Source organism: Parabacteroides sp. KHUB-02 (assembly GCF_056640955.1).
The window spans coordinates 4,497,868-4,555,538 of the sequence record NZ_JBWQEV010000001.1 but is presented as its reverse complement, the minus strand read 5'-3'; the positions used below and the strand labels follow the sequence as shown (position 1 = coordinate 4,555,538).

Sequence of the window (57,671 nt, the reverse complement as noted above, 5' to 3'; positions counted from 1 at the left end):
GGTTAACTGCCACATCGTGGATAAATCTGGTCCTATCGTTGGAGCTAACGTAGTCGTAAAAGGGACTACTATCGGAAATATTTCCGATATGGACGGACGGGCTATTATTGAGAATGTGCCTGCAAACGCAGTTCTAGTAGTATCGTATATCGGATACGTTACCCAAGAAGTCATTTTGAAAAGCAATCAAACGAACATCAAGATCACGCTGGTTGAAGACTCACAGGCATTGGACGAAGTTGTAGTTACAGGCTATAGCACACAGGCTAAGAAGGATATTACCGGAGCTGTGGCTGTTGTCGCTACCGATGAGTTGAAAGAGACTCCTGTTTCTAACTTCGCAGAGGCTTTGCAAGGTAAGGCTGCTGGTGTATTCGTACAGGCTGGTGGTGGTCCGTTGGGTGAAACAACGATTCGTATCCGTGGTGTCGGCTCCGTAAACGGTTCCGATCCATTGGTGATCGTTGATGGTGTTTCCGGAGTGGATATTGATGCAGTGAATCCGAATGATATCGAGTCTATGCAGATATTAAAGGATGCTGCCGCTTCTGCCATCTACGGTGCGAAAGGAGCAAATGGTGTTATCATTATCACAACGAAACAGGGTAAAAAGGATGATCGTGTAAAAGTATCTTACAACGGTTATTTCGGCGTAGCTAAAATGGCTAATAGCGGTTACGATTTAATGGATGCTTGGGAAGCAATGGAATTCCAAGAATTAGGTCAACGTAACTTGCTTCAGTTCCGCGGTAAAACAGCGACCCATGCCCAGTTCGGTTCTATCGGCGCTGACGGAAGCGGTCACTTGACAATGCCATACGCAATCAAACCGTCGGGGTTATCTAAGGATCAAGTGATCGCTCAGTTCGGAAGTATTGACGGTTGGGTCGCTTCCTATAAAGATAATGGATCTAACTCTTGGTCCCGTTCCGCATATTATCAAATGCTGGAAGATGGTTATTCAGAAGAAGAAGCCCGTAAAGGAACAAACTGGTATGACGAAGTAGTACAAACAGGAAAAGTCCAAGACCATCAAGTATCTGTTTCCGGTGGTGGAGAAAAAGCAACTTACGCAACTTCCTTAGGTTATATGAACCGCGAAGGTACGATCAAAGAATCGTGGTTCCGTCGTTATTCTTTGCGTGTAAATACCAATTTCATGCCGAATAAATACTTCTCGATCGGACAAAACACGAATATCGCAGTAATCGAGAACTCTGGTGAACGTGGTCGTCAAGGTGATGATAACACTTTTGGTAAAACCTTCTCTATCCAACCTTGGGTTCCTATTTACAATATTGGTGGCGACTATGCCGGTTCACAGGCCCCGGAAGGTGGACGTGCGAATACCGCTGTTCAAACTGTAAACAACGAAAAAGACAACCGCCGTCGTTTCTTACGTGCGCAGTCCGCTATCTTCGCGGAAGTAAAACCGTTGGAATCCATCGGTGAAGACTTGAAGTTCCGCACACAGTTCAGTGCCACATTGATGGGAAGCTGGGACTATTGGATGAGTAAACGTACCATCATGACTAACAAGGAAGGAGCAAATAACAATAGCTTCACTGAACGTGCGGATTATCGCTTAGGCTATCAATGGACTAATACGGTGACTTACAATAAGACTATCAATGAAGATCATACGATCGGCGTTGTGTTAGGTACAGAGGCACTCCGTGAAGGGTTAGGCCGTTGGATACAAGCCAACCGTATCGACTATCCGTATGAAGATAATCCAAACACATGGACAATTGAAAATGGCTCTACCGCTAATATGGGTACAGACGGAAGAAGAAACAATACTACAACCATGTTTGGTTTCTTTGGACGTGCCGACTACTCTTATCAAGGCAAATATTTGGCAACTGTGACTGTCCGTCGGGATGCTTCCTCACGTTTTTCCAAAAAGAATCGCTGGGGAACGTTCCCTTCTATCTCTTTAGGCTGGCGTATGTCTGACGAGAAATTCATGGAGAAAACCCGTACTTGGCTAGATGACTTAAAGATCCGTGCGGGTTATGGTACAACAGGTAACTCTAATATCGACCCATACAACTGGGCGTTCCAATACGGTACGGGTAACAAATATTTATATAGTATTAATGGTTCCGATACAGAAGTATACCAAGGTTTCGGAGTAACGAACCTAGGAGATATAGAAGCGAAATGGGAAACTTCTAAGATGTTAAATATAGGTTTAGATGTAACAGCCCTAGATCAACGTTTAAGCATGAACTTCGACTGGTATACCAAAAAGACCTCTGATATGTTAATCGACGCAAACTGGTCCGCATTAGCGGGTAATATGACAAAGCCGAACATTAATATCGGTGATATGCAGAACAATGGTGTAGATTTAAACTTGAGCTGGAGGGACAAAGTCGGCGAGTTCGACTACTCTGTAGGTGTTAACTTATCTCACTACAAAAATAAACTGACCGAGATCGGAACAGAGGCCGGTATCTTTACAGGAACTCGTATCGCCAACATGAATGTAATGATGAAAGGGCACGCCATCGGTATGTTCCACGGTTATCAGTTAGATGGAATTTATAAGAGCGAAGAGGACGTACATAACTACAAGAACGACGCTGGTGGTGTTGTATTGCCATATGGTGTAAGCGACGTAAAACAAATGGTCGCATCTGATTTTGTAGGCCAGTATAAAATCAAGGATGTAGACAACAATGGAAAGATTGACGCAAACGATCGCACATTTATCGGTAATCCGCATCCGGACTTGACTGGAGGTGTTAATCTAAGCTTAGGCTGGAGAGGATTCGATTTGAGTACTTATCTATACTTCTCCGTAGGCAACGATTTGTTCGCAATGTATAAATATTATACGCATTTCGGTTCTTTGCAATCGGCTTACTCAAAAGATCGCCGCGATAATTCTTGGCATCCTCAAACCAATCCAGATGGTATCTATCCATTATGGGCTACAACCGGCGGTGAGAGCGATATCGCTGCCAACCAATCTAACTCCGGTTATATAGAAGATGGCTCTTTCTTACGTATGCAAACACTGACTTTAGGATACACGCTTCCAAAAAAGATCTTAGATAAGATCAAATTTGAAAAGATCCGTATTTATGGTCAAGTAGCCAACGTATTTACGATTACGGGTTACTCAGGTTTGGATCCACAGGTTCGTACAGATAGAGACGGTGGTATCTCTAACGACCGTAACATGGGTACCGACTTCGGTGCTTACGGTATGCCGCGCCAATTCATTATAGGTCTAAACTTAACCTTCTAACAAAAGAGAATTCATAATGGTAATGATCCTCTAGAAAAACAGTTATAACTATAAATTTCAAATAAGATGAAGAGACTATTTATATATGCGGCAATTGCTGCCGCCGCAATAGGAAGCATGACTTCTTGCTCCGATTTCTTGGAAGTGGAACCGGTAGGTAAGATGAGCGAACCGGACTTCCTTAATCAAGAGGGTGTTTCACGATTGATAACCGGTATGTATGCCACCTTACACAACGATAGCTATTTCGAAGGTACATTAACGAATTATGCATACGGTGATGTAATGGGAGGTAGCGCCAATAAAGGCTCTAATTTTACCGACCAACCAGACTTTACTAGTTTGGAGACTTATACATTCGCTGCCGATAACAGCTATTTAAGCGTAAAGTGGAAAAGCTGTTATAATGGCGTATTTTTCGCAAACAACTTGATTAATGTAGCCAAGCAAGTGGAGACAGAATTAACCGCTGTTCCCGGACAAAGCAAGGACTACTTTACAGAGACAATCGCTCAAGCACGCTTCTTCCGTGCCTTCTGGCATTTTGAAGTTGTCAAACTATTTGGAGCCGCAGTTCCTTATGTAAATGATGAGGATGTAGCAGCGAATGTAAACCCTCAAGTTTCGAATGTAGATGAGAGCGGAAATTATATTTACATATGGGATAAGATCGCAGAAGATTTCCAATATGCTTATGACAACCTGCCTGATACATGGCCAGCAGAAATGGGACGTGTTAACAAATGGGCCGCAGCCGCATTTTTGGCAAAAACGAGAATGTACCAATCTTCCGTATATAACGGAAAGAACGGAAACTCAAACCATTGGGCTGAAGTAAAAACCATATTGGAAGAAGTCATGGCCAATGGTAAAGACAACAATGGTATGAAGTATCGCTTGGCTGATACCTATGAGGAACTTTATACTGCAGGAGTATCAGACTGGACAGGAGAGTCTGTATTCGATATCCAGATGGCAATCTCCGGTACGCAAACTAATACAAATGCTCCAAATGGTGCACCTCATATTGGTTTCGGTGGTGCTTTAGGAACCGGTGGTTGGGGATTTTATCAACCTTCTTACGATTTGGTTAATTCTCACATCGTTGACGCAAATGGTTTGCCTAAAATGGATGGCTCTTATCAGAAGGATGTGCCACTGACTACAATTGACGAGAATACGATTCCTCATACAGATTTGACCGTCTACACAGATCCACGTCTGGATATTTCCACGGGTCGTTTCAATACTCCATTCCTAGATTGGTCTATCCCAACAACAATTGACGGTTGGATTCGTGAAATCACAAACGGTGGTCCATACCTAAATAAAAAGAACCAGCCAAAGAAAGCTGATAAAGGAAGCTTATCCGTTCCGACAGAGACTTCTTCTTCTGCCAAGAACTTCCATTTAGCGCGATATGCAGATATATTGCTATGGTATGCGGAAGCTTTGATTGAAACAGGTAATCCGCAAGGAGCACGTGAATATGTAAATCAAGTACGTGCCCGCGCAGCCAATGGATATGTGAAAGCAGCAGATCCGACAACTATGCTAGAGACAACCTCTCCTTATGTATTGGATGATAAGATTAATGGTAAACAAGATACAAATGCCGCCGCAAACTATCGTATCGGTCTATATCCAGAATCTCAATTCGCTACGAAAGAGAAAGCCACCCAAGCATTACGCTGGGAACGTAAGATAGAGATGGCCATGGAAGGTCATAGATGGTATGATTTGGTACGCTGGGGTATCGCTGCTGAAGAATTGAATAATTACATCAAATACGAATCTCAGTATTTAGGTAAATACCAGAATAAGTATTATAATCCTAATTGGACTACACTTCCAATTCCAATCAACGAAATACGTTTGATGAATGGTTTATTAGTTCAAAACGAAAACTGGAAATAAACAAGTGGGTTAACAGTTTCAAAAAGAGCAGCCGGGCATGTGATATGTCCGGCTTGCTTTTTTAATCCCCAAAAGTAAGTTAACTTACTTTGCTCACGAAGTTAACATACTTTGCCAACGAAGTTAACTCCATGTGCCAATTAAGTTAACTTCGTTTTGTGTAGATTGGTATTTCCGATAAAAATCGTATCTTTGTTTGATTTTAAATCAAAATGAAACGTGTACTCTAGCCATGAGATATAAACAAATACTCCTCGGTTTGATCCTGTTTGTCCTATTAGGGGGTTTCTTGCAAATAACCGGCAAGTTTCATTTCTTCTATATTGAGCAGCTTCAACTATTCCAGTTTTCCGGAGATTATCTTGCGGATAAGATCAGCAATCCGGGAGGTTTATCTTTGATTATCGGGGAATTCTTGACACAATTCTTTATTACCCCTTATGCAGGGCCTTTTATTACCGCAGCTATACTTACGTCTATCGGATTGACAATGAGAGCGATCATCCGGCAAATCAATCCGGATAAAGAACTCTTCCTGCTTTACTTACTTCCGGTTCTATCTTTATTATTGATTCAATACGACTTCAATTATTTATTACAAGGCACTATCGCATTCCTATTTTGTTTGCTTAGCCTAAACGCATGGATGCGTATAAAAGATCTCCACTACCGGCTATCCGCCGCATTGATAATCACCCCACTACTTTTTTGGATGGGAGGACCGGTCGCCGGGCTATTCTCATTCAGTGTGGTTCTAAAGGAATCAGTAAGCCGTTCCAAACATGGAATCTATTTTTTAGCGGTTTTAATTGAATACCTATTTATCGGGATCGGGAGTGTCTGGTCAACTACCATCACCAGCTATCGCTTCGCGTTCTTACCGGACGCTTTTTACCACCCGATTCTGGCGGCTCCCAATCTCATCTATTTCGCATGGGTCAGTTTACCGCTTAGCTTGATCGGGGCATTCGTATATCCTAAAGGCAAAAACAAATCAAAGAAAAAAACAGGGATAGAGCTTACCGTTCAATCCATCCTAATCCTATTCCTTTGCTGGGTAGCGATTCCACGGTATAACGACCAGAAAGCCTATCCTCTAAAGGTCTTGGATTATTATGCCCGTACCGGACAATGGGACGAGATCATCCGGCATTGTCACGGGCCGATCAAAAACTATTTATATTTAACTTACTTAAATAGGGCACTTGCGGAAAAAGGGGAGTTAGCAGACCGGATGTTCGCTTTTGATCAACACGGCCCTCAAGGACTACTCGCCTCTTGGAACAAGACCTTTACGGTCTCTACCCTGTTAAGCGACGCTTATTTTACGTTAGGGGAAATCGCATTATCACAGGAGATGGCTTTTGAAGGATATGTCACCGTAATTGGCGCCGGTAATCCCCGGAACCTGCAACGGCTTGTTCAAACAAACTTGATTTACGGAACGTATCCTATCGCCGAGAAATATATCAGTATCTTAGAAAAAACATATGCTTATCATAATTGGGCTAAGCAACATAGAGTGTTCTTGTATAACGATAAAGCGGTTGAAGCAGATCCGGTATTAGGCCCTAAACGAAAAACTCTCCCGAAAGAAAGTAACCTATCCGGTATCAACGGACTGGAGCATGATCTACTTATCCGTGCCGAACAAGACCCGGGGAATCAGCTCCCGATCCAATTCACCGGGGCTATCTATCTGCTTTCTAAAGACATGAAGTCCTTCCAAACGTTGATAGAGAAGTATTATGGAACCCCGGTACTCCCCTCTCTTCCCGTGAGCTTTCAAGAGGCCGTTATCCTATTGGCTGAGAAAGACGTGGATTACTGGAAGCGTTTTAACGTATCAGAAAATGTCATCCGCAAATTCGCCGGTTATCGGAACTTAGTCGTACAGAATCGGAATAACCCACAGCTTCCTCAACTTATAAGAAACTCGTTTGGAGACACTTATTGGTCTTATTATACGTTAAAATGATCAACAGCCATGAAAAGAAATATTCGATATATCATCGGTTTATGCCTTATCCTACTGGGAATATCCTGCTCGGACACTATCCCGGTTAGCAAAGAGACCTCGGAGAAACCCGTATTATTTCCCGATTATGCGGATGTGACGATCCCTTATAATATCGCACCCTTAAATTTCAAGATACAAAATCCGCATACGGAAGCTTTCGTCCTACTTAAATTCGGAGAAGAAAAGATACAAGTCAAGGAAAAAGGGGGACAGTTCTATCTTCCCACATCCGATTGGAGAAAATTGTTGAAAAGCGCGACAGGAAAAGCGATACAAGTAAAGCTCTACGCCAAAGATAAAGAATGGCTCGCCTATCCGGAATTCTCACTATTCGTCGCTCCGGAACCCATGGATTCATATCTGGCTTATCGCTTGATCGAACCCGGATACGAGCTTTGGAATCAAATGGGTATTTACCAACGGAATCTGGAAGATTATAAGCAAAGCCCTATCATGGAAAACAAATACAGCGGTCAAAACTGTATGAATTGCCATTCTTTTTGTATGCAAAACCCCGAAAAAATGCTGTTCCACATGAGGGATAAGTATTCGGGCACTTATCTGATCGACGGAGATAAGATCGAGAAATTAAATACGAAGACCGATCAGACGCTCTCGCCTTTGGTCTATCCCTCTTGGCATCCATCGGGGAAATACGTAGCCTTCTCTGTCAATCAGACCAGCCAAAGCTTTCATGCCAACGACAAAAACCGGGTGGAGGTCTTCGACAGCCAATCCGACGTAGTTGTATACGATACGGAAAAGCATGAGATTATCAGTACGCCTTCCATTCGGACAGCAAAAGCGTTTGAGACTTTCCCGACATTCTCTCCCGATGGCAAGACTCTTTACTTCTGCTCGGCAGAGGTACGTTCCATGCCGCATGAATATTCAGAAGTAAAATATAGCCTTTGCTCCATAGCGTTCGATCCCGTAACCCGGAGTTTCGGCTCTCGTATAGATACCTTATACAATGCCGGAAGAGATGGGAAGAGCGCCTCTTTTCCCCGTGTTTCCCCAGACGGGAAATTCTTGTTATATACGCTGTCCGGCTACGGTAACTTCTCGATCTGGCATAAAGACGCAGATCTGTATCTACTGAATATTGCGAGCGGAATCTCCCATTCCTTGCAAAACGCCAATAGCACGGATACGGAGAGCTATCACTCATGGAGTAGCAACAGCCGCTGGATCGTCTTCAGCAGTCGAAGAATAGACGGGTTATACACACGTCCTTATTTTGCTTATATAGATGAAGAAGGAAATGCGTCTAAGCCCTTCCTTTTGCCTCAGAAAGACACAGACTACTATCACCGTTTCATGAAATCTTATAATATACCCGAGTTTATTACCGGAAAAGTATCCTCCAAGATCCGGGCGCTTAGCACGCTAGCCAAAGAGGATAAAGGAATTGACGTAACTTATCGTAAATAGAATAAATCACATGAGTACTTTATATAAGAAGATATTACCACCGCTTCCATTCATTCTATTGACTGGCGTCTTATGGTTTCATTTGCAGACCATGCAAGAGCCTCTCTTTTTTATCGGGAACAGCAGCAGATTTTCCTATTCGATTCCACCTATATATTCAGCATACTTAAGCAGATAGGGGGGCTAGCGACTTTTATCTCTCAATTCTTGATACAGTTTTTCAGGATCCCGCTTATCGGATCGCTAACTACGGCATTGATCGGTGGAATCTCCGGTTGGTTATTCTGGCTGACCTTACGAAAGATACATCCGGCATTATATCTTATGCCCTTGGCCTTTCTCCCCATCCTATTCCAATATCTTTACCTAATGAAAGATAGCTATCATTATGAAGGACTGATAGCCATGTTGTTTTGGTCATTGGCGCTTAACGTATATAGTTTCAGCGCACGAAAATTTAATTGGACGTACCGTACCTTAATCGGTTGCTTGCTGGCGACCGGATTGTTTTACACGATGGGATCTGTAGCTATATTATTCGCCCTTAGCATCTTACTATTTGATATATTACAAAAAAGCGAACGCTGGTACGCAAGCTTCATCCCTTTGATCCTGCTGCTTATCGTAGGTTCTCTATGCGTTCTAGGGGGCAGTAAACCCGATTATGACTATGTATTTTGGATGAAAGATTACGTAGAGTATTTCATTGATCTGGAACCATTCTACGGTTTCTCTTGGCAAGTAGCATTACTCGTTATGCTTCTATTCTCCCTATCACGTTATTAGATCACATAAAAACCTATTTAAAAGCTTTAGTAGCCGTAGCATTACTTGCCTTATCCGGTATGTATTATACGCAAACGGCTCTTCAACAGAGGAATAAAGATTTCTATACGTTGATGCAAATGTTTCATTACATAGATACCGAGCAATGGGACGCCATAATCTCGTCCACCGATCTGAACTATAATAACTATTTACACCTGAATTGCTTAAACCTTGCCTTATCCCACAAGGGTGTCATGCAGACTGATTTATTCAAATACCCGCAAAGCGGAATACAATCTTTGGTCTCAAAGTACCAAGCGCATATAGAGGAAAGTTTCCTGTTCAGCCAGATATACTACCATGTAGGAATCACGTCCTTGGCATACAATTTCGCTTTTGGTACCTCGGTAGGAATTACATACGGCAGTCCCGTCATGACTAAATTATTAATAAAATCCCATTTGATATACGGACAGTATCCCGCGGCCGAGAAGTTTATATCATTATTGGAAAAGACATGGGCCTATCACGAATGGGCCTCCTCGCAACGAAAGTTCTTATATAATGACCAAGCGGTGGAGAGCGACCCGGAATTAGGTACAAAAAGAAAAAGCCTATCCAGCGACAAAGACCTTTTCGCCAATATAATCGGATTGTTTGATAACCTGATGATTATATTGGAAGAGAATCCCCTGAATAAAGCCGCATTGGATTATACGATCGGTACGTTATTATTATCGAAAGACCTGCCCGCTATAAAAACGTTTGTTGAAAGATTCAGTGGGACGGAAGTACTCCCTATATTACCCGAACCCTTGCAACAAGCCGTGATCTCTTATGCGGAGCATGATCCGGAATATTGCCGCAAGTATGGGGTAACCGATAAAATCCTGTCCGAGTTCTCGATATTCAAGCAACGTGTATTGGGATTAAGGCATGCCCGACAAAATGTAGCGACTGGAATAGCCGACTATCAACCTACTTTCTGGTACTATTTGATACTCTCTAAATAAAACACATATGGAAAGACAGACTTATACAAATACAAACCGATATCTTTTCCTTTTTCTCATCGCCTTGATGGTTTCATGCTCCAAAAACGACGTACAGATCGCCAAGAGTCTAAACAAGGAAATCGCCATTTATCCGGATTACAAGGATGTGACCATCCCTGTGAACATCGCCCCGCTCAATTTCTCTATCGCCGATAGCAGTGAGCACTACCTTATCATTAAAGGGGAAAAGACTCAACTCCAAGTCTATAGCGATGAGGGGCTCTTTGAGATCCCACAAAAGAGATGGAAAGCCTTATTGAAAGAGAATGCCGGAAACCAAATAGAATTGACCATCGCTAAACGCATACAGGGCGAATGGAATGCCTATACGCCTTTTCATATGGACATCGTAAATGATTCCATTGATAAATATATAGCCTATCGGTTATTAGCCTTGAGTAATGATATGTGGAACAGGATGGGTATCTATCAACGAAACTTGGAGAATTATGACCAAAGCGTGATTTATGAGAATAACCTAACCGACTATAACTGCGTAAACTGCCACACGTTTTCCTCCGGGAACCCGGATAAAATGATTTTCCATATGCGAGGCAAACACGCCGGTTCCGTACTGATTGATGGAAAGAAAATCACCAAGCTAAATACCAAGACTCCCGAGACCGTCTCAAACTTTGTCTACATGTATTGGCATCCGAATGGTAACTATCTGGCGGCCACCGTATGCGATACCGACCAAAACTTCTTCATCAATAATCCCAATACGCTGGAAGTATTGGATCATAACTCCGATATCGTGATCTACGACGTGAAGAAGAACGAGGTATTCTCTTGCGAAGCGTTAAATTCCAAAGACGCATGGCAAATATTCCCAGCGTTCTCTCCCGACGGGAAGAGCCTCTATTTCAGTTCGACCGCCGCCGTAGATTCTATTTCTAAGAATTTCAGACAAATGACCTACAGCCTATGCCGTGTCGACTTTGACCCGGAAACCCGCACCCTAGGCCAGCAAGTAGATACTTTATACAATGGCCGGGCCAATCACAAAAGCGTATCCTTCCCTAGAATCTCACCGGATGGTAAATATCTGGCTTTTACCCTACAGGAATATGGCGGTTTCGGGGTTTGGCATAAAGACGCTGAATTATATATGATCCGCCTATCCGACGGAAAGACGTACCCGCTGAGCGAGGCGAACAGCGCCGAAGGAGAAAGCTACCATTCATGGAGCCACAACAATCGTTGGCTGGTATTTAGCAGTCGCAGGTTGGATGGATTATACACACACCCGTTCTTTACCTATATCGATGATAAAGGTACGGCCCATAAACCATTCCTCCTGCCGCAAAAAAATCCCGTAAAATATTATAAAGACCTGTTGTGGACTTACAACCTCCCGGAGTTTATACAAGAAAAGGCCCAAGTAGATACGCATGCCGTGATGGAAACCATGAGAAATACAAAAGGAATCCAAGTAAAATAAGAACAATAGCTAGGGTGGGCGAAAGGAGATAAGGATGTCTGTTTGGTTAAATCTACCCACCCTTAGCTATTGATCTGTTTGCTCACTCTTTTATCTTCACCGAGAATAGAAATAGAGCGTTTCAAATCAACGCCCATATTTCCATTTGTTGTATTCATAAAATAAGTACAAACTTTCGGCAATCAGATTTCACTCTTTAGTGAAACAAACATATGTAATCTGCGTTTATAGATTATCAAATGTCTCTTTAAAAACTTGAGACAAAAATAAACTATTTTGATAGAAAAATAGGTCTGTAAATATTCACATTTTATTCACAACACACACCAAAACGTTCATTTATCCTAGGAAGCATCACAATTTAACATCTAACCGCTCCATCATCACTCCGGTCTTCTCCCTTGCCTCCGTCACATCCAAACCACGAGCCAACAAGACGGCCATACGGCGATGTCCATGAACTTCCGGTTTTCCAAAGAAACGCATCTGCGTATCGGGTTGTTCCAAGACCTTATCCAGATTCCCCAAAGACAACCGGTCACTGTCCCCTTCCACTACGACGGCACGGGAAGCTCCCGCTCCATGAAACACGATATTAGGGATCGGCAAGCCAAGCACCGCACGGGCGTGCAAAGCGAATTGAGACAAATCTTGCGTAATCATCGTCACCATTCCGGTATCGTGCGGACGGGGGGAAACCTCGCTGAATATGACATCGTCTCCTTTAATGAATAATTCCACGCCGAAAATACCACGTCCGCCTAAAGCCTCGGTGATCTTACCGGCGATCTCACGGGCTTTCGCTTTAGCGGCAAGGCTCATGGCTTGCGGTTGCCAAGACTCCCGGTAATCACCGTCCACCTGAACATGTCCTACGGGTTCCAAGTAAGACGTTCCTCCGATATGCCGAACCGTCAGCTGGGTAATCTCATAGTCGAAATCCACGAAACCTTCCACGATCACCTTACCCGCTCCAGCACGTCCGCCTTCTTGGGCGTACTGCCAAGCACGATCGATATCCTTTTCCTCACGAACCACGCTCTGTCCGTGTCCGCTCGAGCTCATGATCGGCTTCACCACGCAAGGCATACCGATTACCTTCACCGCTTCCTTAAATTCCTCCTCGGTCTCGGCGAAACGATACGGCGAGGTAGGCAAGCCCAGCTCCTCGGCCGCCAAGCGGCGGATTCCCTCACGGTTCATCGTCAGCCAAGTGGCACGGGCGGTAGGAATCACATGGTATCCCTCTTCCTCCAGTTCCATCAAAGTACGGGTAGCGATCGCTTCCACCTCCGGCACGATATAATCCGGTTTCTCTTTCTCGATGATCTCCCGCAAGGCATCGCCATCCAGCATGGAGACCACATAGGAACGATGCGCCACTTGCATGGCCGGAGCGTCCGGATACTTATCCAAGGCGATTACCTCCACGCCATAACGCTGCAACTCTATTACAAACTCTTTCCCCAATTCGCCCGAGCCACAAAGCACGACTTTAGTTGCCGTAGCCGATTTGGGCGTACCAATTGTTACCATAAATCTTTCTGCTATTTGAATTTCGCCGCAAAGGTAAGGGTTTAGATAAAGATAGCCTAGGGCTTTTTTCTTTATCTATTAAGTGGAAGAAGCAGAGAGATTCATTATCTATCAGTTGTTGGACGATCATGCACCAACTGTTGGATGATCGTCTACCAATTGGTGCATGATCGTCCAACGGATGGTAGAAGATGTATACATATAGTACCGGCACGTAAAGTTACCGCACGTACAAGCTAATAGATATAGATGGTAGAGCTAAACCTTTTCGATCAAAACCTTTTGTTAATATTACATAATTATAAGTACCTTGCGATACAAGGTATCTTAGTAAAGCATATATTTGTAACCAAATGATAAAAGTGTTCACCAACAGTGTAACTTATTTAGCAAACTGTACGTCTAATATATTAAAGTAACTACATAATATGATGATTCAACTGAGAGGAATAAACAAAACGTACTTTAATGGAGCCCCACTGCACGTTTTGAAAGGTATCGATCTAGATATAGAGAAGGGAGAGATGGTATCCATCATGGGAGCCTCCGGTTCCGGTAAGTCAACCTTATTGAATATCTTAGGGATATTAGATACGTACGACACGGGCACCTATCAATTAAACGGACAGTTGATTCAGAATCTCAGCGAAAGTCGTGCCGCCGAGCTCCGGAACCGAATGATCGGCTTCATTTTTCAATCTTTTAACTTAATCTCATTCAAGAACGCCATGGAGAACGTCGCCCTCCCACTCTATTATCAAGGGGTCAGCCGGAAAAAGAGGAATGCCATGGCACTGGAATACTTGGACATGGTGGGATTGAAAGATTGGGCGGAGCATATGCCGAATGAGATGTCCGGTGGACAGAAGCAACGGGTAGCGATCGCCCGGGCCTTGATCGCGAAACCCCAAGTCATATTGGCCGACGAGCCGACCGGAGCGTTGGATAGCAAAACGACCGTGGAGGTAATGGAACTACTACGCAAGGTAAACCTAGAAGGGATGACCATGGTGATCGTTACCCACGAACCCTCCGTAGCGGAGGCTACAGACCGGATTATCCGGGTAAAGGACGGGTTGATTGAACGTATCGAAAAAGAAGAGAATCATGTTTGACTTTGATAATTTCAGGGAAATATGGAGCACCATCAAAAAGAATAAGCTCCGTACCTTCTTGACCGGCTTCTCGGTCTCATGGGGTATTTTCATGTTGATCGTGTTACTGGGGGCGGGAAACGGGTTGCGCAATGGCATCATGTACAACTTCAGGAATATGTCTACCAACCGGGTCGAGGTATGGACACGCTATACCACCAAGCCTTGGAAAGGTATGCAATCCAACCGCAGCATCAGTTTCAAGGAAGAGGACCTAGGCGCCTTGAAGAGAGACTTCAAGGAGGTGGATCTTTGCTCGGCTACTATCTCCCACAATGACACGATCACTTACAACGAGGAATATGTGACGGGACAAACCAATGGCGTATATCCGGATCATGCCCCGATCAATTACGTGAATGTAGAGACGCATAACGGCCGCTTCATCAATGAGCAGGACATGAGGGACCGAAGAAAAGTAATCGTGATCAGTCCCCGTATGGCGGAGGTCTTGTTTCGTGACGAGAAGCCGCTGGGTAAATACGTGAAATGCGGGAATATGATGTATCAAGTAGTCGGCGTGTACAACGATGATGACAAAAGCAATAACGCTCCCGCTTACATCCCATTCTCCGTAGCCCAATTGCTATATAATAAAGGATACGGCTTCGGATCGCTAACGTTTACCTTGAAAGGGGTGACTACCGAAGAGGAGAATGAGGCTTTCGAGGAAAGTTTCCGGGAATGGATGGCACGCCGCCACCAATTCGACCCGACAGACAAGAACGCTATCGGTATGTGGAACATGGCGAATGAGTTCTTGATGTGGAATAATATAATGAACGGGATTACCTTGTTTATCTGGATTATCGGTATCGGAACGTTGATGGCAGGAATCGTGGGAGTTAGCAACATCATGCTGATCACCGTACGGGAACGGACCCGGGAGTTCGGCATACGCAAGGCATTGGGAGCTAAACCCGGCTCGATCTTGGCATTAGTAATCGCCGAGTCCATCCTCGTAACAGCCGTCTTCGGCTATGTCGGGATGATCATGGGGATCGGGCTTACGGAGCTAATCAATCACGCGATGGAAATGGCCCAAGCCGGAGCCCAATCCGGTGGGAATATCGGAGAAGACACGACGGTCTTCCGTAACCCGACCGTCAATCTGGCGATAGCTAGCTCCGCTACGGTATTGATCATCGCGGCCGGTGTATTGGCGGGTTATTTCCCGGCACGCAAGGCGGTGAAAGTCACGGCTATCGAAGCCATGAGAACGGAATAATCATAAAAAAGAAAAGAACCATGTTTGACATAGACAGATGGGTAGAGATATGGGTGACGATCACCCGAAACAAGACACGCAGCTTGTTGACCTGCTTCGGCGTATTCTGGGGAATCTTGATGTTGGTGATTCTATTGGGAGCCGGAAACGGGATGAAGAACGCCATGTTCTCGAATATCAACGGATTCGCCACGAACTCCGCCTTCTTTTTCTCCGACCGGACCAGCGAATCGTACAAAGGCTTTAACAAGGGGCGTCAATGGGACATGCGAAACCGGGACGTGGAGAGCATCCGGAAACAGGTGAAGGACATCGAGGCCGTCTCCCCCATCATCTGGGGAAATCGCTCGGACAAGAATATCGTTTTCGGCCAATTAAGCGGTACTTATAACGTAAAAGGCGTGCAGCCCGATTATTTCAAGATCGAGACCCAGCAGCTTTATTACGGACGGTTACTAAACGAGATCGACGAGATCGAGAAACGTAAGGTTTGCTTGATCGGCGCTAAGGTGAACGAGGTATTGTTCAAGGGAAGTGATCCCTGCGGGAAATATATCCGGGTAAACGGGATTTACTACCAAGTGGTAGGCGTCACGAAGCAACGAGCTTCTAGCGTCAATATCGGCGGACGGGCCGAGGAAAGCGTATTCCTCCCTTTCAGCACCATGCAACAGACGCTGAACCAAGGGGATATCATTCACTTCTTGTGCGTGAGCGCCAAACCCGGCTATAAGATCGATCCGGTGATCACGCAGATCAAGGATATTGTAAAGAGCCAGAACCAGATCTCTCCTACCGACCCGCAGGCCGTGACGGTGATCAACTTGGCGGCTCAGTTCGAGACCTTCAATATGCTATTTATCGGTATCGACATCTTGATCTGGCTCGTGGGTATGGGTACGTTATTGGCGGGTATCATCGGTGTAAGTAATATCATGATGGTAACAGTTAAGGAGCGTACCCGGGAAATCGGCGTACGCAGGGCTATCGGAGCGAAACCTTGGAACATCATCTCGCAGATCATGAGCGAGAGTCTGCTACTTACAGCCTTAGCGGGTTTGTTGGGGTTAAGCGCCGGGGTATTCCTGCTCGATCTGGTAGATAAGATCATGAGTGCCCAGCCGGCTTCCAACGGAACCATGATGGAGCATCCGGAGGTAAGCATCCAGATCGCGGTAGCGGCCACGGTGATCTTATTATTCAGCGGTCTGCTGGCCGGGCTGATCCCCGCATGGCGAGCTATGCAGATCAAGGCGATAGATGCCATACGAGAAGAATAAACAACAATTGTCAATTAATAAAACTATATAATCATGAAGAATCGCATTGTAAAAAAGATCCTGCGTATCATCTTATTAGTACTTGTGGGAGCAGCGGTAATCGGTACATTCTATTTCTTATGGAAGAAAGCGCAACCGGTCATCACCGTTTATGAGATCGTAACCCCAGAAAAAGGGGATGTGGAAACCAAGACGGTCGCTACCGGAAACGTAGAGCCTCGTTTCGAGGTGGAGATCAAGCCGCAGATTTCCGGTATCATCTCCGAGCTGAAGAAAGAAGCGGGGCAGATGGTTCAAGCGGGAGAGATTATCGCCATTATCAAGGTAATCCCCGAGATGGTACAGCTCAACAGCGCCGAATCGCGCGTGAACCTTGCCAATATCTCTTTAAAGCAAGTGGAAGAGACTTATAAGCGGGATACGCAATTATTTAAGCAAGGTGTTATCGCCCAAGAAGATTTCGATCTTTCCAAAGCGAACTACCTGAAAGCCGTGGAGGAAAAGGATAACGCGCAAAGTGCCTTGGAGATCATCCGCGACGGTATAGCCAAGAACTCCAGCGTAGCCAGTACGACCCAAATCCGTAGTACCATTACCGGTATGATCTTGGACATCCCCGTCAAAGTAGGTAACTCGGTTATTCAAGCGAATAATTTCAATGATGGCACGACGATCGCTACCGTAGCCAATATGAACGACATGATCTTCAAAGGAAACGTAGACGAGACCGAGATCGGACGCATCCACGAGGGAATGCCGATCAAATTGACCGTCGGCGCCATGGAAAGCCGTTCATTCGACGCTTTGCTGGAATATGTATCGCCCAAGGGAGTAGACAAGAATGGAGCTATTCAATTTGAGATCAAGGCGGCCGTAACAATCCCCGAAGATGCTTTCATCCGTGCGGGATATAGCGCCAACGCCGAGATCGTGCTAAAACGTGCGGAAGACGTGCTTACGATCCCGGAAAGTACGGTCGAGTTCCAAGGGGATTCCGCATTCGTTCAGTTAGTTAAACAAGAGCAACCGGAGCAAGTCTTCGAGAAGCATCCTGTAAAGGTAGGTCTGTCCGACGGTATCAAGATCGAGATTCAAGAAGGACTGGCCGCGACCGATAAAGTCCGGGGCGCAGCTATTGACCCGAATAAGAAATAAAAGAAAGATTGTATGATGAGAAGAAACTTATATATACTGGCAATCGCTTCCCTCCTGTCCGGAAACTATGTTTTCGCTCAGGATGCGGTGAAGCAATGGAGTCTGGAGGAGTGCATCCAATATGCCATCGAGCATAATATCGACTTAAAGCAAAAGGAGCAGGAACAGGAAAGCCGAAAGGTAGACTTACATACCAGCAAATACAGTTGGCTCCCGGCCCTAAACGGCAGTCTTGGACAGAGCTTCCAGTTCGGACGCTCCACGTCTAAATCCGGGGTGATCGTAGACCAGAACGCCGCCAATTCCACATTGGGGATCAATCTGGACATGCCTTTATTTGACGGGTTAAAAATACCGAACGATATCGCCGCCCGCAAACTTGATCTAAAAGCGTCTATCGAGAACTTGAATAAGGCGAGAGAAGACCTATCCATCAATATAGCTTCCTACTACCTGCAAGTACTTTATAATAAAGAGCTGCTGAAAATAGCGCGACTGCAAGTGGAACTGGACAAGGAGCAGGTGAATAAAACGGAGGCCATGGTGAACGCCGGAAAGGTGCCTCTTTCCCAACTGTATGATATCAAGGCACAATTAGCGAAAGATGAGGTCACGCTTACCGAGTCGCAAAACAATGTGAACCTCGCTTTATTGGATCTTGCGCAAAGTCTGGAACTAGAGCGAAGCGACCGGAATTTCGATATACAGACTCCTGTAATTGAAGATGCTGTGGCTGATAATATGAGCAGTATCCTACCTCCGGAAAACATTTACGATCATGCGGTTACGTTCAAGCCTCAGATCAAGGAACAACAGTATTTGCTAGAGAGCCAAAAGAAAATGTTGCGTGTCGCGCAAGCGGGCTATTACCCCAAGTTAAATTTCGGGGCTAGTTACAGCAATGGATATTATCATTCTACTTCCGGAGGTGAATTTGCCGATACTCGTTCCTTTAGCGAGCAGTTTAAGCAGAATGGGCAAAAGATCGTCGGATTCTCATTGAGCATTCCACTTTTCAACCGCTTCCAAGTACGCAATAGCGTTCGTACCGCAAGGATCAACATTATCAACCGGGAATTGCTGATGGAAAATACAAAGAAAACATTATACAAGGAAATCCAGCAAGCGTACTACAACGCAACGGCTTCCCAAGAGAAATATACGGCTTCCGACAAATCCGTCACGGCGAGCAAGGAAGCGTTCAATTATGCCCAAGAGCGTTACAACGCAGGTAAAAGCACTGTCTTTGAATTTAATGAGGCTAAAACAAAATACGCGCAAAGTCTAGCGGAACAGGCACAGGCCAAATATGATTTTATCTTCCGTACGAAGATTCTAGATTTCTATAATGGTAACCCTATCCGTTTATAAACGTTAATTAACACTTCATTTTTTTCATTATACACACAAAGTTTAAGGGAAGATATCCTTTATGGACATCTTCCCTTTCAGCATCCATTAAGGCATTTAGTCTGCACAGAACTATGTTTAACAGCATAATTAACAGATAGATAGCTAATACTAAAAACCCTCCTGCCAGCTATCATAATGCAACAAGATCCCCAGTACAACTAAATTGAATTTGACAATATCAATCAATATTATATTAGTTTTAGAATGTTTTATAACAGTTTGCTTTTTTATAATAAAAATTAGTATATTTGCGACTGTGATTTTCAGGAGTCTTGGTGTGTACATTTTTTTGATAAGTATTTTAACTGTAGTTCTGTGCAAACTATGGTCTCTTGAAAAAATAATGTGTGTCTAATTAACAAACAAATTCATTCTATGAAGCACAAATTAACGCTTGTACTACTCTCATTCTTTCTGGGAATACAGTGCATGGTCGCCCAACAAATGAAGGTGACGGGTGTAGTGATCAATGAAGACGACGGAGAACCTGTTATCGGCGCATCCATCGTAGTAAAAGGAACCACTGTTGGTACCATCACGGATCTTGATGGTAAATTCGAATTGGAAGCAGACAAGAACGCTAAGTTAGTTGTTTCTTATGTTGGCTTGAAGACATTAGAAACCACCGCTCAAGCAAACATGAGAGTCGTTCTATCCTCTGATGCCCAAGAACTTGACGATGTCATTGTTGTAGCTTATGGTACCGCTAAGAAATCGTCTTTCACGGGTTCCGCGGGTGTTGTTGGAACAAAAGACCTTGATATGCGTCCATTAACAAACGCAACCGCAGCTTTGGAAGGTAACGTATCTGGTGTACAAGTTGGTACTGGTAGCGGACGTCCGGGTGATTCCCCAAATATCCGTATCAGAGGATTCGGTTCAATTAATGCATCAAACGCTCCTCTTTATGTTGTAGACGGGTCTATTTATAATGGAGAGATCGCTGATATCAACCCGAACGATATTGAATCAATGTCTATCTTAAAAGATGCAGCCTCAACTTCTCTTTATGGTTCTAGCGCTGGTAATGGTGTTGTATTAATTACAACCAAAAAAGCAAAAAATGATGATACTCAAGTTACATTCAGTACTTCTCAAGGTATCTCTTCTCGTGCAATCAAGGAATATAACCGTGTAGGTGTATGGGACTATTACCCTTTGCAGTGGGAGATGCTTCGTAACCAGTATATCTCCGCAAATGGCATGTCCGCAACAGATGCGGCAACAGAAGCTTCTGCCAAAATTTATAACCAATTAATGTATAACCCATACCGAGGGGTTGCTAATGATCAAATCGTGGGGACGGACGGAAAATTAAATCCTGCAGCTACCCAATTGTTATGGGGAGATGATATGGACTGGAATGACGCGATGGAACGTACAGGCTATCGTGGAGAATATAATTTGTCTTATTCCACCAAAGGAAAGAAAAGCGATACTTATGTTTCATTAGGCTATTTAAATGATAACGGTTATGTGATCAAATCCGATTTCGAGCGTTACTCTGCCCGTGCGAATGTAAATGTGTATCCCGTGAAATGGTTTAAGACAGGTTTAAACATTTCTGCCAGCCGTTCTCAATCTCAAGTAGCCAACACAAAAGATAATTCAGGAGGTTATTCAAACCATTTTATGTTTGCTCGTACAATCGGCCCGATCTACCCGATCCACAAACATGATCCGGAAACAGGTGCTTATATCTTGGATAACCTAGGACAGCAGCAATATGACTATGATGGTGTACGCGCAGGTTCCGCTTATTCGGGCCGCCACGTAGTAGCAGAGACATTATGGAACAACGATGAGTTTGTACGTGACGTAATGAACGCACGTGCTTATATGGATTTTAATTTGTACGAAGGGCTGAAAGTTACATTAAACGGAGGTTTGGAAACTTCCAACAACCGTAATTCCGGCTATGATAATAAATTAGTAGGTGACGGTTCTCCGAGTGGACGTTTCAACCTTGAAAATACCCGCCGGACAACAACAACTTTCAACCAATTGATAAACTATAATAAGAAATTCGGAGATCACAACTTTGATGTATTATTAGGTCATGAAAGTTTCGCTTACAAATACCAATATAACTACACAATGAGACAAGGTCAAGTTATGGATGGGCTGATGGAGCTGGGAAACTTTACAACAATAAATTCTGCCTACTCTTATACGGACGAATACAAAAAAGAAGGTTATTTTGCCCGTATCAACTATGACTTCATGGATAAATATTATGTATCAGCCTCCTACCGCCGTGATGGTAGCTCACGCTTCCACAAAGATAACCGTTGGGGTAACTTCTGGTCTTTCGGAGCCTCTTGGCGTATAGACCAAGAGAGCTTCATGGAGTCGTTGACTTGGATCAACAGTTTGAAGTTAAGAGGTTCTTATGGACAAACCGGTAACGACCAAGTATTAACAACCAGTGGACTAACAAACTATTATCCATATCAGACTTTATATGACATGAACCGCAATAACGCATTGGAAGCAGGTGTGTTATTCAACTCTTTTGGAAACACCGATTTGCAATGGGAGACTCAGGTTTCTTCTGACGTGGCAATCGAATTTGGACTGTTCGATCGTTTGACAGGTAGCGTTGAGTATTTCAACAAACAATCCAAAGACCTGTTGTTCAACGTGCCTCTACCTCTTTCTTCTGGAGCGGTAGACTATAAAGGAACCGCATCTATCTGGAAAAACATTGGTAAAGTAAATAATAGTGGTGTAGAAATCTCCTTGGATTACCGTATCTTAAAAAATGCGGATTGGACATGGAACTTCGGTGTAAACGCCACATTCATTAAGAACAAGGTGAAGAGTTTACCACAAAAAGAAATTATTGACGGAACAAAGAAAATCATGGTAGGCAAGTCTATCTACGAATTCTGGTTAAAGGAATATGTAGGTGTAGACCCTCAAGATGGAGCTGCTCTTTATCGTTTCGACGATACTGTAGATGAGAACGGAAACGTGGCACAAATCTGGGATGACACAGATTGTCGTACCGTAAACGGAGAGAAAGTGACAACGAACCAAGAAAAAGCAAAATACCATTATGCAGGTAGTGCAATTCCTAAAGTATATGGAGGTTTCAATACAAGCGTAAAATTCAAAGATTTTGAGTTATCCGCCGTATTCTCTTACGCATTAGGAGGAAAGGTTTATAACTCTAGCTATTTATCTCTTATGAGTGTAAACAAATATGGAGCGGCTATGCATACAGATATCTACGATCGTTGGCAAAAACCGGGAGATATAACGAATGTTCCTCGTCTAGACGGCAGTGAATCCGCTAATTTCAATGCACAGTCAGACCGTTGGTTGATGAGTTCTGATTATCTAAGCATGAAATCTTTAACTTTCGCATATACGTTACCAAAGGCCTTCCTTTCTAAGTTCGCTATAAAGAACGCACGTGTATCATTAAGTGGCGAGAATTTATTCCTGCTTACTTCCATGAAAGGTATGGATCCACAACAACAGTTCAGCGGTATCACGAACAATGCTCATATCCCAGCTCGTTCATTTACATTCGGACTGAATTTCACATTTTAATTCATCATTATATTAAACATTGATTACAATGAAAAGATTCAAATATACAATTCTAGCCTTATGTGTTGCAGGCCTGACAGCTTGTTCCGATACATTCATGGAAACAAATCCAACCGACCAGATTGGCGAAACAACAGTCGCTTCATCTTTGGAAAACCTATACATTGCTTTAAACGGAACACATCGAGCCATGGTTAAGCAATACTTATCTTCACAAGGTTGTGGTGGCGAACCTTCTTGGGACATCGATCGAGATGTATTAGGAGAAGATTTGGTACACCCAACTGCCGGTAACACTTGGTTTTTAAAAACTCTTCAATGGGTAGATCATCGAGATTCAAAATCGACATTGACTAAGTTTGGCTTCTTCTTCTATTACAAATTAATATTGAACAGTAACTTACTTCTTAATAATGTAGATGAGGTGGATCGTACGGATGAAAATTTATACTCCGGTGTAAAAGGGGAGGCACTTTGCTTCCGTGCGTTTGGTCATTTTCAACTAGTACAGCTTTACGCAGAACGTTATAAAGCAGGAGGTGGCAATACACAATTGGGCATACCTTATCGTAAGACTCCGGAAACAGGAGAAATCGCTCGTAATACAGTAGAGGAATGCTATCAATATATTAACGAAGATCTAGATGCCGCTATTGAGTTATTGAAGAACTACGAGGCAAAAGAAGTTACTCACTTTTCTTTGAAAGTGGCTTATGGTTTAAAGGCTCGTGTTTTACTAGCGCAGCAAAATTATGCAGAAGCTGCAAAATATGCGGATTTGGCAATACAAACCGCAGAGAAAGAAGGCCATAAATTGATGAATGGTAAAGAAGAATTAATGGGAGGCTTCGCATCCATGCTGACAGAGAATAAGGAGGCTATATGGGCAGCCAATACGCAGGATGACCAAACAATCTATTTTTATTCTTATTATGCATATATGTCTTGGAATTTCAACGCGTCTGCAATACGTGCCGTCCCCAGATGTGTAAACTCGGCTTTGTATGATAAAATATCAAATACAGATATCCGCAAGCAATGGTGGGATCCAACAGGTAAAGCGGAAGTTCCGGCTAGCAATTTCAAACGTTTCCCGTATCAGAATCGTAAATTCACTGCCAAATCTTCTTCTAATGCGGTTGGAGACTTTCCTTTCATGCGCTTAGCTGAGCTATACTTAATGAAAGCAGAGGCATTAGCTCGTAACAATCAACTTCAAGAAGCGCAAAAAACGTTGACGGCATTTGCCTTGACTCGTGATCCTGAATACAAAGAAACGAGCAAAACAGCAGTCGAATTAGCAGAAGAGATCATGATTCAACGTCGTATTGAGTTGTGGGGAGAAGGATTCCGATTCACAGATTTAAAACGTTTAAACTTACCGCTGGATAGAAATAACACTAATCACGATAAGGGTATCTCAGTAAAGATGCACGTAGATGCTGGTTCTCCTGAATGGCAATTCAAGATTCCAGATGACGAAATGAACGCAAACAGTCTTATGACTCAGAATAGATAATCACTCTATTTCCTACTAATTATATCAAAAAATCCCCGTCTATACCCCTAACCGGTTTAGGCGGGGATTTTTTAAGATCTAAAAGAAGTTATTCCAAATCATTAATATAAATTCAAGTGATTAAATCCATGAAAACAAACTATCTATTCTCCGCCTTACTATCCTTGGCTCTAGCCAGCCCGGGAATGGCACAAGAGACCAATTACCAAAGGCCTCCAGCCGTAATAGAAGAAGTGGCCTTGGCCAAGCTTTCTCCTATCATCCGAATTAGTGATAACAATCAGTGGGCACTCCAGTTAGAGCGTTCCCCGTACCGATCTATCGCCAAGCTTGCGCAACCGGAGCTTAAATTAGCGGGAATGCGTATCAGTCCCGAAACATTCAACACAAGCCGGCAAGCCGAATATACGGGTGCCAGTTTAATGAACATCGCTACTCAAGAAGAAATCAAGATAGAAGGAATTCCTGACAACGCAGTAATCACAGAAGCCTCATTCTCTCCTTCATCCAATAAGGTAGCTCTATTCGTGGAAGAAGCGAATGGCGTATATCTTTATAACTGTACCCCGGAACAGCCCGTAGCTCAGAAAGTAAGTACCCGTAAAATCAACGCGACAAGTGGAGCGGAGATCTTATGGATTAGCGACAATGAGTTTATTACGCTTATGGTTCCAGAAAACAGGGGGAAGGCACCGGAGAAACCCACAGTCCCATCCGGTCCCATCATTCAAGAAAGTACTGGAAAGGTGATGCCCGCTCGTACCTATCAAGACTTGCTGAAAAATCCGTACGACGAGCAATTATTCGACTATTACTTCACCTCCCAATTGGTACGTATAAAAGAGGGCATTGTGTACGAGATCGGAAAACCGGCAATCTACGGCAGTACGCTTTCATTATCCCCGGATAAATCTTTGCTACTTATCGCGACAGTTCATCGTCCGTATTCCTATCAAGTACCGGTATATAACTTCCCACAAAAGTTCGAGGTCATAGACTTACAAGGCAATTCCATTTATACGTTAGCGGATAATCCAACCGTCAATATTCCGATGGGATATGACACGACCTCGCCTTATCCCCGTCAATTCGGATGGAGATCGGATCAACCGGCTACTGTTTACTGGGCGGAAGCGCAAGATAAAGGAGATCCTAAGCAAAACAAGACTGATTTCATGGATATTATCTACCAAATAAGCTATCCGTTCAACAGCGAGAAACAGGAAGTCGCAAAGACAGAGAAACGTTTCCGCAACATCCTGTGGAATGACGATGCTTTCGCTTTATTGATCGAGACTTCCCGGGAGACTCGAAAAAACAGGACATTTACTTTTAAGCCTTGCTCTTCTGAGTCTCCGGTTCTATTATTCGATGTATCCACCGACGATAATTACAACAATCCGGGAAATCCACTTACGGTTAAAAATGCGTATGGCAAATATATCGTTTATACCAATAAAGCCCACAATGAGTTATTGATGCTTGCCCAAGGTGCCTCTCCTAAAGGGGATATGCCTTACCTTAGCCGTTACAATTTGAAAACAAAAAAGAACACGGAACTTTGGCGCTGCGAGGACGGATATTATGAGACCATCCTAAAGGTAGCGAATCCGGAAAAGCTGCAATTGATCACTTCACGTCAATCCATTACAGAACCGGCGAATCTCTGCTCTCGTGACTTGAGAAAGAAAAAATTCGCTCAATTGACTCATTTCGCCAATCCATATCCGGCCATGGCAAACGTTAGTAAACAAAAGATTAAATATAAACGTGCCGATGGATTGGACTTAACCGCAACGGTATATCTCCCTGCCGGATATGATAAGGCAAAAGAAGGCCCGCTACCCGTCTTGATGTGGGCTTACCCAAGAGAATACAAGAGCAAGGCCGAGGCATCCCAGGTACGTGGTTCCCAATACATGTTCACGAACATCAATTACGGATCACCAGTCTATTGGGTATTGAGAGGATACTGCGTAATGGAGAATGTCGAGATGCCGATCGTAAGCACGAGCGAGGGAGCGGAGCCAAACGATGATTTCATTGAGCAATTGACAATGAACGCCGAGGCGGCCGTAAAAGTTATTTCCGAGATGGGTGTAGGTGATCCGAATCGTGTAGCCGTAGGAGGACATTCCTATGGAGCTTTCATGACAGCGAATCTATTAACACATACCAAACTGTTCAAAGCCGGCATCGCACGTAGCGGGGCTTACAACCGTACGCTTACCCCGTTCGGCTTCCAAACAGAGACCCGTACTTATTGGGAAGTACCGGAAATATATAATGCCATGTCGCCATTCATGTCTGCCGATAAACTACATGGAGCTTTATTAATCATACATGGTGAGATGGATAACAACTCCGGAACCTTTCCGATCCAATCCGAGCGCCTATTCAGTGCCCTAAAAGGCCACGGGGCGATCGCACGTTATGTCGTATTGCCCTATGAGAGTCATGGCTACGCCGCCAAAGAGAACATATTACATCTATTGTATGAATGTGACCTATGGCTGGATCGTTACGTCAAGAACGCAAAAAAGTAAGTAGTACTGACTTTGCCAATGAAGTATATATCCTCTGGCATGAGAAGTATATCTCCTCTAACCAATGAAGTATATCTTCTATGAGGAAGCCAGCCGGCAGCCACCAATTGCCCTAAAACAACGATGCCCATCGTAAGGTTATAAGAATGCCCATCGTAAACTCCTTACAATGGGCATTCTTAACTCCTTATGATGGGCATTCAAAGAAAGCCCTATCTGAGATTCGTTTATTTTAGCAATGAACAAGGACAAAGATGATCCTTCTCGATATCCTTGAAATAGTTATAAGTACCTACCTTAAGATCCGCGCAAGCCGCCTCATCGCAAACAATGATTCCCTTCGGATGCAACTGCAAGGCGGTAATTGTCCACATTTGGTTCACGGCACCCTCAACGGCTTGTTGCAACGCACGAGCCTTGTTATGACCATTTACCATGATCAATACCTCCTTAGCGTCAAGAACCGTACCTACACCAACCGTTACAGAAGTCTTCGGAACTTTATTCACGTCATTATCAAAGAAACGGGAGTTAGCGATAATCGTATCTGTAGTTAACGTCTTGATACGAGTACGAGAACTCAAAGATGAACCCGGCTCATTGAACGCAATATGGCCATCAGGACCGATACCACCCAAGAACAGGTCTACGCCACCGACCGCTTTCATGCGAGCCTCATAAGACGCACACTCAGCCTCCAAATCCTCGGCGTTACCATTCAAGATATTTACGTTCTCCGGTTTGATATCGATATGACTGAAGAAATTATTCCACATGAAAGAATGATAGCTTTCCGGATGGTCTTTCGGAAGACCGACATATTCATCCATATTGAAAGTGATCACATTCTGGAACGATACGACACCCTGCTTGTTCAATTCAATCAGGTTCTTGTACATACCCAGCGGAGAAGATCCGGTAGGCAAGCCCAGTACGAATGGTTTTTCAGCGGTTGGATTTGCGGCTTTGATCTTCGCTGCTACATAATTGGCAGCCCATTTTGAGAGTTGCTCGTAATTAGGTTCGATAATTAATCTCATAACGTTATGTTTTTTAATTGAAAGTTGTATCAACTTTCTTGTTTATAAATTAGATTTGTCGTTAATTGTTTTCAATTTCCCAGCCATTTCCTTGCCCAAAGCTAAACACTCCTCGTATTTAGTAGCGCTTAAACCTTGCTTCTGCTCAACCGGCGTACCGACAGTCTCCCACTTCATCTTCTCGCCAAAAGCCGCCAAACGTTTCACGGCGGCTCCAGCCCATGTGAAAGACCCGAAATAACCGAAAATACGATTTTTCACCTCACGCAACTCGATCTTACTCAACACAGCTTCCACCTCCGGGAACAATTGATTGCTATAAGTCGGGCTACCTACGATAACTCCCTTATATTTGAACACATCTTTCAAGATATAAGAAGAAGGGCTTTTACTAACATTATGCATCACAATATTCTTGATGCCATTATCAGCCAAAGAAGCGGCGATCGCCTCAGCCATCTGCTCCGTGTTACCATACATGCTGCCATAAATAATAACCACGCCTTCCTCTCCTTCGTAGCGGCTCATACGGTCATAGATATCGATCGCTTTCGACGCGTATTCACGCCAAACAGGTCCATGGGTAGAGCAAATCGTCTGGATATCCAAGCCCGAAAGCTTCTGTAATGCCCTTTGTACTGGACTTCCATATTTTCCGACAATGTTGGAGTAATAGCGAATCATCTCTTCCCAATAATGCTCCACGTTCATCTCCGTATCGATCACACCACCATCCAATGTGCCATACGTACCGAACGCATCCGCGGAGAATACGATTTTATCCGTAACGTCATAAGTAACCATCACTTCCGGCCAATGCACCATCGGAGCCATATAAAATACAAGCTCATGACGACCCGTATTCAAGGTATCACCCTCTTTCACCTCAAACAAGCCTTCCTTGATGCCATGATATCCTTCCAGCATTCCGAAAGTCTTATTGTTTCCGACAATCTGTACGTCCGGATATTGCTGACGCAACAAACGGATACTTCCCGCATGATCCGGCTCCATATGATTTACCACGAGATAATCCAAAGAACGTCCGTCCAAGGCATCCGCTACTTTTTTCAAGAAAATATCAGAGTAACAAACATCGACCGTATCGATCAATACGGTTTTCTCGTCTACGATCAAGTACGAGTTATAGGAAACGCCGTATGGCAACGGCCACATATTCTCGAAGAGGGCCTTTTGACGGTCATTAACTCCTACATAATAAACTTTATCCGCAATTTCTTTTAACTTGTACATCTTTTTTAATTGATAATTGATAATTGAAAATTGATAATCACGAAGCGTGTGCTCTCTAATCTTCAATTTTCAATCTTTAATTTTCCATTTCTTAGTGCTCTCCAGACAAACCAGCACCCTGCCAAAACAAACGGGATACTTAGCCATTGCCCCATATTCAACATCATTCCAGCCTCGAAAGGCTCTTGGTCATTTTTCACGAATTCTATGAAGAAACGAGACCCGAATACGCATATCATAAATACGCCGAAGATAAGTCCTTGCTTTTTCCAAGCCTCTTTCTTGAAATATAGCCACATACAGATAGCGAACGTCACCAGATAACAAGCGGCCTCATACAATTGCGTCGGATGGCTCGGAGCTGTAAAAATAGGCTCCGCCCCCATTCTCCATGCGTGTAAATTATCGATAAAACGAAATCCCCAAGGCAAATCAGTGGAATGACCGTAAATCTCATGATTCATCAGGTTTCCCAGACGAATCATAGCAGCTACCAATCCTGTCGGAACCACCAACTTATCGAAAGCCCATAACATACTTTTATGGCTTACTCGCTTCGAGTAGAAATAAATGGCGATAATTATACCTAACGTACCACCATGGCTAGCCAATCCTCCCTCCCAAATCTTGAAAATCTCAATCGGGTTGGCTAAATAATATTCCGGCGCATAAAACAAACAATGCCCCAAACGGGCACCAATCACCGTACCGAGCATCGTATAAATCAAAAGGGAATCGATCCATGCGGGCGGCAGTCCCTCTTTTTTCCACATCCGCTCTACAATCATATAGCCAATAGCGAAACCGATCGCGAAAGCCAATCCATACCAACGAATCTCCCGGGAACCGATGGTAAAGATAGCGGGATCGGCAGTCCATGTAATAAAGTCAAGCATAATTATTTCAGTTGGCAATTGACAATTGACAGTCGACAATCGCAAGTCAGGATTTCCCGAACTGTCAATTGCCAGCTGTCAACCATCAACTTATATTAAACGAGTCTTCTAATTAAGTTCTCTCCCTCGCCGTACAGCATATCGATTATCGGTAATTCGATCATCGTATATGCGCCCGGTTGTTGCTTCAAGCTCGCACGGGCGACAGAAACTAAGATCTGAGCGGTCAAGGCAGGGTTATTGATCTTCATATCGAATTCGATCAACTGGTTCTGAGTCTTGCCCGATACACCTTTACGAACCAAGTTCACGCCATGTCCCATATCCAACAGGTTATCAACACATTCAACCTGCATTACATGAGTCTCATCATGAGCGAAATAATCATCCGCCTTGATAGCGGCAGACACTTGCTTGAAATCGTATCCGTCTTCCACCTCGATATAAACCATACGACGGTGCACGCCCGTTCCCAAAGGAATCGTCATACTTAAAGCCGCTTTCACGCCTTCGATAGCCTTCACGGCAACCGTATGCCCCATACTCATTCCCGGACCGAAGTTCGTATAAGTAATACCTTTCGGCACCATCGCTTCTAACAAAGCACGTACCACAGAGTCGCTTCCCGGATCCCAACCGGCAGAAATTACAGCTACCGTATTATGAGCCTTCGCTACAGCATCCAAAGAACGACGTAAATCCACGATACCTCCGTGGATATCGAAACTATCCACCGTATTGATGCCTAAAGCCAGAATCTCTTTCGCATGCTCTTCCACGCTGCGTGTAGGAGTAGCCAAAACCGCTACGTCAACCTTATCTAACTTGGTGATGCTATCAGTAACCGTGTATGCCTTCAACTCGTCCGGAATATCATTCGGATTACGACGAATAATACCTGCTACCTCAAAATCCGGGGCAGCTTCAAGGGCCTCTAACACATATTTCCCGATGTTGCCATAACCTACGATGGCGGCTCTAATTTTCTTCATACTCTAGTTTTTACTTTTCAACCAACCGCAAAGTTAGACATAATTTAGAGCTTTAACAATAAGGAATACAGTTTTTATATCATTTTCAGAATGATATAGATCCTCACTCTTTCACGAATGAATCCGGATAGGTAGTAAGCTGCTCTACACCGGCTTTCGTACGAATCCAAGTCTTGAAGGTGCGGGCTCCCTCGTTCAATTCGATTATACGAGCTCCGTTAGGCAAATGTATGTATTCCGTCGGACCTCCGGTAAAACGACCGTAAGCCAATAGAACATCATGCCAGCAAACCGCATAATCGTCATCATGATCATGGCCGACAAATACCCCCATCACGTCCCCATTTTCTTTAATCGCCGTAAATAAACCGGAATTCAACGCCGGAGCGCATGCCTTTTCTCTACGTATGCCATATAGTTGGGCATTCTCATCGGAAGCCGCTTGATTAAACTCCGGCAATGCGATATGGAAGAAAGCCAAAGAAGGAACCGGCTCTCCCCCGTTATTCCGGGTAAACTCCGCGCTTTTCTTACAATACCAATCGATCTGGTCACGCTTAATATAATCGTATCCTTTTACCCCCTTGATAGTTGAATAGGTATTCGAATCGATGCAATACAAGACGAAAGCATCTTTCTTTCCGTCAGAGGAACGTACGGTCAAGGCGTAATTACCCACGCCTGAGATTTCGGGAACCTCATCCGCCGTTAAACTATACGGTAGGCTTTCGGCTACTTTCAGCAACTCCTCTTTTGTCGCCCCCTGCTCATTATCATGATTTCCGAAAACAATGGAGAATGGTATTTTACGGTCGGAGACTGTCTTCAATACATTCCGCATATTTTCCAACGCAGGCTTGCTATAGATAATATCTCCCGTAAAAATCACCAAGTCCGGTTTCTCGTCATCCAACACTTGGTTCATACGCTCAAAAGCGATGTCCGAACGAGGGTCTTGCCATTTCACATGCAAGTCCGTAAACTGTACAATCTTAAACTTCTTATCCGGATTAAACTTCAACCCCGGTTTTTGGGCAAATCCCAAAGAACTCAAGCCGGCGGCCAATAACAAGGCCCCGGCAAACATCCACTTTCTCACACTCATCAAATCTCGTGTTTTTTGTAATTAATAATTATTTATTCCTTTCCGAAACAAGCGTCGAACGCATGTGCGGAAGGTTGGAAATCCACTCTCTTCACCAATTCGCAAGATTCCCGTGCCCCATGTTCCCGATCCATAGCGCTATCTTCCCATTCCACGGAAAGCGGACCTTGATAGCCAATTGAATTCAAAGCACGGATAATCTCCTCAAAATTAATCTTTCCTCGTCCTAAGCTACGGAAATTCCAATATCGGCGGGGATCGCCGAAAGTAACATGACCGCCAAATATACCCACCTGCTTGGGGGTATCACTCCAATATACGTCCTTCATATGCACATGAAAGATACGCTCCGGAAACTGATAGATGAAATCCACATAGTCCACCCCTTGGTATCCTAGATGACTCGGATCATAGTTAAAACCGAAAGCAGGATGGTTATTTACCGCCTCCAATGCTCTGCGTGCGGAAAAAGTATCGAACGCGATCTCTGTAGGATGTACCTCCAACGCAAAACGTACACCCAGTTTCTGAAACTCATCCAAGATGGGCGTAAAGCGACGGGCGAAATCATCATACCCCTTTTGTATCATCGCGTCCGTTACCGGAGGGAAAGAATACAAATAATGCCAAATAGAACTACCCGTAAAACCTACAACCGTATCGACTCCCAGCATCTTTGCCGCATGAGCGGTCCGGATCATCTCCTCGGTAGCCCGTTGGTGAACCCCTTCCGGATCGCCATCTCCCCAAATATAATCCGGCAAGATCGCCTTATGGCGCTCATCGATATTATCGCAAACAGCCTGTCCAACCAGATGGGTAGAGATCGCATAAAGCCGTAAGTCATATTTCTTTAACAGATCCTTGATTCCTTGATAATAAGCCGTATCCGTACGTCGGACATCCACATGATCGGGAAGTCCCAATTCCACACCGTCGTATCCGAATTCTTTCGCTTTTTGACAAACTGTTTCCAGTGATAAATCTCCCCACTGGAGGGTATACAATGTTACAGGACGTGCCATAATAGTATTATTTTTAGTCGATTATTTTTATCCATTTATTCTCTGTCGATCCGGTAGCTACAATCGTCTCGATAAACCGCATGCCACGGACACCGTCTTCGGCGGAAGGGAAATCCAAGGTCTCAAGAGCCGGTTCCTCACCAGCCAGAATCGATTGCAAAGCCAAGGCGAAATTCCGATACAAATTAGCGAATGCCTCTATATAGCCTTCCGGATGCCCGCCCGGTGTACGGGAATTATGAGCGGCGATACCCGACATATATCCATTGGAAGTACGGACGATCTCCACCGGACGATCCGGCCAACGCATAACCATCGTATTCGGTTCTTCTTGACGCCATTCCAACCCACCTTTCTCTCCATACACACGAATATTCAAGCCATTCTCTACACCTACGGCGATCTGGCTAGCGGTCAGCACCCCTTTCGCACCTCCCTCATAACGGATCAATGCCGCCCCATCGTCATCCAAAAGACGATCCGGCACGAAGGTATTCAATTCACCGCATAATTCCACGGCCTTCAGCCCTGTTATATATTCCGCCAGATTAAACGCATGCGTCCCGATATCCCCCATGCAACCGGCCTTGCCCGACCGACCGGGATCCACCCGCCAAGCCGCCTGCTTATTAACATCAGCGCAGTCATTATATAGCCAGCCTTGAGGATATTCCACATAAATACGGCGTATCTTACCTAAATCCCCCCTGCGTACCCTTTCCCGAGCCTCCTTCACCATCGGGTAAGCGGTATAGGTATGAGTCAGCATAAACAATTTTCCGGTTTCCTTCACTTTGTCACGTAATTGTTTCGCCTCATCCAAGGTATATGTCATCGGTTTATCCAGCACGACATGAAAACCATGTTCCAACGCCATCATGGCCGGACCGAAATGCACATGATTCGGGGTAACAATAGACACAAAATCCATCCGTTCGCCTTCAGGCAGGGCGGCCTCTTTCTCTATCATTTCCTGATAAGATGCGTAAATACGATTATCCGGTAAAAATAAAGATTGTCCGGTAGCCAATGAATTCTCCGGGCGAGAACTGAAGCATCCACAGACCAACTCGATCTGTCCGTCTAAATTAGCGGCGATACGATGAACGGCCCCGATAAACGAGCCTTGTCCTCCACCGACCATTCCCATTCTGATTTTTCGTTTCATGGTATTATTCCGTTTTATTAAACTAAGGTAATTACATTGTTGATTCACAAAGCTATGAAAAATAACCCTGCGTACGCCAATTTAACAGCTTAATATTTTTTAATTCACAAAATATATCGTTCCTTTGCGTCAAACATTTACCAAAAATATCAACTATGAAGAAAAATGAATTAGTGGCTATCGCCTGTCTGCTTTGTTTTTGTTGTTGTAATGGAACGGAAAAGGAAGTACCTAACCCCGACCTACAAGAGGAATTATCCCCCATACAGTTTACGATCGATTTACAAAAGGAAGTATTACCCTTCCCCGTAACCAAGAGTATTCCCGAGCTGAATATCCCTGAGCCTATTCCCCAAAATCCCGATGCCGAGGAAGATCCTTCTACACCAGATATCGATCCGGATAATTTATACAACCGGATCGATTATATCGTATACCAAAGCGGAAAACCGGACATTCTGGTAAAACATAAGCAATTCACGCCTCAAGATCCGGATTTCACGATCATTTATGATTCACTGCCCTCCGGCGACTATCATATTTGTTTCCTAGCCCACTCAGACAAGAATATCTCCGTGTCCGGACAAACCGCACTATTCAGTAAAGTATCAGATACGTTTCATCTTTTTCTCACCCAAGAAGTACAAGCGGGAGAAAGAATCATTAAAGATATCACCTTACAAAGAATCGTCGGCAAAATAGAGTTCATATCCGCCGATGCCGTACCTAAAGCCCTAAAAAGCTTCACGATAAATGTCTCCAATTATCAAAACAAGATTGATTTAACCACCGGGAATGGCATTTCTCAAAACACGCCTTATACACAAACCGACACTTTTAACGACTCTGATATCGGGAAAACAAATTTCTCCCATTCCTTCTTCACGTTTATCCCGGCTCCGGAATTCATGCTCAAAGCACACCTCTCGGCCAAAAATCAGATAAATGAAGTAACCCGGGAAAGAGAGGTTAATGACATCCTGCCTCTCAAAAATCACATTATTCGTTATACTGGGATTCTCTACACCCCGAAGGAATCAGACGATACCTTCACCCTTGATATATTAAACGGTGGCAAATGGGATAGCCCCATCGACAAAGATCTAAAAGATTAATACAAAGCCGATGTGCCAAATTTGACACACCGGCTACCTTTTTCCTAACCTTCACACTTATTTTGCGTCTTCTATCTTGAAGAGAGCGTTAAATCCCGTCAAACTAAAGGTCTCACGAACCACATTCCGCATACCGATCAAACGTAAAGACCCTTTCTTGGCAGTCGTCATTTTTTGTAATATTAAAAACAATCGGAGGCCCGCACTACTCACATATTCCAAATCAGAACAATCGACACATACTTTTACTCCCGGATTCTCCCATACCGGCAAAACCTTTTCCTCGCATTCGCGAGCCGTATTCGTATCCAATCTTCCTTTGATCTTAATTACAGTCTCTTCACCTTTTTGGTCAATAACTACTTCCATATCTTTATATTTTATTCGGTTATTTTTTTCTTCATGATAAAGACATTCCGCTCATCTACTCTCTGATAAGAGACCTCATCCATAATCTTCTTGATCAAGAAAATACCCAACCCTCCGATTGGACGGTCTTCGGCAGATAAAGTAATATCAGGGTCTTTTCTTAAAGTCGGATCGAAAGCAATCCCATGATCTATCAAAGTCACGATCAATTCCCCACCTTCCCTGACCAACGAAATGTCTACGGCATCCTCAACATCTCCCTTATACGCATAAAAAATTATATTTGAGACAGCTTCTTCCATCACCAGATTCAGGCTCATCATGAAAGCGGTGCTTAATCCCAATTCTTCTCCAGCTTCCTCCAAGAACTGATTCATCATGGAAAGCTCATGAATATCGTTCTTAATGCGTAATGTTTTTTGCATATATCTGAAAATTTTGCGCTAAAGATATAAAAAAAAGAAATATCCTTTCCTTAAATTTGTATCTTTACCTCCGAATAGTATTTAAAGGTATAGAGTTATGGCTAAAAGATATTTAATAAACATATTCTTATTGATCGCCGTCTTATGCGGGTTCAGTAGTTGCGAGGAGGATCCGTATTATGATCCGTATGAGGAAATCACCTATGATTTATGTAATTATGTATGGACAGATTGGTTTGTCGTAGACGGTTTAGATTGTGAGCAGCAACTTACATTTAATCCGGATGGGAAAGGATGGGATACAAGAATTTATCATTACCCAAGCGGACGCATAGATCGAGAGGAAATTCCATTCTACTGGGACTGGGACAATTACTATACCGATATACTTTATATGGACTATGAAGACGGCCAGACGGTCTTGAAGGACATATGGATAAGCGGCCGAACTTTTGAATGTCAATACAATGGCGAATGGGTGACGTTTAAAGCCTATTAAATGATACTCACCTCTGTTGCGATCATATTAAGGGTATTATCGAATCCGCTTGGTAATGTTTTCCAAAAGCAATTAACCAATCGGTATAACCACCCTTTATTAATCAACTTCTTGACATTCCTACTATTGAGCGTATTCTGTATCATCCCGGCGATCCAAGTTCGCTGGCTTGAGTTGCCTTTCGAATTCTGGAAATATTGTATTCTAGCCGGAATCGTGGGAGCTACCGGGAATGGATTCTTAGTAAAAGCTTTACAATGCGGGGATCTATCGGTACTGGGCCCCATCAATTCCTACAAATCCGTAGTAGGTATTATTGTCGGTATCTTCTTATTAGGGGAGATCCCGAACCTATGGGGTATCGCAGGAATGTCACTGATCGTATATGGGAGCTATTATGTTTTGGATACGATGGATGAGCATTTTTCCTTGGCTCTTTTAAAACGGAAAGAGATTCAATACCGGATATGGGCTATGGTCCTTACAGCTATCGAGGCGGTCTTTATCAAGAAAATCATCTTATATTCATCCACCACCATCTCGTTCATTGTTTGGTGTTGGTTTGGCGCGATTTTCTCTTTCGCTCTTTTATTCGCTTTCAAGGTCCATCTTGTCAAAGAATTCAAGCGAATCAAAATACGGGATCTTTCCTCCTACTTTTATTTGGTCCTTTGTATCGGCACCATGCAATACACCACCAATTACGTATTCGATCATATGGAGGTAGGTTATGCGTTAGCCTTGTTCCAACTCTCTACGATCGTAAGTATCTTCTTAGGATACCGTATATTCAAAGAGGAAAATATAACGAAGAAATTGATTGGCTCCGTTATCATGGTAGCGGGATCGGTCATGATCATCTTATTAAAATAATACATTGAGCTTATTTACAGATCAACCGTTCTATCTTATCCTTAAGCGGAAATAGATCTGTTTGAATGGTTCCCCACACTATCTCATCCCGAATCTGATAATACCCATGCACTAACACATGGCGCATGCCTATGACCTCATTCCATGCGATCTCTTGATGTTCCTCCCGAAATTCCTTTGTAATCAAATAAGCCGCCTCCCCTATAATCTCCAAATTCTTGATGACCGCAAAACGCAATATCTTGTTCCTGGAATACTCCTCAAAAGTCACATCTGTCGTGAACTCAATGACATTATTTATCGCCTCCAGCATATGCCGTAGACGTGTATTGTCTTTAGGCTTCTCTCTCATATACCAATATTTTATCCCGATCTACAGAAGAAACGGCAAAATCCTTCAATTGTCCTTCCTCCACCAAATCAACCTTACGATGCAACAATTGGCTTAGAGCTTCCACCATACCCGCATACTTGAATAATGTAATACGAGCGTGGGAGTCAAAACGAACCAGAATATCAATATCGCTATCCTTCGTCTCCTCTCCACGTGAACAGGAACCAAACACCCATGCTTTCTCTATTGGTTGCAAAGAGAAAAAGCCTCTTAGCTTATTAATTATCTGTTGTTTCATCTTTTAGTGATTACCTTGCGCAAATATAAACAATATTCTCACCACAAGAAACAACCTGCAGTAAGAAAACGCTTATTTTATTTACTCTCTCTTTATACAAGAGACAAAAAAACGTTTAACAATAAGGAGATCAACTTACTTGTTTTGACCAAGTTTGATAAAAAAGAGAGGAAATAAAAGTAGTCTCGCCGGGAATCGAACCCGGATCTAAAGTTTAGGAAACTTCTATTCTATCCGTTGAACTACAAGACCAACTCTTTTGAGATTGCAAAAGTATAATCTTTTCCTCAAATAGGCAACCGTTATCGGATGTTTTTCCCGCCTATCCGGAAGCTTCTCATTATTTCCGAAAAAACATGTACGTGTTTCCGGAAAAACATGTACGTCTTTTTCAAAAAACACGTACGTGTTTTCAAGAGCTAATATAACATCAAATAGATCAATCAAATAAGCTTTGCATCACCGATAACGATTTGATTTCCGGAAAATCCGGGAGATGTAGACGGTAATACTCAAGAATACGATGAATAATACGGACCCGCTCTTGCCGGGAAAAACCATAAAGCGACATATTCTCAAAACTGATACGCAGCAAACGGGAAAAGAAAGCGCTCTCCACCTTATTTAAATAATGCCGATGCATCGGGATATGATCCGTAAACACCCCATTCAACATATCGAAATAATATCCCACCCTATGCGATTCCATATTCGGGAAAATACCGAGATGGTGGAGAAGACCTAACAAGAAAACCATATGAAAATTAGCGATACCCTTATCCGCATACTCCAATAGATGTATGGACTCGTATAAATAATCAAATAAACGGGGATCCGACTCCGTATCTTTCACGACCCTAAAAAGAACCTCCGAGAGGAAAAGCGCCAATACATTCTTAACCGGATCACAACAAACATCATTCAGCGGAAAACAAATGCGGGTCTCCTTAATCCGGTGCAAGTCCCGCTTATTCAAGTGCTCCACCTCCATTTCCAGAACGGACAAAGGTATAAACAAAGCCTTCGACACCGTGCTTTTCTTCCCACGGCTACGACTAACCAGATACGAGGCCCGGCCAAACGCCTCCGTATACATATATATAATAGAATATTTATCATTGTAAGGGATCGTATGCAAGACAATCCCCCTCGTTTTACACAACATAATTCGTATCTTTGCGACGATGATTAAGAACAAAGATACTCAAATTAACGTTATACATATAATTAAAGTATAGAATTATGTTGGACTTAACGACCCCTTCTTTATTATTTTCCGCCATATCATTGATATTGCTGGCCTATACGAATCGCTTCCTTTCATACGCCAGCGTAGTGCGCGCCTTGAAAGAAAAGCATCAGCAAACCCATGACCCCAAGGATATCGCCCAGATAGCGAACCTGCGGAAAAGGCTCTATCTGACCCGTTCCATGCAAATATTAGGAATACTCAGTTTGCTGCTCTGCGTGATCGCTATGTTCTTCATTTATGTATCGTGGCAGATTTTCGCCGCATGGATATTTGGCATAGCCTTATTGCTATTAGCGGCGTCGTTATGTGTATGTATCTGGGAAATAAATATTTCCGTTAAAGCCTTGGAAATTCATCTGGAAGATATAAGTTCTAAAGAGAAGTTAAAACAGTGAGTAGTATTAAATTTTCCTTCGAAATGTTTTGCCAGTTCGGAGAGATCGTCTATCTTTGCACTCGCAATCGGGAAATCACTTTCTTAGAACGCTATAAGTGAGAGCTTTGACATTTTGGCCCATTCGTCTATCGGCTAGGACGCAAGATTTTCATTCTTGAAAGAGGGGTTCGATTCCCCTATGGGCTACAATAAACAGGATTAAAAAACAATAAAGAGAAGATCGAGAAATGGCAAATCATAAGTCATCAATCAAGAGAATCAGACAGACAAACGCAAGACGTTTGCGTAACAGATATTACGCAAAGACAGCTAGAAACGCTATGAAAGTTTTGCGCGCTACTGAAGACAAGAATGAGGCACAGGCTTTGTTCCCTAAGGTATGCTCTATGTTGGATAAGCTTGCAAAAAAGAACGTTATCCACAAGAACAAGGCCGGTAATCTGAAATCTAAGTTGGCTAAGCACGTTAACGCGCTAGCATAAGCAGAAGGTAATTACTTTTACAAGTATAAAGCCGGACTCTCAATAAGCCCGGCTTTTTTAAACCTAATGGCCCATTCGTCTATCGGCTAGGACGCAAGATTTTCATTCTTGAAAGAGGGGTTCGATTCCCCTATGGGCTACCAACCAAAAGGAGAGAGATAAGTTCATGGCTTATCTCTCTCCTTTTTTATTATACCCGTCCTTTTTTCGCTATTTTCACATCCCCCACTTCGCTATCTCGATAAAAATCACTACATTTGTTAGATTTTTTTTGAGGACATAGATAATTACAGATTTTAAAGAAAGATAAACTCATGAGTGAAGAAATTAAGAATACTTCTACAGAGTACTCCGCAGATAGTATTCAAGTACTTGAAGGGTTAGAGGCAGTACGAAAAAGGCCATCCATGTATATTGGCGATACCAGCGAGAAAGGTCTCCATCACTTAGTGTATGAGGTCGTAGATAACTCCATAGACGAAGCGCTAGCCGGATATTGTACATACATCGACGTGGTAATCAATGAGGACAACTCGATCACGGTTACCGACGACGGCCGTGGTATCCCCGTGGATATTCATGAGAAAGAAGGTAAATCAGCCTTGGAGGTAGTATTGACGGTGCTGCACGCCGGCGGTAAGTTCGACAAGGGAACCTATAAAGTATCCGGTGGTTTGCACGGTGTGGGTGTATCTTGCGTAAACGCCCTCTCTACTTATCTGAAAGCGGAAGTTCGCAGGAACGGCAAAGTACATATGCAGGAGTTCTCTTGCGGAAAGCCGTTGCACGACGTACAGGTTATCGATAATACGGATAAAACAGGTACTACGATCTCTTTCAAGCCGGACGGTTCTATCTTTACGGTCACGGAATACAAGTATGATATCTTGGCTACCCGTTTGCGTGAATTAGCGTTCTTGAACGCAGGTATTACGCTACGTCTGACAGATAAGCGAGTTCTGAAAGAAGATGGTTCATTCAAGTCCGAGGTATTCCATTCGGATGAGGGATTGAAAGAGTTTGTCCGCTATATCGACCGTTCTAAAGAGAAACTGATTCCAGACGTAATCCATATCGTTACCGAGAAGCAGGGTATCCCTGTCGAGGTGGCGTTAACTTATAATACTTCTTACAACGAGAGCGTATTCTCTTACGTAAATGATATTAACACGATAGAAGGTGGTACACATTTAGCCGGTTTCCGCCGGGGTCTGACCCGTACATTGAAAAAGTACGCCGAGGATTCTAAATTATTGGAGAAAGCCAAGGTGGAGATTCAAGGGGATGACTTCCGTGAAGGTTTGACCGCCGTTATCTCTATCAAGGTAGCCGAACCTCAGTTCGAGGGACAGACAAAGACGAAGCTGGGTAATAGCGAGGTTACCGGTGCAGTGGATATGGCGATCGGTGAGGCGTTAGGCTATTATTTGGAAGAACATCCGAAAGAGGCGAAAATAATCGTCGACAAGGTGATCTTGGCCGCTCAAGCCCGTCATGCCGCTCGTAAGGCTCGCGAATTGGTACAACGCAAATCTCCGCTGACAGGAGGTGGGCTTCCCGGTAAATTGGCGGACTGTTCCTCTAAAGACGCAGCGATCTGCGAATTGTTCCTTGTCGAGGGAGACTCCGCAGGTGGTACGGCTAAGCAAGGACGCGACCGTAACTTCCAAGCGATCCTACCATTGCGCGGTAAGATATTGAACGTGGAGAAAGCGATGGATCATAAGATCTTCGAAAGCGAGGAAATCCAGAACATCTATCGCGCGATGGGCGTAACCGTCGGTACGGAGGATGACCCGAAAGCGTTGAACATGGAGAAGCTGCGTTACCACAAGGTGATTATCATGACCGATGCCGATGTGGACGGTAGCCACATCGCCACATTGATCTTGACCTTCTTCTTCCGCCGTATGCGTTCCTTGATCGAGAACGGATATGTGTATCTGGCGACTCCTCCCCTCTATTTGTGTAAGAAAGGTAAGGTTGAGGAATATTGCTGGACCGAGCAACAACGTCAGCAGTTCATCTTAAAATATGGAGGAGGCAACGAGAACTCGATCCATACACAACGATACAAAGGTTTGGGAGAAATGAACGACCATCAATTGTGGGATACGACCATGAACCCGGAAAACCGTACGTTAAAGCAGATCACGATCGACAACGCAGCCGAGGCTGACCAAATCTTCGCCATGTTGATGGGTGAAGACGTAGGCCCTCGCCGCGAGTTTATCGAGGAAAACGCTACATATGCTAACATAGATGCTTAAAATCATGAAAGTCCGTCGTCCGAATCTAGAGGCCCTATACAAAGAAGTTGATAATTATATACCGGCTAAAGAAAGCCTTCAACCTCCCCGAATAGGAATATCCGCTAACCGGAGAGACGGACTTTCCTGTATAGCCGAGACCTACGTGCAAGCCGTGCTGGACGCGGGGGGAGCCCCGGTACTTATCCCAGTGATCACGGATCTGAAAGCATTGACCGTACTGGTTTCCGAACTAGACGGATTGGTTATGAGCGGGGGTGGAGACATCAATCCGCTCTATTTGCATGAGGAGCCTATCCCGCAATTGCAAGACGTAGATACGCTACGTGACGAATACGATTTGATCTTGCTTCGCTTGGCCGCTAACCGACAAATTCCGATCATGGGTATTTGCCGAGGGCATCAGATCATGAATGTAGCGTTCGAAGGAAGTGTCTATCAAGACATCCATTCACAAGCCGATCACCCGCTATTGAAACACAGCCAGACATTGGCGCGGGAATATCCGTCGCATACGGTAACTCTCGAACCGGGAACGAACCGGTTACGCGCTATTTTCAATGGAGAAGAACAAATCCTTGTCAACTCTTTCCACCATCAAGCGGTAAAAGAGGTCGCCCCCGGATTTAGGGCGACAGCGACCGCCCCGGATGGAATCAATGAGGCTATGGAACATACGGAGAAAACGATATTCGGCGTACAATGGCATCCGGAGGCCATGGCTCCGCAAGGGGATGAGGCCATGAAAGCCCTATTCGCTTACCATATCGAGAATGCCCGCCGTTTCGCGAAAGCCAAAGCGATCCATCAACGGATCGTGACGATCGATTCCCATACAGATACCCCGATGATCTTTCCCGGTGAATTTAATATCGGGGAGAAAGAAGGAGGGAAAGTGAATCTTCCTTTTATGGAAGAAGGGCGTATCGACGCAACCTTTATGGTCGCCTATATCCCGCAAGGTAAACGAGATGAGGCATCCTTACAGGCAGCGACAGCGTATGCGATAGAACGGCTGAATCAAGTAAAACGCCAGCAAACCTTACATCCGGACCGGATGGCTATAGCGACTACCCCCCAAGAGATCCGAACAATCAAAGCGCAAGGGAAAAAAGCGATCTGCCTCGGCATCGAGAACGGGTACGCTTTAGGGAAGCAGATCGAAAACCTACGGATGTTCAAGGATATGGGAGTTTCTTATATCACCTTATGCCATAATGGGGATAACGATATTTGTGATTCCGCTAGAGGAAAACAAGAATGGAAAGGACTAAGTCCTTTCGGTAAGGAAGTGGTAAAAGAGATGAACCGGTTAGGAATCATGATTGATATCTCGCATGCGGCGGAAAGTACCTTTTATCAGGTACTGGAAGTGAGCGAGACGCCAATCATAGCCTCCCACTCTTCCGCACGTGCGCTTTGCGATCATCCTCGCAATTTAACGGATGATCAACTGAAAGCGCTGGCCGCTCAAGGGGGTGTCGCCCAAATCTGCCTATACAAAGGATTCATCAATAAGGAAGAGGACAAAGCTTCTTTAAGCGACGCTATCCGCCATATCAATCATATCGTGGATTTAATCGGTATCGATCATGTAGGAATCGGCTCGGATTTTGACGGAGACGGGGAACTGATCGGTTGCTCGGCTACCAACGAGTTGATTAACATTACCGTCCGACTTTTAGAAGAAGGATATACGGAAGAAGATATACGGAAAATATGGGGTGGAAACTTGCTAAGGGTTATGACCGCTATACAAGATTTCCCAAACAAATAGCAAACGAAAACAACTACATATTATGAAAAAGATCTTATACACAGCAATATGCGCCTGTAGTATCTTATGTGGAGCACAGGCACAGACACCCGGATCGGAGGTACCCAACTTAAAAAAGCTATACGAGTTGACAGACTCTTGCGATGTAAACGTGCGGGCACGATTCTCCCCATTGATCGGGATTTCCGCTAGTATCTCCAATGGTGCTTCCCGGGTGGGGGCCACCTATATCCAATCCATCGTAAAGGCAGGGGGAACTCCGGTTATCATCCCGGCTGTTACTGACGGTAAGGTACTCAGAAATATCGTATCGAATTTAGACGGGCTAGTTCTTATAGGAGGAGCGGATGTAAACCCTCTATGGTATGAGGAGGAGCCTCGGGAAAAGCTGGAGGAAGTCGATCCGGTACGCGATTTGTATGAGTTGAAACTAATCAAGATGGCTACCGACCAAAATATTCCCGTCTTAGGCATATGCCGGGGATTGCAACTGTTGAATGTAGCGTTTGGCGGTACGCTTTACCAAGACATCCCCTCACAACGTGGCGATCATTCTGTCAAGCATAGGCAAGATTTACCCAGTTCGTATGGCTCACACCGTGTCTTTGTTGACGCGAACTCACAGCTAGCCACTATTCTAGGGAAAGATACCTTAGCCGTAAACTCTCTTCATCATCAAGCGATCAAGGAGTTGGCGCCTATCTTCAAGGCTACCGCTTATGCGCCCGACAGTATTATCGAGGCTATCGACGCTTATCCGAACCGATCCATCATGGGAGTTCAATGGCATCCAGAAGCATTGACTTACGGAGGCGACACTACGATGTTAAAGATATTCCACCATCTGATAGGAAAGGCCGAGACTCTCCACCAAGCCAAAGAGATGCACAAGCATTTCCTTTCCGTAGATACACATACCGATACTCCTTTCTGGTTTAAACGTGCCGGATTCAGCATCGTCGACCGGGAACGTAACCGGGTAAACATCCCTAAGATGCAAGAAGGGAAACTAGACGGGGTGTTCCTTGCGGCCTTCATCGGACAAGGTAAACGTGATGAGGCCTCTTTACAAGAAGCCGTACAAAAAGTAACAGGCTTGATCGAAGGTATTCGCAAGCAAGCTGAATTGAATAAGGATTTATGTGGCATCGCCGTTACGAACCAAGACTTCATCCGCTTGAAAAATGAAGGGAAAAAAGCGTTCTTTATCGGTATAGAGAATGGATACGGCATTGGTAAGGATCTGGCGAATATCGCTAAGTTCAAGGCGATGGGTGTCAATTATATCACGCTCTGCCACTCCTACGATAACGATATTTGCGACTCATCCACCCATACCAAGAAAGAATGGGACGGTTTAAGTCCGTTTGGCGAAGAGGTTGTGAAAGAGATGAATCGCCAAGGTATCATGGTGGATATGTCTCATGCCTCTGAGAAGTCATTTTGGGATGTTATCAAATTGTCCAAGGCCCCGATCATCTGCTCGCATTCCTCATCCATGGCGATGTGCAAGCACGACCGTAACCTGACCGACGAACAACTAAAGGCCCTTGCCCAAAATGGAGGCGTAGCGCAAGTTTGCTTGCTCGACCGCTATATCAATGAGGATTATAAAAACGCGAGCCTTACCGACGCGATCGAACATATCGATCATATGGTGAAAGTCGCCGGTATCGATCATGTAGGTATCGGCTCTGATTTTGATGGCGGTGGCGGAATTATCGGTTGCGAAAGTGACAACGATTTCATACAGATCACTGTTAAATTAATAGAGAAAGGATATACAGAGGAAGATATCGCCAAGATATGGGGTGGAAACTTGATGCGTGTATTAGACGAGGTTCAAGCGACTGCCTCCGTAAAAACATTATAAACAAAACAGATTTATGATCAGATTATTTTTTGCGTTATTGAGTTTTGCTCTTTTATCATGTGGAGCCAAAGGAACCAAAGAGACAGGTAATATGCCGGAGATCAAAAAACAACCGATCGCCTCAGCTGTTCCCGATTTCAACGCAGACAGCGCTTACGCCTATGTAGCGAACCAAGTCGCTTTTGGTCCCCGTGTACCTAACACGGCGGCTCATAAAGCATGCGGGGATTACTTAGCATCTGAATTGAAGCGCTTTGGCGCCAAAGTCTACCAACAGGAAGCGATACTGACCGCCTACGACGGAACGAAGCTGGAAGCGAGAAACATCATAGGCTCGTTTGATCCGGAGAATAGTAAACGTATTTTACTATTCGCGCATTGGGACAGCCGTCCCTATTCGGACCACGATCCCGATCCTTCCAAGCACCGAACTCCATTGGACGGGGCGGACGATGGCGGTAGTGGTGTAGGTGCCTTATTGGAAATCGCCCGCCAAATCGGACAAAAAGTCCCGGGTATCGGTATCGATATTATTTTCTTCGATGCGGAGGATTATGGTACGCCGGAATTCGTAACCGATTATACACCGGATAGCTGGTGCCTAGGTACCCAGTTCTGGGCAAAAAATCCGCATGTCCCCAATTATACGGCGGAATACGGAATCTTATTGGATATGGTGGGCGGCAAGAACGCCACGTTTTTCAAGGAGCAACAATCCTTACGTGCGGCAGCCCCGATCGTCGAGATGGTATGGAGCGCGGCCCGCGATCTGGGATATGGCAAATATTTCATTAACGCCGCAGGTGGAGCCATCACAGACGATCACCAATATGTGATTAGCGGACGTAATATCCCGAGTATCGACATCATTAACTACGACCCTGAGTCTAAAACAGGTTTCGCCAGTTATTGGCATACTCAAAAAGATAATATGGAGAATATAGACCGTGAGACTCTAAAAGCTGCCGGTCAAACCGTACTGGAAGTAATATACAATCGATAAAATACTGATAAAATGACAATCAATGAACTTCAAGACAATGTAATCGAAGAATTCTCAGTCTTCGACGATTGGATGGACAAATATGCGTTATTAATAGATCTGGGAAACTCCCTTCCCCCGCTCGATGAGAAATATAAAACGGAAAGCAACTTGATCGAGGGTTGCCAAAGCCGGGTTTGGTTCCAAGCGGATTATGTGGATGGAAAGATTATTTTCCAAGGAGAAAGCGACGCCGTGATCGTAAAAGGTATCGTATCCCTTTTGATCAATATCCTATCCGGCCATACCCCGCAGGAGATACTGGATGCCGATCTTTACTTTATCGACAAGGTAGGATTAAAAGAGCATTTATCCCCAACCCGTTCCAACGGGTTGGTAGCGATGGTGAAGCAAATGCGTCTATACGCGATGGCTTACCGGGCAAAGGAACAACAATAAAAACAGGTATTTTCACACGTATATAGGCACGAGCCGATACGTATATACGTGTAAGCCTACACCGATATAGGCATAGCCTCATACGTATATACGCATAAGGTTATGCCTATATACGTATTAAAAACCGAGTGTAAGCTGCTCCGGTAAAAGCGTGAATGTCTTGCGATGATAAGGCGTGATTCCGTGGGTACGAATCGCTTCCCTGTGGACCTTGGTAGGATAACCTTTATTGTCCAGCCAATGATAAGCGGGGTATTCCAAGGCCAATTCATTCATATAATCATCCCGATAGGTTTTAGCCAATATAGAGGCGGCGGCGATACTTAGGTATTTGCCGTCGCCTTTTACTACGGTCGTATGCGGAATATCGGGATAAGGGGTAAAACGGTTTCCATCGATCAATAAATGTTCCGGCCGTACTTTCAATTGCTCGATCGCACGATGCATGGCCAAGAAAGAGGCTTTCAAAATATTAATCTTATCGATCTCTTCCGGACTAACGATACCTATCGCCCAAGCGATCGCCTCACGTTCGATGACAGGACGAAGCTTATACCGTTTCTTCTCGCTTAATTGCTTGCTATCGTTTAAATCCTCATTCTTAAAATCTTCCGGAAGAATCACGGCGGCGGCGAATACCGCACCCGCCAAGCAGCCTCTTCCCGCCTCATCACAACCGGCCTCTATACGCCCGGTTTCCATATAGGGTAATAACATATCCCAGTTTATTATTTATCGTATATATAGCTTACATTATTTTTGCTCCTTCACAATCCAAGGGCGAAGCACGAACCAAGCGAATGCCGTAGCGGCGATCACCCCGCAAGTATTCGCCAAGAAATCAAACCAATCCCCACCCCGGTACGTCGTACAATATTCTTGCAATATCTCAATAATCCCACTCATAACGATCGGGCATAAAACTGCCCCGATCCAAGCATGCCATAATACCGTCTCATACTTCCGGTGATTCCGCAAGAACTCCAGCCATAGCATACCCGACATCCCCCCATACATACAGAAATGAACCACCTTGTCCACACCCGGGAATAAAGGGATATCATCCATCCTCGGCGGCTTAAAGAACGACAAGTAAATAACGATCAATATAATCGCCAGTGAAAACGGATATTTCTTAATATAATACATCATACTCAAAACATCTTCCGAACTCGTTCCACACCTGCGATGAACGTATCGATCTCCTCTTTCGTATTATAAAAAGAAAAAGACGCCCGCACCGTACCTTCGATCCCTAAGGCATGCATCAAAGGCTGGGCACAATGATGCCCTGTACGAACCGCTATTCCCAGACGGTCCAGCAACATCCCCATATCGTAATGATGGATATTACCCACCAAAAAAGAAAGCACCGCTCCTTTATGATCCGCTTGTCCGAAAATACGCATCCCTTCGATCGTATTTAATCCAGCGGTCGCATATCGCAAAAGCTCATCCTCATAAGCAGCTATATTCTCTATACCGATCCGGTCTACATACCGCAAGGCTTCCGCCAACGCCGTGCTACCAATATAATCCGGAGTTCCCGCCTCAAACTTAAAGGGAAGCTCATTAAAAGTTGTCTTCTCGAACGAGACCGTAGCGATCATCTCGCCTCCTCCCTGATACGGAGGAAGTTTATCCAACCACTCCTCTTTACCATACAAGACCCCGATACCCGTCGGTCCGTAAATCTTATGACCGGAGAAAACATAGAACTCCGCATCCAAGTCCTGCACATCCACCTTCATATGCGGAACGGCTTGAGCCCCGTCTACCAACACCGGTACGCCTTGTTCATGAGCGATCTCGATCATCGCCTTTACCGGATTCACCGTACCCAAGACATTAGACACATGAGTCACGGAAACCAAACGAGTCTTATCCGAGAATAATTTACGATACTCATCCAGATTCAACTCCCCTTTCTCATTCATCGGGATCACCTTCAACGTAATACCTTTCCGGGCCGCTTGTATCTGCCAAGGAACGATATTGGAATGATGCTCCATCACGGACACGATCACCTCATCCCCTGCCGACATACATTCATCCGTAAAGCTGGAAGCGATCAAATTAATGGATTCCGTAGTTCCCCGGGTAAAAATAATCTCATTCGAGGAACGGGCATTCAAGAAATGCTGTACCGTTTTGCGAGCCTCCTCATGCGCCTCTGTCGCCGCTTGGCTCAAGAAATGTACGCCTCGGTGGATATTGGCGTTTACGTTATAATATCCATTCTCTATCTTTTCTACCACTTGACGAGGTTTCTGGGTAGTAGCGCCATTATCAAAATATATCAGCGGTTTATCGTATATCTTATGATCCAAGATCGGAAAGTCTTTTCGGATCGCTTGAACGTCTAACATAGTCTTACTTCTTTTTGTCTTAAAATTACGAGAGCCAAAGATACAAAAAAAAGGCTTTCTCGCTGAAAGAAAGCCTTTTTTATCATTACCTAACAGATATTACGCCTACACTTTATTCTCTTCTCGCACGTTTACTTTTCTCTTCCAAAGTTAAAGTACGGAGACTCTGTGCGGGCGTTGTCCATTAAGGATACTAGTTCTTTTACCTTATCGGGATACTTCTCCGCTAGATTCGTATCCTCATGTATATCATTACTTAAATCATACAGTTCCAATATAGTTTCACCCACGATCGGTTGCCGGATTAGTTTCCATTTACCGGAGCGCAATGCTTCCCGGCCATTCAACTCGTGAAATTCCCAATATAAATAATCATGGGCCTGTTGATTTTTCTTTGATAACAAGGTTGGTAAGAAAGAGATTCCATCCGTCTGCTCGGGCAAGACCGTACCTGTAAGTTCTGCCAATGTCGGCATGACATCCCAGAATGCGCTTATATGATCCGATTGAGCTCCGGCCTTGATCGTACCCGGGCACCATGCCACCATAGGTATACGGATACCTCCTTCATATACATCCCGTTTGATCCCCCTGAAAGGTCCGTAGCTCTTGAAAAAATCGGGATCAGCTCCACCTTCATGATGTGGGCCGTTATCGCTGGTAAAAATCACGATCGTATTCTTATCCAAACCCAACTCTTTCAATTCAGCCATTACATCCCCCACGTATTTATCCAACCGGGAGACCATGGCGGCAAAGGAGGCCAAGGGCTTCTCCGAGGTGTTATAACCGCCATACACTTTATCAAACTTACCAATATAAGGAGTCTCCTCGAATGAGTTCTCGTACATCTTATAAATAGAATCATGCGGAAGATTCAATTCCGCATGAGGCAGCGTATAAGTAAGTATCGCAAAGAACGGTTGCTCCTTATGATCCCGGATGAACTTCAATGCTTGCTCATGAATCAAATCTTGTGAATATGTCTTGCAAGCATTGTTCTCGTTTTCAGGAAAAAGAACCTTCTCCTCATTATGCCATAAATGATCCGGATAGAAGGAATGCGACTGCCGTTGGCAATTATATCCATAAAACTCATCGAAACCCATCTTATTAGGAATGGAGACAGAGCCCGGATTTCCCAACCCCCATTTACCAAAGATACCGGTCGTATAACCGGCCGATTTCATTAATTTACCCAACGTATAGGTATCCTCCCGCATCGGCTGTTGGCCTTCGGGCGTGATCTCCCGGTTTCCCCGGACTTGCGTATGTCCCGTATGCAATCCGGTCATCAAGGAGCAACGGGAAGGGGCACTCACCGTACATCCGGCATAATGCTGCGTAAACAACATTCCCTCCTTCGCCATCCGGTCTATATTGGGAGTCTTGATAATCTGTTGGCCATAACAGCCAACATCTCCATAGCCTAAATCATCGGCCAAGATATACACAACATTCATAGGACGCTCCGGAGTTTTTTCGCAACCGGACATTCCGATAAGCAGCAATGTCCCGGATATACATAAAGTCAATTGTGTTTTCATATACCTTTAAAATAAATAGAAGTGTTAGAAACCAATTACAATCTTCTGATCCTGATTCGTAGACAAACGGTTCGTCCGTACCTTAACCCTTCCCATACGGTCCGAGGCATCGAAGTACCAGCCTTCTTGTCCGGCATTGAACACTTCGGGGGAGATAGCAGATAGCGGCTTCCCGGCTACGGTTACGTTTGACGGGCTAGATTCTGAGCGGACATCCAATAGGTAAGTACGCTCTTGGTAACGTCCTTTATAATCTCCTTTCGCTTTCGCAATATCCACGGTGATCGTGCCTTTCTCACCTTTTGGGGAGGAAACAGAGATTAAGGTACGGGCAAATTCGCCTTTCTTATAATCACGGGTGAGACCGTCGTCTTCATATAAATTGAAAGAGGTGTTTCCGTAGGGATATAAGTCCAAGGTCAAGACATCCGCAGGTTTCTCGCCGACATAATTCATATCCGGGTACATCGGGATAATGGCGCCTTGACGGATAAATACCGGGCAAATATCCAGTTTAGCCTCATATTTATCCAACCACTTGCCACCCTCGTATGTCTTTCCGGTCCAATAGTCGTACCATTCTCCGGCAGGGAAGTAAATACTATCGCGTACGTTCTTACGGGTATATACAGGAGCAACCATCATCCACTCGCCACTCATAAATTGATATTGGGTGGTCGTATCACGGGTAACCACGTCATCCGGGAATTCCAGTACCATCGCACGAGCCATCGGTACACCGGTCGTATGCGCCTCATGGCAATAGGTATAGGCGTACGGGTTCAGACGCATCTTCAGCTTTAGGAATTTACGGTTGATATCCGTGTACGGATGCCCATATACCCAAGGCTGACGGTCGGCATCTGCCCAGCCACTCATGGTCATAAAGATCGGGGTGAAGACCTTCCATTGCAAGTCGCGGGTATAGGTTTTCGGGGAACCGCCGAAGATACCGTCCACATCGCTAGTAGCGGCGTTCATGGCGGAAAGGCCGGCACCCGTGATCGTCGGGATATGGTAACGGATATAATCCCAGTTGCTCACTTGGTCACCGCTCCATACCGTAGAATACCGCTGGGTTCCGGCCCAACCGCAAACAGCCCATACGAAACCCCGTTCATTCGTATTGTTCTCGATCCCCTCGAATGCGGATTTACAGCCGTTCAAGGCAAACTCATAGCCTTCTCCAACCCAAGCCACATCCAATTTACACAGGCGGGTACCACATTTACCAACCTCGTAGGCGATCTTATCCACACCATTCTCTGTCCACAAGCCCGTATGGAAGCCTCGTTTACCTAATTCCGTCACAACAGAATCCAATTTCACATAGCCGCAACCATAGCCATCGTTCGGCAAGATCCAGCCACGGGGCATATCATATTCCACATATTTATCAGCAACTTGGCTGATTACGTCCGGGGTGGATTGAGGCCATCCGGTGCGCTGTTCCCCTTTGTTATAGCAGTCGGCGTCTCCCATCGTAAGCATCCACATCGCCGGCATAAAAGGTTTTCCGGTGATATCCGTATAGTCGTTCAATAGGTCTTTCAAGGAAGGGCCGTAGAAGTAGAACGCGTCAAAGCGATTCTCGTTATGCGTCAACTGACTGGTGAAGCCCATCAGCTTAAAGCCATCATCATAGCTCTTGTCCAGCATCTCCGTGCCGTTGAAGGCATAATGGCCCGGGGCAAACGTATTGCGGAATACGCCATATCCTTTCGTGGACATATAGAAGGGAGCCGGGTTAGAGGATTGATCCTCATCCCAACCGGTCACCTCGATATCCGCTTCCTTCCCAGCGTATGAGAAATTACCTTGTTGCATACCGCAACCGTAGAAATCCTCATCACCACTACGGCGCATCGTTTGGGTCGTTTTTAGTCCGAAGGCAAGTGGTTCGGCCTCTTCGTAGATCACGGCACGGTTATTCTTGTCATACATGGCGAAACGAATAGGGTTCTTATAGACACGTACGACACATTGGGGAGTCGTGAACTTATAATAGCTGCCGTTGTCGGCCATGGAGACTCTCGGGTTCTTTACCCCATAATCCACGACGATCGAGTTTGCCGCCGGATTGGTATACTCCCCATCCGGTGCCAACCAGATACGGAAGATATCATCCCGGTAAAACATCAACTTAACCTTAGCGTACCCGGAAACGAACTCATATTCCGTGTTGCTGATCTTATTGAACTTCGTCAACTTACCCAAGTTCATACGGGCGGCGAACAGGTTCGCTTTTAATACGTTGTTTGACGAACGCTCATCCTTCGGGTATTGGATAGCGAACTCTATTTTATAGGAGCCCATCTGGGTTAGGTCGGTAGCAGGGAAAGCTACCTCATATTCCTCTTGTTTAGCGATCGGATGCCCGGAGGCGGTTACCGTGGCGGTTAGTTTCTGACCGTTGTTCAAGGAGGCGGTTACCGTGAAATCCTCGTCTACGGGCTGGGAACCAACGTTCTTCAGCTTCACTTTCAACACGTCTTCCTTCGTGAACGTATTCCCGGTTTCTTGGTGTGAGGTCACTTTCTCCAAAGCCAAATCATGTGCGAAAGGCTCTGTCAGCTCAATATCATCGACCATCCAATACCAAGAGAAGATATCCCGCCAGAAGAAACGCAAGTAGACAGTTTTCTGGTTTGCGGCTACCTCGCTGATGTTAATCTCCTCATTCACCGGGGCGTGAAGCTGGGTAGCGGCGGGGATCTTATCCATCACGTTATACTCTTTCCAATTCACCCCGTCGTTGCTGACGCCAACCCAAAGGCCGGCACGTTTTCCGGTGAACCAATTATTCCAACGAAACAAGTGCTGGAATTTCAATACCACATCGTTCTTTCCCGCACAATCGATAGCGCTGGTCTGGAAATAGCCGTTCGGGTATTCCTCCCGTTGATTCCACTTCGTGATCTCCTCCCCGGTGACTACGCCCGGCCGGAATTGCATATGATAGCCACGACTCGTAGAGGCGATGGGAGGCGCTTGTTGCTCAAACTGGAAAGAGCCGGGATAAGGCTGATCGGTTACAATCCATTCACACTTTGCCGATTTCGTCGAATCGACAATCATCCAGCCGTCGGGTAATTTCCCGGCGGAGAAATCTTCTTTCCAAAAACTTTGTTGTGCGGACAGGGAGGAAACGCAACCTGTCAGAAGCATGGATACAATTAGACTTTTTATCATTTGAATTAGTTGATTAGATTTAGGCAGTAAAGATAGTCTTAATTTACGAGGGTTCGCAAACGTTCGCGTGATTTTTATTCTCTTTTCGCCGGGCAGAAACGTGTTATTATCAATGGAATCCTTCTATCTTCGCGTATGTACAACCTTGTCATATAAATCAATAAACATATATCATGAACAGACATTTATTCTTGAGCCTTTTACTGGCCCTTTTCGCTTCCAGTACGCTTTCTGCCGATAACCTTAAAATCGAGCCGGCCTTCTGGTGGAGCGGTATGAAGAACCCGGAACTCCAGCTGATGGTGTATGGTAAGGATATCGCCGGATATCTCCCTAGCGTGAAATATCCCGGCGTACAGTTGAAAAGCTCGGTAGCGTTGGAAAGCCCGAATTACCTATTGATCTATCTGGACGTGGAAAAGGCCAAGCCCGGCAGGTTTGATATCACGTTCACGAAGGACAAAAAGAGTTTCAATTACTCGTATGAGTTGAAGGCCCGTAAACCGAACGCCGATCGGATCAAGGGGTTTGACTCTTCCGACGTGCTTTATCTCATCATGCCGGATCGTTTCGCGAACGGAGATCCCTCGAACGATCAAATCCCGATGCGTACCGCTTATAAGGTAGACCGTAACAGCCCGAACGCCCGTCACGGAGGTGACTTGGCCGGTATCGAACAGCATTTGGATTATATCGAGGATCTGGGCGTTACCGCTATCTGGCTGAACCCGGTATTGGAGAATGACATGGAGGGAGGCTCTTATCACGGATATGCCACGACGGATTATTATCGGGTAGACCCACGCTTCGGCACGAACGAGGATTACGTCCGCTTGATCGAGAAGACACACGAGCGGGGCATGCGTGTCGTAATGGATATGATCTTCAACCATTGTGGAAGCGATCATCCTTGGATGAAAGATATCCCTAGCCACGACTGGTTTAATAATCTCGATAACTACGTGCAGACCAACCACGATAAAGAGGCTTATTTCGATCCTTACGTCTCGGATTATGATAAGGAGACGATGCTGAACGGCTGGTTTGTCCCGAGCATGCCGGACTTGAACCAAAAGAACCCACATGTAGCCAAATACCTTATCCAGAACTCTATCTGGTGGATCGAGTATTGCGGCGTGGATGGTATCCGTCAAGATACGTATCCGTATGCCGACGTGGACATGATGCGGAATTGGTGTACGGAGGTCATGAACGAGTATCCGGAGTATAACATCGTAGGCGAGGCGTGGATGAACTACACGATCGGTTCCGCTTATTGGCAGAAAGGCAGCCGGTTGAACTTCGGACAGGATACCGAGCTGAAATCGGTAATGGATTTCCGCTTGATGGGTATCGCAAGCAAGGCGTTCCATGAGGAGACTGGGTATTCCGGAGGCTTGCATACGATCTTCGAGCATATGTGTTATGATTATGTATATCCCGATATCTATAACGTATTGCGTTTCTTGGAGAACCATGATACGGATCGTTTTCTTCCCTCCATGCCTAAGTCTGTCGATGATTTGTACGCATTCAAGCAAGGGGTGACATTCTTGTTGACGATCCCCGGTATTCCCCAGCTCTATTACGGGCAGGAGTTGTTAATGAACGGCACCAAGGAGAAGGGAGACGGATATATCCGCTTGGATGTTCCCGGTGGCTGGCCCGGCGACAAGGTGAATCAATTCGAGGCATCCGGTCGCAGCGAGGTGCAAAATGACGCATGGAATTTCCTCCGGACTTTATTGAAATGGCGCAAGGGCAACGATATCATCGCTAAGGGCAAGATGAAACATTTCATGGTGAACCAAGGTGTCTATGTTTACGAGCGCAGTCTGGATGGCCGGAGCGTATTGATCTTGATGAATGGCAGCGATAAGGAGGTGAACTTGCCGTTGGCCCGCTATGCGGAAGTATTGCGAGGTAAAACCTCCGGAAAAGAGATATTAACCGGAAAGGAGATTCCATTGGGAGACGAATTATCCTTGGCACCGAAAGGGATCTTCGTACTGGAAATGTGATGCCATTAGCCCCGATGATTTTTCATTCGAGGACCTATTCATAGATTACTAATAATTAAATCGGGAGGCCTTAAACCTCCCGATTTTCTTTTCATATATACTATTTTAATCTCTTTTCAAGAATCAATTGATGCCTGCATTGAATGCCGTTCTCCCAGATAGGTTCGGCATAGTTCCGCACGAAATAATCGCGATCTACGGCAACCAAGTCGAAGCCTTCCTGTTGATAAAGCATCATCGGGCCGGCGGCTGAGGTTCCGGTGCAAATACGCAAAAGCTCGACATCTTGAGCCGGAGCCCATTTATTAGATACATGCCGTAATAGTTTCCGGGCGATTCCTCGCCGACGGAAGATATCCGCCACG

The 57,671-nt window shown here is 44.7% G+C and carries 45 protein-coding genes and 3 tRNA genes (2 of these 48 only partly in view); 28 read left to right on the top strand and 20 right to left on the bottom strand.

Going from position 1 to position 57,671, the window contains the following annotated elements; translation table 11 throughout:
- The 7 genes from ACYIA1_RS19140 to ACYIA1_RS19110 form a co-directional block, all read left to right on the top strand.
- On the top strand, window positions 1-3,262 hold the 3' portion of the coding sequence (locus ACYIA1_RS19140; RefSeq protein ID WP_480336262.1) for a SusC/RagA family TonB-linked outer membrane protein. 146 nt of this gene lie to the left of the window's left edge; 3,262 of the gene's 3,408 nt are visible here — the last part of the coding sequence; the start codon falls outside the window, past its left edge; it ends in the stop codon at window positions 3,260-3,262.
- 66 nt (window positions 3,263-3,328) lie between these two features.
- Complete coding sequence (locus tag ACYIA1_RS19135) at window positions 3,329-5,179, top strand: RagB/SusD family nutrient uptake outer membrane protein (protein WP_480336261.1); 1,851 nt, start codon at window positions 3,329-3,331, stop codon at window positions 5,177-5,179.
- 232 nt (window positions 5,180-5,411) lie between these two features.
- Window positions 5,412-7,157 carry a DUF6057 family protein gene (locus ACYIA1_RS19130; RefSeq protein WP_250788879.1) on the top strand — a complete coding sequence of 582 codons (1,746 nt, stop codon included), beginning with the start codon at window positions 5,412-5,414 and terminating at the stop codon, window positions 7,155-7,157.
- A gap of 9 nt (window positions 7,158-7,166) precedes the next feature.
- Window positions 7,167-8,633 (top strand): TolB family protein, encoded by a 1,467-nt coding sequence (locus ACYIA1_RS19125; protein ID WP_250788880.1) that lies wholly within the window; start codon window positions 7,167-7,169, stop codon window positions 8,631-8,633.
- Window positions 8,634-8,705: 72 nt separating this feature from the next.
- Window positions 8,706-9,419 (top strand): DUF6057 family protein, encoded by a 714-nt coding sequence (locus ACYIA1_RS19120; protein WP_480336260.1) that lies wholly within the window; start codon window positions 8,706-8,708, stop codon window positions 9,417-9,419.
- Window positions 9,420-9,478: 59 nt separating this feature from the next.
- Window positions 9,479-10,414 (top strand): DUF6057 family protein, encoded by a 936-nt coding sequence (locus tag ACYIA1_RS19115; protein ID WP_250788888.1) that lies wholly within the window; start codon window positions 9,479-9,481, stop codon window positions 10,412-10,414.
- Between the two features lie 7 nt (window positions 10,415-10,421).
- Complete coding sequence (locus ACYIA1_RS19110) at window positions 10,422-11,900, top strand: TolB family protein (RefSeq protein ID WP_480336259.1); 1,479 nt, start codon at window positions 10,422-10,424, stop codon at window positions 11,898-11,900.
- A 354-nt stretch (window positions 11,901-12,254) separates the two neighbouring features.
- Here ACYIA1_RS19110 and purT read toward each other — a convergent pair whose 3' ends face one another.
- Window positions 12,255-13,436: a formate-dependent phosphoribosylglycinamide formyltransferase gene (gene purT, locus ACYIA1_RS19105; protein WP_121961512.1), complete on the bottom strand. Its 1,182-nt coding sequence runs from the start codon at window positions 13,434-13,436 to the stop codon at window positions 12,255-12,257.
- Window positions 13,437-13,867: 431 nt separating this feature from the next.
- Between purT and ACYIA1_RS19100 the strand changes: the two genes are divergently transcribed.
- The 8 genes from ACYIA1_RS19100 to ACYIA1_RS19065 all read left to right on the top strand — a co-directional run bounded on the left by ACYIA1_RS19100 (window position 13,868) and on the right by ACYIA1_RS19065 (window position 27,292).
- Window positions 13,868-14,551, top strand: a complete 684-nt coding sequence (locus ACYIA1_RS19100; protein ID WP_005867634.1) for an ABC transporter ATP-binding protein — start codon at window positions 13,868-13,870, stop codon at window positions 14,549-14,551.
- Entirely contained in the window at window positions 14,544-15,818 is a 1,275-nt protein-coding gene (locus ACYIA1_RS19095) for an ABC transporter permease (RefSeq protein ID WP_005867632.1), read from the top strand. Before ACYIA1_RS19100 ends, ACYIA1_RS19095 begins: the two co-directional genes overlap by 8 nt.
- A gap of 20 nt (window positions 15,819-15,838) precedes the next feature.
- On the top strand, window positions 15,839-17,098 hold the full coding sequence (locus ACYIA1_RS19090; protein WP_048927175.1) for an ABC transporter permease: 1,260 nt from the start codon (window positions 15,839-15,841) through the stop codon (window positions 17,096-17,098).
- A 33-nt stretch (window positions 17,099-17,131) separates the two neighbouring features.
- Window positions 17,132-18,253 (top strand): efflux RND transporter periplasmic adaptor subunit, encoded by a 1,122-nt coding sequence (locus ACYIA1_RS19085; protein ID WP_005867627.1) that lies wholly within the window; start codon window positions 17,132-17,134, stop codon window positions 18,251-18,253.
- A gap of 12 nt (window positions 18,254-18,265) precedes the next feature.
- Window positions 18,266-19,624: a TolC family protein gene (locus ACYIA1_RS19080; RefSeq protein ID WP_034531600.1), complete on the top strand. Its 1,359-nt coding sequence runs from the start codon at window positions 18,266-18,268 to the stop codon at window positions 19,622-19,624.
- A 417-nt stretch (window positions 19,625-20,041) separates the two neighbouring features.
- Window positions 20,042-23,227, top strand: a complete 3,186-nt coding sequence (locus ACYIA1_RS19075) for a SusC/RagA family TonB-linked outer membrane protein (protein WP_196008728.1) — start codon at window positions 20,042-20,044, stop codon at window positions 23,225-23,227.
- 28 nt (window positions 23,228-23,255) lie between these two features.
- The gene (locus ACYIA1_RS19070; RefSeq protein ID WP_427824485.1) at window positions 23,256-24,746 is read left to right on the top strand and encodes a RagB/SusD family nutrient uptake outer membrane protein; all 1,491 of its coding nucleotides are present in this window, start codon (window positions 23,256-23,258) and stop codon (window positions 24,744-24,746) included.
- 128 nt (window positions 24,747-24,874) lie between these two features.
- Entirely contained in the window at window positions 24,875-27,292 is a 2,418-nt protein-coding gene (locus tag ACYIA1_RS19065) for an alpha/beta hydrolase family protein (protein WP_480336258.1), read from the top strand.
- Between the two features lie 227 nt (window positions 27,293-27,519).
- Here the strand turns inward: ACYIA1_RS19065 and nagB are convergent, their stop codons facing one another.
- The 7 genes from nagB to ACYIA1_RS19030 all read right to left on the bottom strand — a co-directional run bounded on the left by nagB (window position 27,520) and on the right by ACYIA1_RS19030 (window position 34,772).
- Window positions 27,520-28,332 carry a glucosamine-6-phosphate deaminase gene (gene nagB / locus ACYIA1_RS19060; protein ID WP_005859323.1) on the bottom strand — a complete coding sequence of 271 codons (813 nt, stop codon included), beginning with the start codon at window positions 28,330-28,332 and terminating at the stop codon, window positions 27,520-27,522.
- A 42-nt stretch (window positions 28,333-28,374) separates the two neighbouring features.
- Window positions 28,375-29,586 carry an FprA family A-type flavoprotein gene (locus tag ACYIA1_RS19055; protein WP_005867620.1) on the bottom strand — a complete coding sequence of 404 codons (1,212 nt, stop codon included), beginning with the start codon at window positions 29,584-29,586 and terminating at the stop codon, window positions 28,375-28,377.
- Window positions 29,587-29,648: 62 nt separating this feature from the next.
- Window positions 29,649-30,482, bottom strand: coding sequence for a prolipoprotein diacylglyceryl transferase (gene lgt, locus ACYIA1_RS19050; protein ID WP_005859327.1), 834 nt, complete (start codon window positions 30,480-30,482; stop codon window positions 29,649-29,651).
- Between the two features lie 95 nt (window positions 30,483-30,577).
- Window positions 30,578-31,474 (bottom strand): diaminopimelate dehydrogenase, encoded by an 897-nt coding sequence (locus ACYIA1_RS19045; protein ID WP_122368986.1) that lies wholly within the window; start codon window positions 31,472-31,474, stop codon window positions 30,578-30,580.
- A 103-nt stretch (window positions 31,475-31,577) separates the two neighbouring features.
- Window positions 31,578-32,579 carry a metallophosphoesterase family protein gene (locus tag ACYIA1_RS19040; protein ID WP_122368985.1) on the bottom strand — a complete coding sequence of 334 codons (1,002 nt, stop codon included), beginning with the start codon at window positions 32,577-32,579 and terminating at the stop codon, window positions 31,578-31,580.
- Window positions 32,580-32,611: 32 nt separating this feature from the next.
- A complete protein-coding gene (locus ACYIA1_RS19035) occupies window positions 32,612-33,604 on the bottom strand; it encodes a sugar phosphate isomerase/epimerase family protein (protein ID WP_005859333.1) in 993 nt (330 codons plus the stop codon).
- A 13-nt stretch (window positions 33,605-33,617) separates the two neighbouring features.
- Complete coding sequence (locus ACYIA1_RS19030) at window positions 33,618-34,772, bottom strand: Gfo/Idh/MocA family protein (protein ID WP_048927165.1); 1,155 nt, start codon at window positions 34,770-34,772, stop codon at window positions 33,618-33,620.
- Window positions 34,773-34,927: 155 nt separating this feature from the next.
- On the opposite strand from ACYIA1_RS19030, the gene ACYIA1_RS19025 reads away from it, so the two are divergent.
- Complete coding sequence (locus ACYIA1_RS19025; RefSeq protein WP_128577358.1) at window positions 34,928-35,887, top strand: hypothetical protein; 960 nt, start codon at window positions 34,928-34,930, stop codon at window positions 35,885-35,887.
- Between the two features lie 57 nt (window positions 35,888-35,944).
- On the opposite strand, the gene ACYIA1_RS19020 is transcribed toward ACYIA1_RS19025, so the two are convergent.
- Entirely contained in the window at window positions 35,945-36,256 is a 312-nt protein-coding gene (locus ACYIA1_RS19020; RefSeq protein WP_005859339.1) for an STAS domain-containing protein, read from the bottom strand.
- Window positions 36,257-36,267: 11 nt separating this feature from the next.
- Complete coding sequence (locus tag ACYIA1_RS19015; protein ID WP_005859341.1) at window positions 36,268-36,681, bottom strand: ATP-binding protein; 414 nt, start codon at window positions 36,679-36,681, stop codon at window positions 36,268-36,270.
- A gap of 97 nt (window positions 36,682-36,778) precedes the next feature.
- On the opposite strand from ACYIA1_RS19015, the gene ACYIA1_RS19010 reads away from it, so the two are divergent.
- Together ACYIA1_RS19010 and ACYIA1_RS19005 are read left to right on the top strand one after the other, a co-directional pair.
- The gene (locus ACYIA1_RS19010) at window positions 36,779-37,180 is read left to right on the top strand and encodes a hypothetical protein (protein ID WP_008772763.1); all 402 of its coding nucleotides are present in this window, start codon (window positions 36,779-36,781) and stop codon (window positions 37,178-37,180) included.
- Window positions 37,181-38,053, top strand: coding sequence for a DMT family transporter (locus tag ACYIA1_RS19005; RefSeq protein WP_036633345.1), 873 nt, complete (start codon window positions 37,181-37,183; stop codon window positions 38,051-38,053).
- Window positions 38,054-38,063: 10 nt separating this feature from the next.
- Here the strand turns inward: ACYIA1_RS19005 and ACYIA1_RS19000 are convergent, their stop codons facing one another.
- The 4 genes from ACYIA1_RS19000 to recO all read right to left on the bottom strand — a co-directional run bounded on the left by ACYIA1_RS19000 (window position 38,064) and on the right by recO (window position 39,850).
- Window positions 38,064-38,405, bottom strand: a complete 342-nt coding sequence (locus ACYIA1_RS19000) for a HepT-like ribonuclease domain-containing protein (RefSeq protein ID WP_008772765.1) — start codon at window positions 38,403-38,405, stop codon at window positions 38,064-38,066.
- A complete protein-coding gene (locus ACYIA1_RS18995) occupies window positions 38,389-38,685 on the bottom strand; it encodes a nucleotidyltransferase family protein (protein WP_005865085.1) in 297 nt (98 codons plus the stop codon). The genes ACYIA1_RS19000 and ACYIA1_RS18995 overlap by 17 nt, the downstream gene beginning before the upstream one ends.
- A 180-nt stretch (window positions 38,686-38,865) precedes the next feature.
- Window positions 38,866-38,937: transfer RNA gene (locus ACYIA1_RS18990), tRNA-Arg, on the bottom strand.
- 187 nt (window positions 38,938-39,124) lie between these two features.
- Complete coding sequence (recO, locus tag ACYIA1_RS18985) at window positions 39,125-39,850, bottom strand: DNA repair protein RecO (RefSeq protein WP_048927162.1); 726 nt, start codon at window positions 39,848-39,850, stop codon at window positions 39,125-39,127.
- Between the two features lie 77 nt (window positions 39,851-39,927).
- On the opposite strand from recO, the gene ACYIA1_RS18980 reads away from it, so the two are divergent.
- The 9 genes from ACYIA1_RS18980 (at window position 39,928) to ACYIA1_RS18940 (ending at window position 48,177) form a co-directional block, all read left to right on the top strand.
- A complete protein-coding gene (locus ACYIA1_RS18980) occupies window positions 39,928-40,332 on the top strand; it encodes a DUF2721 domain-containing protein (RefSeq protein WP_005867604.1) in 405 nt (134 codons plus the stop codon).
- A 116-nt stretch (window positions 40,333-40,448) separates the two neighbouring features.
- A tRNA-Glu gene (locus tag ACYIA1_RS18975) sits at window positions 40,449-40,520 on the top strand.
- Window positions 40,521-40,561: 41 nt separating this feature from the next.
- A complete protein-coding gene (gene rpsT, locus ACYIA1_RS18970; RefSeq protein ID WP_005859369.1) occupies window positions 40,562-40,816 on the top strand; it encodes a 30S ribosomal protein S20 in 255 nt (84 codons plus the stop codon).
- 68 nt (window positions 40,817-40,884) lie between these two features.
- Window positions 40,885-40,959 (top strand) — tRNA-Glu (locus ACYIA1_RS18965).
- A gap of 171 nt (window positions 40,960-41,130) precedes the next feature.
- Window positions 41,131-43,086: a DNA topoisomerase (ATP-hydrolyzing) subunit B gene (gyrB, locus tag ACYIA1_RS18960; RefSeq protein ID WP_005859370.1), complete on the top strand. Its 1,956-nt coding sequence runs from the start codon at window positions 41,131-41,133 to the stop codon at window positions 43,084-43,086.
- A complete protein-coding gene (locus tag ACYIA1_RS18955; protein WP_480336257.1) occupies window positions 43,079-44,863 on the top strand; it encodes a membrane dipeptidase in 1,785 nt (594 codons plus the stop codon). The genes gyrB and ACYIA1_RS18955 overlap by 8 nt, the downstream gene beginning before the upstream one ends.
- A 22-nt stretch (window positions 44,864-44,885) precedes the next feature.
- Window positions 44,886-46,736, top strand: a complete 1,851-nt coding sequence (locus tag ACYIA1_RS18950) for a membrane dipeptidase (RefSeq protein ID WP_480336256.1) — start codon at window positions 44,886-44,888, stop codon at window positions 46,734-46,736.
- Window positions 46,737-46,749: 13 nt separating this feature from the next.
- Window positions 46,750-47,739, top strand: a complete 990-nt coding sequence (locus ACYIA1_RS18945; RefSeq protein WP_036617679.1) for a M20 family metallopeptidase — start codon at window positions 46,750-46,752, stop codon at window positions 47,737-47,739.
- Window positions 47,740-47,751: 12 nt separating this feature from the next.
- A complete protein-coding gene (locus tag ACYIA1_RS18940; RefSeq protein WP_008772771.1) occupies window positions 47,752-48,177 on the top strand; it encodes a SufE family protein in 426 nt (141 codons plus the stop codon).
- Between the two features lie 117 nt (window positions 48,178-48,294).
- Here ACYIA1_RS18940 and ACYIA1_RS18935 read toward each other — a convergent pair whose 3' ends face one another.
- From ACYIA1_RS18935 to ACYIA1_RS18915, 5 genes are all read right to left on the bottom strand, one after another.
- Window positions 48,295-48,894: a ribonuclease HII gene (locus ACYIA1_RS18935; RefSeq protein ID WP_480336255.1), complete on the bottom strand. Its 600-nt coding sequence runs from the start codon at window positions 48,892-48,894 to the stop codon at window positions 48,295-48,297.
- Window positions 48,895-48,930: 36 nt separating this feature from the next.
- Entirely contained in the window at window positions 48,931-49,329 is a 399-nt protein-coding gene (locus ACYIA1_RS18930) for a VanZ family protein (protein WP_036617675.1), read from the bottom strand.
- 2 nt (window positions 49,330-49,331) lie between these two features.
- Window positions 49,332-50,546 (bottom strand): aminotransferase class V-fold PLP-dependent enzyme, encoded by a 1,215-nt coding sequence (locus tag ACYIA1_RS18925; RefSeq protein WP_005867594.1) that lies wholly within the window; start codon window positions 50,544-50,546, stop codon window positions 49,332-49,334.
- A 131-nt stretch (window positions 50,547-50,677) separates the two neighbouring features.
- Window positions 50,678-52,093, bottom strand: coding sequence for an arylsulfatase (locus tag ACYIA1_RS18920; RefSeq protein ID WP_480336254.1), 1,416 nt, complete (start codon window positions 52,091-52,093; stop codon window positions 50,678-50,680).
- Window positions 52,094-52,117: 24 nt separating this feature from the next.
- Window positions 52,118-55,285, bottom strand: coding sequence for a glycoside hydrolase family 31 protein (locus tag ACYIA1_RS18915; protein WP_272060303.1), 3,168 nt, complete (start codon window positions 55,283-55,285; stop codon window positions 52,118-52,120).
- A 173-nt stretch (window positions 55,286-55,458) separates the two neighbouring features.
- Here ACYIA1_RS18915 and ACYIA1_RS18910 point away from each other — a divergent pair, with 173 nt between their 5' ends.
- Window positions 55,459-57,306 (top strand): glycoside hydrolase family 13 protein, encoded by a 1,848-nt coding sequence (locus tag ACYIA1_RS18910; RefSeq protein ID WP_217773187.1) that lies wholly within the window; start codon window positions 55,459-55,461, stop codon window positions 57,304-57,306.
- Window positions 57,307-57,406: 100 nt separating this feature from the next.
- Here the strand turns inward: ACYIA1_RS18910 and ACYIA1_RS18905 are convergent, their stop codons facing one another.
- A protein-coding gene (locus tag ACYIA1_RS18905) for a GNAT family N-acetyltransferase (RefSeq protein ID WP_087342189.1) crosses the window boundary here: on the bottom strand, window positions 57,407-57,671 show its 3' portion. The gene runs 572 nt beyond the window's last position; 265 of the gene's 837 nt are visible here — the last part of the coding sequence; its start codon lies beyond the right edge, outside the window; it ends in the stop codon at window positions 57,407-57,409.

Bases quoted from the DNA above. Each gene is read 5' to 3' on its own strand.
- ACYIA1_RS19135 (WP_480336261.1), top strand. From the start codon at position 3,329: ATGAAGAGACTATTTATATATGCGGCAATTGCTGCCGCCGCAATAGGA.
- ACYIA1_RS19130 (WP_250788879.1), top strand. From the start codon at position 5,412: ATGAGATATAAACAAATACTCCTCGGTTTGATCCTGTTTGTCCTATTA.
- ACYIA1_RS19125 (WP_250788880.1), top strand. From the start codon at position 7,167: ATGAAAAGAAATATTCGATATATCATCGGTTTATGCCTTATCCTACTG.
- ACYIA1_RS19120 (WP_480336260.1), top strand. From the start codon at position 8,706: ATGGTTTCATTTGCAGACCATGCAAGAGCCTCTCTTTTTTATCGGGAA.
- ACYIA1_RS19115 (WP_250788888.1), top strand. From the start codon at position 9,479: ATGTATTATACGCAAACGGCTCTTCAACAGAGGAATAAAGATTTCTAT.
- ACYIA1_RS19110 (WP_480336259.1), top strand. From the start codon at position 10,422: ATGGAAAGACAGACTTATACAAATACAAACCGATATCTTTTCCTTTTT.
- purT (WP_121961512.1), bottom strand. From the start codon at position 13,436: ATGGTAACAATTGGTACGCCCAAATCGGCTACGGCAACTAAAGTCGTG.
- ACYIA1_RS19100 (WP_005867634.1), top strand. From the start codon at position 13,868: ATGATTCAACTGAGAGGAATAAACAAAACGTACTTTAATGGAGCCCCA.
- ACYIA1_RS19095 (WP_005867632.1), top strand. From the start codon at position 14,544: ATGTTTGACTTTGATAATTTCAGGGAAATATGGAGCACCATCAAAAAG.
- ACYIA1_RS19090 (WP_048927175.1), top strand. From the start codon at position 15,839: ATGTTTGACATAGACAGATGGGTAGAGATATGGGTGACGATCACCCGA.
- ACYIA1_RS19085 (WP_005867627.1), top strand. From the start codon at position 17,132: ATGAAGAATCGCATTGTAAAAAAGATCCTGCGTATCATCTTATTAGTA.
- ACYIA1_RS19080 (WP_034531600.1), top strand. From the start codon at position 18,266: ATGATGAGAAGAAACTTATATATACTGGCAATCGCTTCCCTCCTGTCC.
- ACYIA1_RS19075 (WP_196008728.1), top strand. From the start codon at position 20,042: ATGAAGCACAAATTAACGCTTGTACTACTCTCATTCTTTCTGGGAATA.
- ACYIA1_RS19070 (WP_427824485.1), top strand. From the start codon at position 23,256: ATGAAAAGATTCAAATATACAATTCTAGCCTTATGTGTTGCAGGCCTG.
- ACYIA1_RS19065 (WP_480336258.1), top strand. From the start codon at position 24,875: ATGAAAACAAACTATCTATTCTCCGCCTTACTATCCTTGGCTCTAGCC.
- nagB (WP_005859323.1), bottom strand. From the start codon at position 28,332: ATGAGATTAATTATCGAACCTAATTACGAGCAACTCTCAAAATGGGCT.
- ACYIA1_RS19055 (WP_005867620.1), bottom strand. From the start codon at position 29,586: ATGTACAAGTTAAAAGAAATTGCGGATAAAGTTTATTATGTAGGAGTT.
- lgt (WP_005859327.1), bottom strand. From the start codon at position 30,482: ATGCTTGACTTTATTACATGGACTGCCGATCCCGCTATCTTTACCATC.
- ACYIA1_RS19045 (WP_122368986.1), bottom strand. From the start codon at position 31,474: ATGAAGAAAATTAGAGCCGCCATCGTAGGTTATGGCAACATCGGGAAA.
- ACYIA1_RS19040 (WP_122368985.1), bottom strand. From the start codon at position 32,579: ATGAGTGTGAGAAAGTGGATGTTTGCCGGGGCCTTGTTATTGGCCGCC.
- ACYIA1_RS19035 (WP_005859333.1), bottom strand. From the start codon at position 33,604: ATGGCACGTCCTGTAACATTGTATACCCTCCAGTGGGGAGATTTATCA.
- ACYIA1_RS19030 (WP_048927165.1), bottom strand. From the start codon at position 34,772: ATGAAACGAAAAATCAGAATGGGAATGGTCGGTGGAGGACAAGGCTCG.
- ACYIA1_RS19025 (WP_128577358.1), top strand. From the start codon at position 34,928: ATGAAGAAAAATGAATTAGTGGCTATCGCCTGTCTGCTTTGTTTTTGT.
- ACYIA1_RS19020 (WP_005859339.1), bottom strand. From the start codon at position 36,256: ATGGAAGTAGTTATTGACCAAAAAGGTGAAGAGACTGTAATTAAGATC.
- ACYIA1_RS19015 (WP_005859341.1), bottom strand. From the start codon at position 36,681: ATGCAAAAAACATTACGCATTAAGAACGATATTCATGAGCTTTCCATG.
- ACYIA1_RS19010 (WP_008772763.1), top strand. From the start codon at position 36,779: ATGGCTAAAAGATATTTAATAAACATATTCTTATTGATCGCCGTCTTA.
- ACYIA1_RS19005 (WP_036633345.1), top strand. From the start codon at position 37,181: ATGATACTCACCTCTGTTGCGATCATATTAAGGGTATTATCGAATCCG.
- ACYIA1_RS19000 (WP_008772765.1), bottom strand. From the start codon at position 38,405: ATGAGAGAGAAGCCTAAAGACAATACACGTCTACGGCATATGCTGGAG.
- ACYIA1_RS18995 (WP_005865085.1), bottom strand. From the start codon at position 38,685: ATGAAACAACAGATAATTAATAAGCTAAGAGGCTTTTTCTCTTTGCAA.
- recO (WP_048927162.1), bottom strand. From the start codon at position 39,850: ATGTTGTGTAAAACGAGGGGGATTGTCTTGCATACGATCCCTTACAAT.
- ACYIA1_RS18980 (WP_005867604.1), top strand. From the start codon at position 39,928: ATGTTGGACTTAACGACCCCTTCTTTATTATTTTCCGCCATATCATTG.
- rpsT (WP_005859369.1), top strand. From the start codon at position 40,562: ATGGCAAATCATAAGTCATCAATCAAGAGAATCAGACAGACAAACGCA.
- gyrB (WP_005859370.1), top strand. From the start codon at position 41,131: ATGAGTGAAGAAATTAAGAATACTTCTACAGAGTACTCCGCAGATAGT.
- ACYIA1_RS18955 (WP_480336257.1), top strand. From the start codon at position 43,079: ATGCTTAAAATCATGAAAGTCCGTCGTCCGAATCTAGAGGCCCTATAC.
- ACYIA1_RS18950 (WP_480336256.1), top strand. From the start codon at position 44,886: ATGAAAAAGATCTTATACACAGCAATATGCGCCTGTAGTATCTTATGT.
- ACYIA1_RS18945 (WP_036617679.1), top strand. From the start codon at position 46,750: ATGATCAGATTATTTTTTGCGTTATTGAGTTTTGCTCTTTTATCATGT.
- ACYIA1_RS18940 (WP_008772771.1), top strand. From the start codon at position 47,752: ATGACAATCAATGAACTTCAAGACAATGTAATCGAAGAATTCTCAGTC.
- ACYIA1_RS18935 (WP_480336255.1), bottom strand. From the start codon at position 48,894: ATGTTATTACCCTATATGGAAACCGGGCGTATAGAGGCCGGTTGTGAT.
- ACYIA1_RS18930 (WP_036617675.1), bottom strand. From the start codon at position 49,329: ATGATGTATTATATTAAGAAATATCCGTTTTCACTGGCGATTATATTG.
- ACYIA1_RS18925 (WP_005867594.1), bottom strand. From the start codon at position 50,546: ATGTTAGACGTTCAAGCGATCCGAAAAGACTTTCCGATCTTGGATCAT.
- ACYIA1_RS18920 (WP_480336254.1), bottom strand. From the start codon at position 52,093: ATGAAAACACAATTGACTTTATGTATATCCGGGACATTGCTGCTTATC.
- ACYIA1_RS18915 (WP_272060303.1), bottom strand. From the start codon at position 55,285: ATGATAAAAAGTCTAATTGTATCCATGCTTCTGACAGGTTGCGTTTCC.
- ACYIA1_RS18910 (WP_217773187.1), top strand. From the start codon at position 55,459: ATGAACAGACATTTATTCTTGAGCCTTTTACTGGCCCTTTTCGCTTCC.